Genomic DNA, 55,888 nt, shown 5'->3' with positions numbered 1-55,888 from the left:
CGCAACGCGTACACACCGCCTGCGCAGGTAAAAGTTCACGATGCCCGCAAACCTGTCCCTGGGGGGGATCCGCCATGCGCACATTACCGTTCATGCTTCTGCTGCCCGGCCTGCTGCTGCTCTCAGCCTGCGGCGACCGCGACAATGCCGCCGGGATGTTCTCTTCCGACCCGCTGCTGGGCTGCTTTGCCACCCACCCCCGCAAGCCGGCCGAGTTCCGCATCGAACAGCAGCAGGGGCAGTACTTCGTTTCCTTCAACCGCGACGAGCAATGGCAGCGCGACACCACGCCGCTGCAGCTCTCCTCGCGCGCCGATATCGCTCGCTTCTTCAAGGATGATGCCGACCAGATCGACAAGGCGCTGGTGCGTCCGACGGGCGGCTTCGGCATCTTTCACTTCAATCCCGGCGCCACCCTCAAGGGCAAGGACAAGGACAGCGACTACATGGCGCTGGTGCTGATCGGCGCCGGCCCGGTGTTCCAGGTGACCTGCCCTTGAGCGCCTCACCCAAGGCGCCGCCCTGCGGCGAACCACGGATATGCAATTGCCGCCGGGGTTTCCTCGTCGGTGCGGATCCCCACCGCACCAAACCCCGGGGTGACTTACGCACGTAGCGGCGCGTATGCCGCCGTGCTCCCGCTCCCCTGTACGGCCGACCCGCCCAACGCCACGTACGACCCCGTTGCACGGCCACCCCCGGTAGCGGCATACGGCGGCGCGCGTCCCTGCGCACGGGACGCGCCAGCCATCCGAGTCGCCCACCCACCATCCAGCGCACGCCGCGCGGCACGGTCCGCCCGTACTTCAGCATGGCCCGCCCTCCCTGGCACAACGGCGGTGGATGGAACTGTAGGGCCACTCGCAGGCCTCGCGAACGAACCCGTTCTGCACGGGATAGCTGTGTACGTAAGCGATGTGGCGCTGCACGTCATCGGCATCGACCAACCGTCGCTCACGGAAGTCGGAGTGCCATAGCGGCCGAACCGTGCGGTCACGGCGCACCATCGCACGCGGTGGATGACCCGGCAGCTGGCGGTCGAACACGGCCTGGATCTGCAGCCATCGCCGGTGGCCCTCTTCGTCCCCATCCGGCAGCGTCCACACGCCGTGCAGATGATCGGGCAGCACCACGATCGCATTGATCCGGAACGGCCGCGCCTGCTGCGCTATCCGGAATGCCAGCCGCAGTAACTGCGCGTGCTCCACCAGCAGGCGGCTGTAGCGATCACGAAGATGCGCGCTGAAGAAGTACGCGCTGCCGGGTTGCCAGGAGGGGGTTTCAGTAGCCATGCGCGCAGTGTGCAAATCTGCGCGAGCTCGAACGATCGGGGCAGCCCGCGCGCAGGCGTCAGTGCGCCGCCCGGCCCGCGGTCAGGATGCGGCGCGTGGCGGTCCCAGTTCGCTTTCACATGCCACTTGAGCTGCGTGCCTGATCTGCTCGCCCAGCATCAGGGCGTTCTCTTCGCCCAAGCGCTTCGCCGCCAGCGAAGCAGGCGGCAGCAGACGCCGCAGGGCATCGCTCACCGGCACCGACCAACTGCGCGGCGTTGAGGGGACATCCACTTCCGGCAGGTCACCCAAGGTCCACGGCAGCATCTGCAGCTTCTGCGATCGCGACGAAATGACCTGATCGGGCGCGTCGCGGAAACGGATGACCACGCGCATCATGGGGTAGTCGTCGGTCCATTCCATCTGCGTGTAGTACGTATCCAGCTGCGCTCGCAACGCGCTCCCCTTCATGAGGTCGAACATCCGATTGCGGATGTTTTCGGCGGTACACGCAGGTACGTTGCGGCTCGCGCCGGGCGCTGAGCGTTCCAGCATCCCGAGCGGGCGCACCCGACGCGCCATCACCTGCATCGCCCGTTCGCGCGGCCAGGGTGCTGCCGACAGCGCCCACACCAGCTCGCCCACCCGCTGCGCCGGCACCGTGGCCTGCGTGGTTTCCACTCCCTCTGCCGTTTCCACTTTCGAGGTACGGGTAAACGCACGTTGGCCACCGCTGCGCTGCAGCCGGTGTACTTCGTCGGCGCGGCTCCAGCCGCTGTACTGGTACTGGATCTCCACCGAGCGCACGTTGTCTATCGCAGCCGGCGGCGGCCCGCTGCCCGGTACCGTGCACGCCACCAGCAGCACGGCAGGCGTGCACCCGAGGAAGCGCAGAACGACGCGGTTGAAGATTGGCATGCTGTCATTCTAGACCCGTCCGCAGGCGACGCGCCGCACAGTATTGAACCTGTCAATCGCTCCAGTTCCGGCTCTGCGACGCAGTGCACGGCGACGGTCCGATCGACCGGGACACAGTGCCCTCACCTCGGCCCAACGCGCAGCCTCTCCCATGTTCTCCGTGCTTCTGTTCCTGCTTGCCAGCAACCGTTCCGAGCAGTTCCCGCCCGGCTACCACGACCGCCCCGGATTCTCCGACGACGGTACCCACGTCATCATCCGTACCGCCCTGTGGGACGACTTCAACGGCGGTAAGGCCCCGGTAGAGCAGGTCCTCATTCCCAACGAGGACGGCTCCTTCACCTACCAGTACGCGCGTCAGTCCCGCGCCACGCGGATGTACCACGCCACCTACTGCTGGTTCCACCAGATGTACCCCGAAGACTCAACCTCCAGCGGCCCCGGTACTTACGGCGGCTGGAGCTGCGGCCGCAGCACGGAACACCCACCGGCGCCGCCTGCGTGAACCAGCCCGGCGGCCATCTCGGTTACGATGCCCACCCCTTCCTGCCCGTCGGCCGGCTGCCCTGCAGCACGGTCCGCCCTGATCCCGTGACGCACTACACCGGCCCCCTGCTCACCCGCCCCCTCGCCGAAGCCCTGGTTCGCGCCCGCGATGCCGGTGCGACCGAGTGGACCGGCTCCCTCGATCTGGCACGCTCCAGCGGTACCGCCACGCTGGGCGCCGAGAGCTGGCAGTGGAAGGGTGAAACCTACGCCTACCCGGGCAAGACCAAGGACCGCACCCTGTACTACTGGGATGGCGAGGAATTCCTGGCGGTATCCCGGTTCGGCTCGGCGCTGATCAAGCTGGTGCCCACCGAGTGGGACGCGCCGACCTTCGAGATCGACGGCATCAAGATGCTGCCCAGCGCGCAGGTTTCGCCTTACGAGGATGCGCGCCGCAAGGTGGCGCTGGTGGCCCCGGCAGGCAAGACCGTGCTCGATACCTGCGGCGGGCTGGGTTACTTCGCTGCCTGCTGCCTGGAGGCCGGGGTCACCCGCATCCAGTCGTTCGAGAAGAATCCGGATGTGCTGTGGCTGCGCACGCTCAACCCGTGGTCGCCCGACCCGGAAGCGGCCAGCAGTGGTGGCCGCCTATCGCTGACCCACGCCGATGTATCGCAGGCGATCGAGGGGCTGGAAAGCAGCTCGGTGGACGCCATCCTGCATGACCCGCCGCGCTTCGGCATCGCCGGCGAGCTGTACTCGCAGGTGTTCTACGACCAGCTGGCGCGGGTGATCCGCAAGGGCGGGCGCATGTTCCATTACACCGGCGCGCCCAACAAGCTCACCAGCGGCCGCGATGTGCCGCGCGAGGTCGCCAAGCGCCTGGAAAAGGCCGGCTTCAAGGCCGAACTGGCCCTCGACGGGGTGCTGGCGGTCAAGCGCTGATCCCGGCCGACGCGCAGGTGAACCGGCGGCCACGCCTCTACCCGCGCTTAACCCCGGCGCGGGTCCGCTGACCTACGCTACGGTTTCGTTCCACGTCCCAGGTACCTGCATGACCCCGAGCACTCCTGTCGCCTTCGATGAAACCGAACGCCAGCGCGCCCTGGATGCGCTGCACATCGTGGGCAGCCTGCCCGAACCGGCCTACGACGATATCGTCAAAGTCGCTGCCGCCGTCTGCGGCACCCCGATGGCGCTGGTCACCCTGATCGACCGTGACCGCCAGTGGTTCAAGGCCCGCACCGGCCTGGAAGGCGTGCAGACCGAGCGCAACGTGGCCGTGTGCGACCACGCCATCCGCCAGCCGACCCAGCTGATGGAAGTGGGCGACCTCAACCAGGACGCCCGCTTTGCCGACAACCCCGTGCTGAAGGACCTGGGCGCCCGCTTCTACGCAGGCATGCCGCTGGTCACCGAAGATGGCGCCGCCGTGGGCAGCGTGTGCGTGGTGGACGTCAACCCACGCGAGCTAAACACGACCCAGCGCGAAGCCCTGCAGGCATTGGCCCGGCTGACCATGACCCTGATGGAAAGCCGCGGCCGCGAACGCGAGCAGCAGGTGGCCGCCATCCTGGACCAGGGCGTTGCGGAAGAAACCGCCGTTGCCCCGGACGCTGCCGGCGCCTATACCGTGGTGATCCTGGAGCTGCAGGACCTGTCCGAGCTGGCCCAGCGCCTCGGCGAGCGCACCCTGGACCGCCAGCTGCAGCAGCTGGACCAAGCGCTGGAACATTGCCTGCAACCAGAGCGTGGGGACAGCATCAACCGCGTGACCGGCAGCGGTGAGTTCATCGCCGTGCTCGGCAGCGACCACGTGGACGATACCGTGGAGAAATTGCAGCAGGTGGCCCGTGAAACGAGCCAAAGCTTGGGCAGCCCGCTGCTGCTGGGCGCCGCGTCCACCAGCACTGGCGAAGCCACTACCGCTGTTTTCCTTCGGGCCGACCAGGCATTGAGCGCCGCGAAAGACGCGCTACGCGCCTGAGGAAAGACCACCGTCGTAGAGCCAGGCCCGCCTGGCTTCGCGGTGCCGGAACGGAAAGCTGACACGCATGGCGTGTCGCTACGCGACTTGGTCCCCGCATGGCGTTTTTCAGTCCCCGGGTGACGTGTTTTAGTCGCCGCGTGGGAGCTTCTTCGCCCACATGTTGTCGACCAGATTCGGGTACGCCCGCCCGTTCTCTTCAGCACGCTGCCGCGCCGCCGCCTTCTGCGACGCCGACAACGGCTGCCCTTTCTTCCCCTTGGGATTGGGCTTCTCCCAAGGCGGCGTAGTGCTCTTGCGCATTCAATCACCCCACAAAAGGAGAAGGCGGGAACACGCCAAACGCGCCCCGCCCCCCGTAGCGACACGCCACGCGTGTCCCACGCTATCTTTGCAACCCGGCCTACCTCACCGCGCCAGGAACGCAACCAACGCTGCATTGAACTGCTCGGCATGGCTGGCATTACACCCATGCGGCGCATCCTTCAGCAGCACCACCTCGCTACCTCGAATCGCCTCATGCGTACGGCGGCCCGAGCCTTCATACGGCACCGTGCCGTCGCTGTCACCATGCAGCACCAGCGTGGGCACCGTAACCTTCTTCAGGTCCTCGCGGAAATCGGTGGTGCCAAACGCCTTCATGCAGCCCAGCGCCGCCGTCTGATCAGACTGCTTGCACAGCTCGATTGCTTCCTGGCGCTGCTTTTCAGTGACCTTCAACTCGCCATTGGCGCTGAAGAAATCCTTGGTGAACCCGTCGAAGAACTCGTCACGGTGGTTCTCCAGCCCCATCCGCATCTGCTCGGCTTTTTCTTCGGCCAGCGGGCCGTCCGGGTTGTCGGCGGTCTTAAGCATGTAGGGCGGCACCGCCGCAGCGAATACCACGCTGCGAAGGCGCTGTTCCCCGTGGCGAGCGATGTAGCGCGCAACTTCGCCGCCGCCCATCGAGAAGCCCACCAGCGTCGCATCCTGCAGGTCCAGCTGCTCCAGCACCCCGGCAAGGTCGTCGGCCAGCGTGTCGTACTCATAGCCATCGGCCGGCTTTTCCGAACGGCCGAAGCCACGGCGGTCATAGGCCACCACGCGGTAGCCCGCGGCCTTCAGCACCGGCACCTGGGCACGCCAGGATTCGGCCGACAGCGGCCAGCCGTGGATCAGCACAACCGGGCGACCGGTGCCGCCGGTGTCTTCAACGTGTAGACGTACGCGTGTTGCAGTCATGGATAGCTCCAGATTCGCCAATGGATGGCCCATGCTAATCGGCTGATGCGGACATGACGTGAGCATTTCTTTGCTTTGAACTTACACATTGTGCACAAAGTGCACGCGTTTTATGACCTTGCCTTGACCGTTGGCCCCGCTACTCCGGAAGAAGCCGCAACAATGCTTCATTGAACTCATCTGCATTGGTGATGTTCAGGCCATGCGGCGCACCTGTGATAAGGGCAACCAAGCCGCTTTTCATGGCCCACCGGGTTCCAAGCGCTGCGTTCTGAACTGGCGCGAATTCATCTGCCGTGCCGTGCAGGATCGTTGCAGGTGCTCCGACTACGGCAAGTTCGGACCGGTGGTCGGTCGTACAGACCGATTCCAGGCATCTCATGGCGGCAGTTTGGTCGGACGTCTCGCACATTCGAACGAGCTCTTCAAGCTGGTCCAAGGTGATCTTCAATTCTCCGTTGACGCTGTGATGGTCCTCCATCAATGAAGTAAAGAACGCGCTGCGATCGTCGCCGAGCGCCTGCAACATGCGCACGTATTCCGAAGATTGCAGCCACCCGTTCGGGTTCGTATCGGATCTGAGCATGAATGGCGTCACGGTCGAAACCAGCATCAGGCGTCTGATGCCTTCCCCGCCTAATAGCACCTCGGCCCGCGCTGCTTCGGCCGCTCCCATGCCGAAGCCAACGAGGCTGACGTTGGTGAGCTGCATGTCCACGATCAACGCGGCCAGGTCAGCGGCTGTTTCATCGTAGCTGTAGCCCTCGCTCGGCTTCTCCGATCGCCCGAAACCTCGCCGGTCATAGGAAATGACGCGGTAGCCGGCGCTGCGCAGTGAGGGAACCTGCAGCTTCCACTGATCCAGGGTAAGTGGCCAATCGTGCACCAACACCACCGGGCGACCATCGCCGCCGGTGTCTTCAACATGCAGGTTCACGCGCTTGTGTTTGGCAAGAACATCATTCATGACAGGCTCCAGAATGGAGGACGGCTGACTACGCATGACCGCTGGCCATGCGTGAAGTCGCCTTCCTTACAACCTGTTCCCCGTCCAGCGCGAGCGCACCGGCCGCCTCACGGTGTGAGGCCTGCAGCGAGCGTACGACGGGCTTTCTAAGGATCTCGTGAAGCACTCGGTCGCCAATGACGAAGTGCGGGTGGGCGTGGCCCGAACCGGTACGTTTCACCGAATATCGATAGGCTGCAGGTGGACTTCTATCTGAATGCGCGCGGGCACGTGAACGCGCTGAGTGTGGTGCATGGCGAAGGGCGGGCGCGGTATGTGCGGAAGCGGATGTAACGGGTAAGCATCACCCCATTCGCCGCACGGCAGCCTCACGCTCCTGCGATTGCGTCTGTTCGGCCTGCGCCGCCAGCTGCTGGGTCTGCTGGTTGGCGTTGGCCAACTGCTCGCCACGTTCCAGCGAAGCTTCAACCGGGGTCTGGGCGGCCTGCGCGGTGGGCATGGAAGCGCGCAGATGTGCTGGGTCGTTGCGCTCGCCCTGCACGACGAAGATGTTTTCAGCTGCCGTCGCGTTTGGGGTGCGCTCACTGAGCATTACGTGGTCCACGCGCGATAGCCCATTTTCCTTGGCGAGCACATTCAGGCTTGCGCTGACACGTTCTTTGCCATGTTCAACAACCAGGTACATGTGCCCGGCAGCAGAGGTGCCACCAGCGCGCAGCGGCGTTCCGGGAGCTGCGACGTAGACGGTAACGGTGTAGGGAGCTTCCCTGCTCATCAGTTACTTCCCCCGCTTGAAGTAGGCAACCACCAACTCTGCGTTCTGGCCCTGAAACTCGGGGTGGTCACTCATCAGCTCAACAGTCAGCCGATAGTGACCCGGTGCGATGTGCTCTGCAGCTGCAAACTGGAAGTACGTTTCAACGTGCGTCGAGTTCAGCAAGCCTGCCTCCTCAAGCAGCGACGTATCCACACTGGTCACAGTGACACCGGGCACCGCCCCGTCGGGCGGTAGCGCCATCCATTCGCCCGGCTCCCCAGTGGGCCTGCTGAGAGGAACAGCCGCGATGGAACCTTCGGTCACGCGGAGAAGGCGTACCTTTGCCTGAAGGTCTGCTTGAAGCACCCGGCTGGCCAGCGCGATATCTGCGTCCGCATTCTGGCTCAAGGTGCGGAACCCAAGCATCAACATGGGTGACGCATTCCGACCTGGCGGTGGAAGCTCAAACTCCACATTCACCACCTCGCCTGCCTTGTCCAAGGCAATGGGCCGGGTAAGAGGAACCTCCGTTCGCATCGCAGCGCTCTCCTTGTTGGCTTGCACATGGGGCTTGGCGGTTTGCGCTTCCCGCCCGCACGCGGCGAGGCCGGCAATGACGAACAGCGTCGCGGCGCCCATCAGCATCGATCTTGTTGCCCAAAGCTTCATGGTCAATTCTCTTCCTGGTAACGAGCGCCTTCACGCCTCTTCAGCGGTCTCCTGGGTCTTCTTGTACGAATCCCCCCAATCCCGCATCGCCAACAGCACCGGCACCAGTGTCCGGCCCAGTTCCGAAAGCCTGTACTCCACCTTCGGCGGCACCTCGGGGTACACATGCCGCACTACCACGCCATCGGCCTCCAGCTCGCGGAGCTGGCTGGTCAACATCGATTGGGTGGCGTTGGGGATGAGCCGGGTCAGCTCCATGAATCGCCGGGTGCGTGACACCAGGTAGAACAGGATCACCGGCTTCCACGTGCCGCCGATGACCGACAGCGTGGCCTCCACGCTGCAGCCGGTTTTGCCATATACGCGCCGCGCCATTACGGGATACTCCTGAAAATCATAGTACCTATGGGAAAGCATAGTTCTTGTGGCAACCACGGTGCGACCATAGCATGCAGGTCATGTCCCCAGAGGTGATCGATGCCCATGAAATTCAATGCCCTGCTGGCCACGAAAGAAAACGGCCAGGTCTCCACCCAGCTGGTGGCCTTTGACGAAGCCGACCTGCACGAAGGCAATGTGCTCGTGCAGGTGGACTACTCCACCCTGAACTACAAAGACTCACTGGCGATGACCAACGCCTCGCCAGTGATCCGTACGTTCCCGCTCATTCCCGGCATCGACCTGGCCGGCACCGTGCTGGAATCGGGCAATGCCGGCTTTCGCCAAGGCGACCGCGTCGTGCTCAACGGTTACGGCCTCAGCCAGACCCACCACGGCGGGCTGGCGCAGCGCGCGCGCGTTCCCGGCGAGTGGCTGGTGAAGTTGCCTGACGGCATCAGCAGCAAAGACGCCATGGCGATCGGCACGGCAGGCTACACCGCCATGCTGTGCGTTCTTGCGCTGGAACACGGCGGCGTGAAGCCCGAGCACGGCGACATCCTGGTGACGGGTGCCAACGGTGGCGTAGGCTCCATCGCCTTGGCCATTCTCTCCAAGCTGGGCTACCGCACGGTGGCGTCCACCGGCCGACCCGAACATGCGCAGTACCTCAAGGACCTGGGCGCCGACGAGATCATCGACCGCGCCACGCTGGCCGAGCCGCGCACCCTCCCGCTGGATGCCGAGCGCTGGGCCGGCGTGGTGGATGTCGCCGGCAGCCACACGCTGGCCAATGCCCTGGCGCAGACGAAATACCGGGGCGTGGTGGCGGCCGCCGGGCTGGCGCAGGGTACCGACCTGCCCACCTCTGTGCTGCCCTTCATCCTGCGCAACGTCACCCTGGCCGGTATCGACTCGGTGCAGGCACCGCATGCCGTGCGTGCTGAAGCGTGGAAGCGGCTCGCGACCGACCTGGACCTGGGCAAGCTGGCCAGCACCGTTGAAGTGATCGGGCTGGAAAAGGTGCTGGACGTGTTCCCGGCATTCCTGGAAGGCAAGGTGCGTGGGCGACTGGTGGTGGATGTGAACGCCTGACCATTTCGCCGTAACATCGAAGCAAAGAGCACCGCGGCGCCTTCGAACCAGGCCGCACCACGGTAGGGTCGCACCCCAGTCGACTGCACGTAACCGTGCAACAACCGATTACGGCATGACCCGCAACGAAGGCGCCGCACCCCAGGCAACCACGGAGACCTCAGGTGGCAAAAGCTAAAGGATTAGCAGTACTACTCACCACAACAGCACTAACCGCAGCCTGCATATTCCCAACCCTGGCCGCCCCGTCTTCGCGCGCAAAGGGAACGCCAGACGTACGCGAGACCATCCTCCAGCTGCTCGAACAACGCGCGCTCCACAGCGACCAGATCGATTGGCCTGCAGCACGCCGGCAGCTCACGCAGGCCAGCAGTACGGACGAAGCCGACAAGATCGTCACCGAACTGATCGCCCGCAGCACAGCCAACCACGGCCGCTGGATCCGCACACAGGCGGTGCCCGGCGCTGCTGAGGAGAAGCCGCGATCTGCCAGCAGCCAACAGGTTCGTCAGCGCAATGCGGAAGCAGATCCGCCCGGGCCGACGCGTGGTCCTGAGGATGCAAACGACCCCATCGGCTGGATCCGCGTACCGCCTTTCCTGGACAACCCTTCAGCGCCGCGAGAACTCACACGTCAGCGGCGTCAGGCCTTCGCACGGATGCTGCAGTCGTGGCTCCGGAGCGAGGACCAGCGCCGCCCCTGCGGCTGGATCGTGGACCTCAGGCAAAACGGCGGCGGCAACATGTGGCCCATGCTGGCCGGCATTGCACCCCTGTTGTCCACAGACCCGAAGCATCGCGAGGTCATCGGCGCATTCGTCCGTGGCGCGGAGCATCAGACCTGGAGTATCGAATCCGGGCAGGTCCTGCTCGGAGATCGCTCACCCGTGCGCCTGGATTCTGCGGCTTATGTTCTGCGGCAGCCCGCCCCGCCGATAGCCGTCTTGTTCGGGCCCAGAACGGCAAGTTCCGGGGAAGCACTGGCATTGGCCTTCAGGGGTCGCCCGGCCACTCGCAGCTTCGGTAAGAAGACGGCCGGCTATTCCACGGCCAACGTGCCAACTCCACTTCCTGACGGCAGCAGGTTGCTGCTTACTGTATCGGTATCGGTCGACAGGAAATTGAAAGGCGACGGCGGAAAGCTGGAGCCGGATGTCGCAGTGGAGGATGGGGTAGAGGCAGAATCGGCTGCGCGCAGTTGGTTGATGGCGCAACCTGCATGTCGCGGCGTCGAGGAAGCCCCATAGTCCCTTCGGCAATGCTGCCTACTGCGCTGCTACCAGAACGCTTGGCACGTGTCAGTCCGCGCCGCCTGCGTAACATGAAATTTCGCTGTAACACGACCAGCGTTACGGTGAAAATTCATGTTACGACACTCGCTTTCATCAACGGGCAGGCTGGATCATTCCGCCTGCGTTCTTCACGAACGAAGTTGCCCGACGTCCATCAGCTACGCCGGGCAACACTCCCTATCACGCCTTACAGCGCAATCCGCGCCACAGACTCCTCACTTCCCTTCTCGTCCTTATCCCCATTCTTGATGGTCACGTACAGGACGTTCTTCTTCGCATCCAGTGCCAGGCTGTTCGGGTGGGTCGGCACGTCATAGGTGCCCACCTGCTTGTAGCTCTCGCTGTCATACGCAGTCACCGTGCCCGCTTCGCGGTTGGTCACGTACAGGCGCTTGCGCGGTGCATCCAGCAGCAGGCCCAGCGGGCCGGCGTCGGTGGCGATGCTGGCCAGTTCCTTGCCGGTGGTGGGGTCCAGCACCAGCACGCGCTGGCCCGGGTGCTTGGAGACGAAGCCCGGAATGCTGCTGCCCTGGTACTTGCGGATCATCTCCAGGCCCTGGTCGGTCACGAACAGGCGCTTGCCGCTCGGGTCCAGCGCCAGGTTCATCGGCTGCTCGGCGCTGACCTTGAAGCGCTGCTCCACCTTGCCGGTGTCGGTGCCCACGGTGACCACTTCACCCAGCAGGTTGGAGGTGAGCACGCGCTTGTTGGCCGCATCCAGGGTCAAGCCCGGCGCCTTGGCGTTGCCCAGGCCCGGAATGGTGTTGATGAGCTTCAGCGACTGGGTATCCACTACGAACAGCACGCTGCCTTCGCCGGAGTGGCCGGTCACGTACAGGCGATTGTTCGGGGAATCCACCACCAGCTCGCGCAGGTCGTGGGTGTAGCCGGCCTTGCCGTCCTTGCCGACCTTCTTCTCCATCAGCTGCACGATTCCCACGGCCTTGTTGGAGGCGGTGTCGACCACGGTCACCGAGGTGTCCACGGTGTTGCCCACGTACAGGCGGTTGTGGGCGTCATCGAGCACCACGCCGAAGGCTTTGCGCTCCAGCGGGATCTTCGCCTCAACGGTCAGCGAATCCGGATTCAGGCGCAGCACCTGGGCCGGGCCGGCGGCATCGCCGAAGCCGCCCGAAGAGGCCACGAACAGCGCGTTCTGGGTGGGGCTGAATGCCAGCTCGTACAGGCCCTGGGCCACGGCGGCGCGCTGCACGGAGGAAGCGGCGGCGGTGGTGGCGGCCTTTTCAGCGGCAAAGGCAGACGGGGCGCCAAGGGTCAGGCTGACGGCCAGCGCCAGGGCGGCCGAACGGAACAGGGAACGAGGGTGCATGCGAGCGTCCTTGTGAGAGGCAGAGGAAGGATCCTGGCTCGCGTGGCCGCTGGGAGGAGCGGCCAACCACACGGTCGAATGACGTGGGAAGGCTGGCTGGCCCCGACATCTTAACAGGGGTGGCCGGCGGCGGGATTCCTCCGTCCCACGCCATGAGACGCCCCTGCGCGATCCTGCGATCCGCTTCGGAGGATCAACATGAACAAGATCGACCTTGATTGGCTGGAAGAGTTCGACCAGGCCATGCTCGGGCTGTATGCCATCAACCACAGCGACGCCGGGATGGATGAGCAGCTGCTGGTGAGCTACTACGACCTGGAGCCGCGTGAGGCAGCGCTGGCATTTGGCAATGACTACGACCTGGACCGGATGAACCCGCTGTGGCCGCCGATGGGGCTGGCGCTGAACAGCTGAGCGCAGTCAGTAGCCCATGCTTGCCGCCGCAACCTGCATCTCCTGCTGCACGCGCTGATCTTCTTCCTGCTGCTGCGTTGCCAGTTGCGCGGCGCGCTGTTCCTGCTCGAACGCCGCAACGTCAAACTGCTCAAGAGACTCTTCGAACGGGGTCTTCACTGCCTGCGCCGTTGGCATGCCGGCGCGTTGGTGGCCGGGGTTGTCCAGCACGCCCTGGACCACGAAGACGTTCTGGCCGCCGGGTTGGCTTTCCGTGGGTTGGCTGAGCACCACGTGGTCCACGCTGTCCAGGCCGTTGCTCTTGGCCAGCACCATCAGGCTGCCGGTGAGGCGCTCGCTGGTCTGGTCGTAGCTGCGGCCGTGGGCCTCGTCCAGCTTCGCTACGCCCTCGCGGATCTGCTGGTAGAGGGCGTGGTCGGGGTGCTCGGGGTTGGGGGGTGTCCAAGGTTCCTGCTCATCAGCGGGCTGCGCCACCCGCTCCATGGCAGGCTCTGGTTCTGGCTCCGGCTGTTGCTCCGGCACAGCCTGATTCGCGATGACGTCGTTCGCGGGTTCTTTCAACAGAACGGCATCCGGTTGCTCGGCCACCACCACCTGCTCAACCACGTCTCTCGGCGGCGCCTCTGTAACAGGATCGTCGAGCGAAACTTCATCCCTCAGTGGGTGCTGTGTTGACGCTGCATCCTCCATGCTCGGGAGCTCGGACGTCTCAGCCTGCTCCCCGATCTCAGGCTGGCTGGCATCCACGCGGATAACAGTCTCCGGCACCGCTTCGGGGGTTACCTGCTGCTCTGCCTTCGCTTCTGCGACCGTCGCAGCGAGGTCAGGGACTTCCACCGGTGGCCGTGCGACAGGTTCGGGCTCAGGCACCGGCTGTATCGGTGTCGAGGCGATGTCGGGTGAAGTGGGCGCCGTGTGAGCTTGTGGCTCGGCCACGGACGCTTCGCGCCGGGCCTCCTCTTCCTCGGCAGTACGAGCGAACGCCTCCTGGGTACGCTGCTCTTCGACGTGCTCACGTGCGCCCTGCTCAGCCCCCTGAGCTGTCTGGGGCTCTCGCTGGGCCGTGGACTGCTCCTCGACCGCGGAGCGCTCGACAGAAGCCGCTATCGCTGCTGCAGCCAGATGAGGGGATGGCTGCGAGGGAGGTGGCTCATTGGTAGTGCTTGGCTCGTTCTCAAGCAGCTCCGGTACGCGCGCTTCAGCGACGTCCCTGCCATCCGCCCGCATCGCCGCCAATGCAGCCAGCTGTGGGGCTCATCGGTGGAGGCCCCTTGCCGGTTGGCCTCCCGCAGCGCCTGCTGATATGCGTCACGCTCGTCCGCCGATAGCGCGTCGATGCGCAGCTCTGGCGTGTCCTGGAGCGTAGGCTTTTCCTGCCTCTCCTGGAGATCACGGTGCGCTTGGCGGATATCCTCCGCGCTGGTCATGGCAACACGGTGCGCCACACCGTCCGGACCGGCTTGGTAGTGGGCGACAGCGCTTTCAGCACTGTACGGCGAATTTCCATCGCGCTGGAGTTCCTGGAGCGTGCGGCCCGTGAGACCATTGGCCTCGCGAGTACGCTGTGTCGCAAGCTCGATGGCCGGAACCCACTCTTCGGGTACTCGCACGTTGTAATTCTGATACCGATGGAGCAATTCGCTTCGGTCAACCTCGGCGTTCGAGGGCGCTGGACGCGCACTTGCCTCAGCAAGTCGCGCGTTGAACTGCTCAAGCGATGGCTGACGGATCTGTCTCGTGAGGTTCAACTCGAGCGCAAGGTTGCCTTGGGCCGCACTACCCCCATGCATCCACTGCCCGTCGTCGTTCAATCGGTACAGGTGACCGTCTGACGCGAACACGGAGTCGGCCTTTGCCCTTGCGTACTCCACCGCTGGCGGGACCTCTACAAAGTCGGCAGATCGAAGCGCGGCATGGCTCTCAAGGTATGCAGCCGCAACAGCTTCCTTCCCATTGGCGATGTTACTCTCGACGCGCGCCATGGCTTCCCGGTCCAGCGCTTCAGCGCGCTCCGGGCTGGCAATCTGTTGGGCGTAGGTTCCACGGTCATTGGCGCCGGTTACACCGGTCTTGACCTGTCGCACCCACTGCTCGGACTGTGCATCACGCCGCCAATTGGGGTTGTCGAGTCCGTATTGATCATCGGCTCGAGCAGGAATGTTGAATGGGTCCTGCGGCGCCGGCACTCTTCCCAGCTCAAGTTCCACGGCTCTGGCGCTTGCCAGCGCATTAAGCTCGCGTGCCTTCTCGTAGTTGGCACTCACGTCCTGCTTGATGGGGTTATCTATTCCATCCTGCGTACGGTCAAGCGCAACTTCCCGCACCCAACTGTACCCGTTGTACTCCCACTCCGTGCCTGCCTTGTCCTTCTGTTGATAGATGGCATGGCTGTCCCGCAGGGTGGCCGCCTTCTCGAATGCCTTGGAGAAAAGGTAGGCATCTGCAGCGACCAGCGCCACCGGTCCTGCACCGCTGGTCCCCACAATGCCAGCCGCCAACGTCCCACCAGCCCAGCCGCCGATCCCGCGTGCAGCAAAGTGGGTAAGCTCGGATTGCGCCGCTGGCAGATTCTGCTGTTGCAGCAGGGCGCCGACGCGCTCCCCGGTTTCATGGGCGTCATAGGCACTTGCTGCCAACCCAACAACGGTTGCTCCCACGCCAACGCCAGTTCTAAGAACGTTGGGGGCACGGGGCTCCCGAATGACCAACGCCGGCACAGCACCAGGACGAAACACCTCGTCAACCGTCGCACCAACGTGAGCTTGAAGCCTCGCGCCATCGACCAGCCCTTGCGACGCCTGCTCCTGGAGCAATCTGGCATGAGTGTCGGGATCCATCCCGGGGATGGCGTGGGCGCGTACAGGCAATCCTTCGTGCCACTCCACCTGCTTGCCCCAAGAGGCCCTCAGGTACTGCGTTACAGCTGGGTCTCGAAGCCGCTTGCTGCGTTCCTCTTCAAGTGCGGTGCCCGCCGGGCGATTGTCCGTTTGACTATCGAACAGCCGTTGCCCCTCCCGACTGTAGATGATGATGGGAACGTCCGTCGCTTCCTGCACGGTACGAAGGCTGCGTGGGATGTTGTTGTAGATTTCCTCGCGGGCACTCTCGGGTACATGGCGACCATGACCAAGCCTATCGACGTTTTGGGTGAAACGGCCGTCCACCCCGAGCTCGCTTTCAAGTTTGTGCGCCGCAACTACGCGAACCTCAACGGAGTAGCCCTTCTGCTGCAGACCCCGGATCAGCTCTACCGCTCGCTCACCATTCCCAAGGGTCTTGTCCAGAATTAGGTTCTTTCTGGCTGCAGAGGCAACATCAAGAATCTCATCGGCCCAAGCACTCGCATCAATATGCGTGCGGCCCGACCAGATAACAGGGTTTTGTCTACGGAATTCAACGACGTCTGGATGGAATCTGCGAAGCGCATCCGGATCGATCACGGCGGCATCGTGAAACAGCTCACCCTTCGCCACTTCGCTCAACCCGCCTTTACCGGCACCGGGTTGGCCGGCCAAGATGATCGCCGTTGGCCGAACATGAGACTGCAACGACTCGAGATCACTTGCGGGAAGTATCTTGTCCCTCAGTATCCGCGCGTGCTCGTCGCTGCTCAGTTGGTCACTTGCAGCGCCCATTCGACACTCACGCTACTTCCCAAAAAAGATTGAGAAGTCCTTGTCACCAAACCAAGGCTTCTGAAGGACAAGCTTCGCCATGAGCGCCTCCTCCGCTTCAAGTTTAGAGGCGAGCTCTGAGTCACCCTCCTTCTTTGCCACAGCAAGCTGCTGCCTTGCCTCCTCGAAGAAAGCGCCCACCAAATCTTCCAGTACCCAGATGGCCAGCTCGAAGCGTGGCGCCACCTGAGGCACTTTCGCCACGGAAGCCAATGCGTCATGGATTCTGGCCAGGTGACCCGGGTATTCCTTCAGCATCTCGCAAAGTCTCTGAGGAATTGGAGGCAGCGAAGCGGTCATTTGCAGTATCCATTGTGTCTCGTGACGGTCATTCCAATCAGGCCGCGGACCCCAAAGCGCTGACATCACGTTTGTTCGAAGCGCGCGCGGAGGGTCGCCGCGTGCCCGACGAGCTGGCGGACGCTGCCGGTCCAGGACCTCAGGATGCCATAACGACTGGCGATGAAACCATAGGAAAACCCTTATACCTTCACGCCCGCACAAGCGACATCTTTAAGCATCGCCAGTGGTTTGATCTTGGCCCTCATCCCGCTCCAGGAGATCAAGGAGACCCCTGCCAATCCATTGCTGCTTCAATGCCGTACGACGCATGAGCGTTTGCTCCGCTTCGGCGTGGTGAATGCCATCGGCATTGGCCTTGGCACTAGTACCATGGTCAGGGGTCTATGTTCACCAAGAGCCGCTACTGGGCATGTCTGCCGATTCAACCTGAGCATTCGAGACGGGACTCTGGTCACCAATATTGGTGGTGGCAGAGAGGGTAGTCCGAGCAAAATCGTCAAACACAGAACTGGGCATGGTGCCTCACGTCAGGCAACATGCGCAGGAGCAGACAACTCAGCGAGGATGATGCTGCCATCAGGCAGCTCCAGGTAGCCGGCAGGTGCAGGCGCACCAACGCGCGCCAGGTCTTCGGCGCTAGCGACGACCAGATAGCGCCTGCTCTCGGGATTGGTAGTTTTGCCCGCGAAAACAATCACCAAGCCCTGTGCCAGGAATCGGACAAAATCGAAGTCGTCGCTTGTGTCGTCCAGGAACCTCTTGAACTTCAACATATCCATGAGTACTTCAGCAGGGCGAAGATCGAGTGTGTAGATCAAGCCGCGCTGCCCCTCCAACTCGGCAGCGACTTCGGTTCCGAAAAACCCCATGGCACCCACCCGCTGCCCGCCTCGGCGGAACGTGTATTGGTACTCGAGGCTGGCAACACCATTCAGCGGCGCATCTAGAAGAATTCGAGGATGCGAGATGGTGACGCCACTGCCCTCATCAAATGAGGTGTTTTCGATGGGCTTGAAGTGGATCGACATCGCTCTTCCTTAGTCTGTTTCGGTTCTGGCGTCGCCTGCCCTTCCTCCGCTCCAAAGCAGCGGGGCCGGCGCAGTTGGAGGAAGGGAGCTCTGCAGGAGCTCACCGACGCTTTCGACGCATCTACTATATCCATCTGCCGCTTAGCTCTGCGCACCATCTCCGCACAGAGTACGACAGACACGATCGTCACAGCTTCCCTGCTTGGGGCTATCGGGGAACTCCGAATCCCATATTGGGCAGATGCGCGCCCCGCCTGACGTCCTCCAGGTGGAAACGCGAAACTGCTCACCGTTCCGCCCTCAGCCCCGGTGCGCGGGGACATGGACTTCGGCAAGAACGACAGTCCCTTGTGCCATGACGCGCACGCTTGCAGGCACGGGAAGGCCCAAGGCCGAGAGCGCTTCAACCGAGGTAAATGGGACGTAAGACAGGTTATCGGTATTGTCATCCTGCCCTGCAAACACATTCACAAGACCTCTTGCGAGCGCTGTTATGAAGTTGATGTCGTCATCCGTGCTCCCGATGCTCTCTTTGGAGCGAAGCATTGAGCGCAAGGTCGACTCGGAGCTCAAATTGATGGTAAATGCCCATTCGCGCTGCCCAGACGCCTCTATAACGTCCTCCGTCCCGAAAACCCCCTCATCCAGCGTGTTTGGCAATGCGTACTTCGGCGAGGACGATGGGGCCCTGCGGCTTCATCGCCGTTTCCACCGAAGCAGGTACACCCGCTCCAACCAGTGCAACCGGGGTTGTAGTAGCTATGTATCGCAGATTCTCTTCATTGTCAGTTTGGCCCGCGTACGCCAACACCAACCCTTGCGCGAGTCCACGAAGAAACGTGAAGGCATCATCCTGATTCTCGATGATTTCCTTGAACTCCAGCATGGACTTGATCAGCCAATCGTGGCCAAGATCGAAGATAAACACCCTCTCCGCCATCCCGTCGACTTCAACGGACATATCGGGGCCATTGAAGCCCAAGCCGCCGATACGTGCATCGCCCCGATAGAACGCGTACTGATACTCCGTGACTGCGCTGCCGTCCGGGAGCTTTCCAGGAAGGATGCGAGGCTCCGGTATGGTGACACCGCTGAAGGGATCAAATGAGGAATTCGATTTAGCTTCGAAGTGGAGAGGCATGAGTCATCTCTGAATGTAGATCCCTACACGGCAGCCTGTTCGATCTGGAGTGGGCCCAAGCAACTCCTTCCAGGCAGCCCCCATTGAATTGGTGAAGAGTGCCACGCCAACGGGCTGGGTGGCCATCGGAGAAGTCCTACCGGTTGCCTGGAGCGACTTTGGCCCGCGGGCGCCCGCGGGATTGTTGTGAGCAGCTGCGCGGGGCTACCCCTCAATCAACCTCAGTATCTCCGTCTCCCTACGCTCCAGCTCCCTTCGCTCAAGCCCTGCCTTACACCGCGCGGGCGGGGACGAACAGCTCTGCCAGGATGTGCATCATTTTTCCTTTAGTTGCCTCTGTCTGCGATTCGGCACGGGGTCTTCCTCCCGCTCCAGATAATCAAGCAAGCCCTTATCGCCGATCCATTGCTGCTTCAATGCCGCACGAAGCATCAGCATTTCCTTTGCTTCGGCGTGGCGAATGCCATCGGCACTGCCTTTGGCCTTGGCAGCATCAAGTTCGACACGAGCCGACGCCACGAAACCTTCAAGACAGTCTTCCAACGCCCACACAATGTGCTCAATCCGAGGCGTACTGGCACCAGCTTCGGAGGCTGCCCTGTCCATGGCCAACTGCAGCCGCTCGATATGTTCGGGATATGCGCTCAGAAGTTCACGGAGTTTGCCTGGCACGGGTGGCGGCGAGAGGTTCATGTTAAGTGCTTCCGTTCATCGACCCGGTTTGGACCCAAACAACGGCGTTCAGGGTCCATCGGGTAAAGAGTGCCATGCCAGCGGGCTGGTCGGCCATCGGAGAATTCCTACCGCTTGCTCGGCGTTTCGTTGGCTCGCTTGCTCCTGCGGGAATGGTGTAGACAGCGGCGGGAGGGCTACCCCTCAACCAACCGAAGTATCTCCGTCACCCTACGCTCCAAGTCCCTTCGCTCCGCTTCATTCATCATCGCCCGCTTGAGGTAGGCCTCGAAGTCCTCACCCGTACAAGCGTTCTGCATCAGGCACAGCGTTCCCATCAGTTTGCCCGAGGGCCCGCAGTCGTACCCCATCCGGCAGCCAGCCACCATCCATGTCTCGCCTGCGTGCTCCCCGGTCATCAAGCCCTCCGCCGGGCCGCCTGTGCTGGCGGGGTAGTTGCTGTGCAACGTGCTGCCCAAGGCAAACACGGCCGCTGGATCATTGGAGCCCAATACTTCTTCAAGCTGCTCGGCGGCTTCAGCTGTATCCAGCCGCTTCTGCTTGAACGCGTTGTCCATCAAGCGGGCGGCCAGGTCACCGTTCTCGGCCGCCTGCGCGTACCAGCCCGTGACGAGCTGCATCGGCACGATGGCGCCACCGTCCACTGCCCCGCATTGGGCGAAACGTTCGGCCGCTACCTGCTCCAGCACGGAGAGCTGGGCAGGCGCCCTGATCATCTGCCTATAGAAATCGAGACTGTCCATGAAGTGCTCGCGGTCAATATTGACGAAGTAGCAGCCTTCATAGGTGTCGGCCAACAGGCGCTGGGCCACGGCATCGCCCGCCTTGGCCCTCTGTTTCAGGTCCTCGAATGTCTTTACCCGGTCTACTTCAGCAGGCCCGCCTCGGCTGGTGCGGCTTTCCGTTGCATTGGCGCGCACCGTGGCCGCAACGGCCGACGGCGCCACCTGGGCTTTCCCGCCCGGCGCGCCACCCTGCGTCGCTGGCGCATTCCACCACAGCGCAACGCCCACCACTGCGGCGACCAAGCCAACCGCCAGCCAACCTCCGGTTCTCCCAACCACAGCGCCAACTCCCTTTGCCATCGCGGCTACAGCCGTTCAATACCATGGAAGGGCGGCAGCAAGCACGCCCATTCCTGTCCCGTTGACACCACATTCCCTATAGTTGACCCCAACCACTGCAATGGAATGGCCCATGAGCGTGATGTCATCCGGCCGGTGCCTGACAGTTGCACTCGCCGTCGCCCTGAGCGCCAGCGCCTGCGTACGGACGCCGCCCACCGAACACAAAGGGATTTCGAACATGTCGGAAGCAACTGAAACCGGTCGCACCCTCAACGGCCACACCTACACCGATGCACCGGTGGACGTGAAGCTGGGGCCGAATACCTTCCGCATTCCCGCCAACTACCTGGACAGCCAGATCGCACCGTGGCCCGGCGAGGGCGTGAGCTTGGTGATCGAGTGGCCGGACATGACACCCACGCCCCCGGGCGCCCGCGCCAACCCCCGCACCAATGATTTCCGCAAGGAGATCCGGATTCTGGTTGACCACATCGACCGGGTGCCGATAGAGACCCTGCTGCAGCGCCAAGTGAGCAACGACGCCATCACGGTAGAAGGCTCATTGGAGCGGAACGACCCTTCCAGCCGACTTGACCTGCGTGTTGCCCAGAACGAGCAGCTGGGGCTGACCCCTTACGCCATCAACGATGCGCTGATGACCGAGTATGCGCGCGCCTACGAAGCAAAGTATGGGCATCCGCATCCGCGCAACCCCGCGTATGAAGATGACTGGTATATCGCCCGGGACCCAGCCGGCCAACTGAGTACCTTCATCAAGTGCGACAGCCGCAAGCATCGTCCAGATGGGTTTGAGATCAAGGGCAAGGAGCTGGTCAATACCGATTCAAGGACGGTTGCCAGCTGCACCCACTACATCGTGGATACCGAGAACAGCCTTTCAATCAGCCTGCACTACAACCGTGTGTTCCTCAAAGACTGGAAGGCCATGGAAGTGGCCGTACGGGACGTTTTGAACCGCTTCAAGGTCGAGTAGACCACCTCGCTTATGCGGCGGGGGGGGATTATGCTTTCAGCCCCATCGTGGCGAAAGATGTCGACGTTGGCGGCCCGCCTCCTGTCCCGTTGACACCACATTCCCTATAGTTGACCCCAACCACTGCAATGGAATGGCCCATGAGCGTGATGTCATCCGGCCGGTGCCTGACAGTTGCACTCGCCGTCGCCCTGAGCGCCAGCGCCTGCGCACGGACGCCGCCCACCGAACACAAAGGGACTTCGAACATGTCGGAAGCAACTGAAACCGGTCGCACCCTCAACGGCCACACCTACACCGATGCACCGGTGGACGTGAAGCTGGGGCCGAATACCTTCCGCATTCCCGCCAACTACCTGGACAGCCAGATCGCGCCGTGGCCCGGCGACGGCGTCAGCCTCGTCATCGAGTGGCCGGACATGAATCCCACCGCCCCCGGCGCGCGTGTGGACCCGCGCACCAATGATTTCCGCAAGGAGATCGCCGTGTCCATCGACTACATCGATACCGCGCCCATTGAGACCTCGCTGGAACGGCTGTCGTCCAACACCGCGGTGACCGCGGAAGGCTCGGTCGAGCGGGACAACCCCAAGGATCGGCTGGATCTGCGTGTGGCCCAGCCAGAGACGATGGGGCTGATTCCCTATGCCATCGACGAAGCAAAGATGGCGGCTTATTCCAAGGCCTACCAGACGCGCTACGGCAAACCGCATACCCGCAACCCCGGTTTCGAGGATGACTGGTACGTGGCACGCGACCCCAGCGGCAACCTCACCACGTTCATCAAGTGCGACAGCAGCACGTTCCGCGAAGACGGCGTGCAACTCAAGGGTGACCAGGTCATCCAGGAGCAGGGCGCCGTTGCCGCTGGCTGCATCCACTACTTCACCGACGTGGAGAACAAGCTCTCCATCACCCTCGATTACAAGCGAGCCTTCCTGAAAGACTGGAAGCGCATGGAAGACGCGGTGCGGGATCTTCTGGCGCGCACCAAGGCCAGGTAACCCACGCTTACAGGGATTAGTACATGAGTGGATTGACCCAGAACGACATCCGAATCCTGACCAGCTACGCCGACGCGGGCAACCGCGAGCTGTACTGGAACTACCTTTCCCAGCTGCCGGGCGCCGATGGCTACGGAACGCTGGCGCTGGGCGTGGTGCGCAACGACAGCCTGCCCGGGCGGGTGGCAAACAGCTACGCGCAGGATCATGCACGGAGCCAGCACGACAATGGCTCTCGGTTTCCCAACGCGGACCTGAGCGAGCGGCAGTGGGAGGCCTTCGGCCAGACCCTGCTCAAGCGCGACCTGGAGCTGCGCAATTACTGGATGGGACAGAACCAGCCGGACAAGGCCCTGAACCTGCCCGGCAAGGACGTGATGCGCGCGCACGACCGCGCGTTCGAGCGCCACAACCTCGACCCCAACTGCTGGACACCCCGCGTGCTCCTGCAGGCTGCCCTGAAAGAGAGCGGCCCGGAGAAGGTCGAGCAGATCTGGACCAACATGCTGGACAACAACTATCTGGGCGCAACCCGCGTAGGCAGGACCGGCTATGACGCCATCGCCCAGATGGGCGTGGTGGAAGGCGGCCAGTACCTGGCCAGGCTGGGCGCCACCGAAGCCACCCAGCTGCTGGAAGGGCGCTCGGCCACCAACCCCAATGTCATTGGCGGCAACAGCTACTACGCCATGTACTTCGAGTCGGAACGGAAGTGGACGAACGTCAGCACCGGCGGCGGCCACGTTTCCATGCGGGAAGAGACCAACCCCAGCCGCATTGCCGAACTCAACGACGCCCGCGAGGTGCGCCTGGAGCGCCAGCAGAAGGCCACCCAGTTCCACGAAGATGACCCGTACCGCACCATCACCCGCAGCCCGTTCACGGCCTCGATAGACGGCGCGCCGGGGGACAGGCATCAAGCCCCCACCCGGCTGGCCGACATCGGCCCGGGCCATGCGGACTACGCCCTGGTGCAGCAGGTACGCGAAGGGGTGGCCGCCATCGACGCCAGGCAGGGCCGCGCCCCGGACGAGAACAGCGAACGGCTCACCGCCAGCGTGGTGGCACTGGCCCGCCAGCACGGGCTGGAGCGCGCCGACCACGTGCTGCTGAGCCACCAGACCGCCGACAGCCCCGCCGGGCGCAATGTGTTCGTGGTGCAGGGCGACCCTGCCGACCCGGCGCACCGCCGCGCCTCCATGCCCACGGATGTGGCCGTGCAGACGCCGGTGGAGCAATCGCTGCAGCGGCTGGAGGTGGTCGGCCAGGAGCGCCAGCAGCAGGCGCTGGCACAGACCCAGCAGCAGGAACACAACCACCACCAAACAATGCGCATGGGATAACACCACAATGCGCATGGGATAACTCCCAGCGGCAGCGCAACCCCGGCCTCCCGGTAGCGCCGACTGTCAGTCGGCTCCCCCCGCAAGCCAGCCCTCCCAAACCCCGCGCGCACCCACCACCAAATTGCCTATAGTTCCCCTACCGGCACCCCGGCCCAGCACAAGGAACTGCTATGGCCCTCCCCACCCAGGAAGCGTCCGTCGCCCTCCTGATTGATTGCGACAACGTGCCGCCGGAGATCGCCGAGTTCGCGCTGCAGCGAGCAGCACAGGCAGGGCGGGTGACAGTTCGCCGGGGCTACGGCAACCCGAACACGATCAACAAGGGGTGGGAACAGGTTCTGGTCCGGCAGTCGTTTACCAGCTGCCTGCAGTTCCCCTACGCGCCCAGGAAAAACAGCACCGACATCGCCTTGTCGCTGGACGCGCTTGAGCTTCTGTTGGACAAACGTGCACAGACCTTCTGCCTGGTCACCGGTGACAGCGACTTCGCCTACCTGTGCCGCAAGCTCAGGGAGCGTGGTGCAACCGTCTACATCGCGGGTGACGCCAATTGCCCGGAAGCACTGCGAAAGGCGTGCGATCAGTTCTTTGAGTGGACGCCAGTAGCAAAGCCCGTAGCGAAGCCTGTGACAAAGGTGGCAGGCGTGGCCAAGCCAGTCGCTGCGCCCGTGGCGAAGGTAAAGAAGCAGGCGCCGAAGAAGCCTGCTGCGAACGCACCCCCGCCCAAGCATAGCCCTCCATTCGTCGTGAAGGCAGTCGAGGAGTTGGTGACTTCCTCCCCCAATGGTCGGGTGACGTTGAACGCGCTGTCGGAACATATTCGGCTCACTCAACCGACCTTCAAACCGGGTACCTACGGTCACGCCAAGCTGGTGACCATGGTCAAGACGTACCCCTTGCTGAAAACCCATCAGGACTCCAAGGGCCACTGGACGGTTAGCTTGGCCCCAAAGACCACAAACGGATCGACCGTCAAAAAAGCGCTGGTCGTGTAGCCACGCGCGCACCCCGTTCCTGTCCCGTTGACAGAGCATTCCCTATAGTTGACCCCAACCAATGCAATGGAATGGCCCATGAGCGTGATGTCATCCGGCCGGTGCCTGTCAGTTGCACTCGCCGTCGCCCTGAGCGCCAGCGCCTGTGCCAAGGCCCCACCCACGGAAAAGGGAAACAAGGAACCTGCCATGTCTGAAGACACCAGCCAGAGCCGCACGGTGGATGGCTACACCTACACCACCGCGCCGGTAGTGGCCCAGCTCGGTCCGCACCGCTACGCCTTCCCGGCCAATTTCTACGATGACCAGATCGGCCCGGCCATTGGCGGCGGCGTTGGCCTGACCCTGATGTGGCCCGAGCTCAAGGCAGCCGCCCCTGGCACGCGCGGCACCCGCTCCATGGCCGACCACCACCGCGCGATGTCCATGTCGGTGGACTACATCGACGGCGTGCCGATCACGGAGCTGCTGGGCCGCATGACCAGCACCGACGCCACCAGCGAGGAAGGCTCGGCCTACCGCAAGGATCCGCGCCGCCGGCTGGACATGCGCACCCCCGGCGCCGAACAGTTCGGGCTGACGCCCTATGCCATTGATGAAGCGCGGATGGTCGAATTCGCCCAGGCGTACAAAAAGCAGACCGGCATGCCGGCCAAGCGCAACGCCAACGTGGAAAGCGACTGGTACATCGCCCGCACCCCGGGCGGCGAGCTGGCAACCTTCATCAAGTGCGACAAGCTCCAGGAGGGGCGCGACTCACTCACGCTGAAGGGCGACCAGGTTGAGATCGACGAAAGTGTCCCGGTCTCCGGCTGCACCCATAACTTCGTGGATGCCGTCAACGACCTTTCGGTGACCCTCTCCTATCCCCGGGTGTTCCTGAAGGATTGGAAGGCCATCGAAGCCGCCGCGCGCGGCGTATTGAGCGCATACAAGGTTGAGTGACCCAGGATGTTCAGGAGGAACAACGCGTGAGCGGATTGATTCGGCTCACTCTACCGACCTTCAAACCGGGTACCTACGGTCACGCCAAGCTGGTGACCATGGTCAAGACGTACCCCTTGCTGAAAACCCATCAGGACTCCAAGGGCCACTGGACGGTTAGCTTGGCCCCAAAGACCACAAACGGATCGACCGTCAAAAAAGCGCTGGTCGTGTAGCCACGCGCGCACCCCGTTCCTGTCCCGTTGACAGAGCATTCCCTATAGTTGACCCCAACCAATGCAATGGAATGGCCCATGAGCGTGATGTCATCCGGCCGGTGCCTGTCAGTTGCACTCGCCGTCGCCCTGAGCGCCAGCGCCTGTGCCAAGGCCCCACCCACGGAAAAGGGAAACAAGGAACCTGCCATGTCTGAAGACACCAGCCAGAGCCGCACGGTGGATGGCTACACCTACACCACCGCGCCGGTAGTGGCCCAGCTCGGTCCGCACCGCTACGCCTTCCCGGCCAACTTCTACGATGACCAGATTGGCCCATCGGTGGGCGGCGGCATTGCGTTGAGCTTCATCTGGCCCGGACTGCAGGCAGCCGCTCCCGGCGACCGTCCCACGCGCAGCATGGAAGACCACTACCGCACGGTCACCGCTTCAATCGACTACCTCGATGCGGTCCCCGCATCAGAGCTGCTGCCCCGGCTGAGCAACACCGAAGCCACCACTGAAGCAGGCTCGGTCAACCGAAACGACCCGCGCCGCCGGCTGGATCTGCGCAAGGCGGGTACGGAGCGGTTCGGCCTGATTCCGTACGCCATTGACGAGGAGCGCATGGCGCAGTTCGGCAACGATTACCAGAAGCAGTTTGGGGAGCCCGTTACCCGCAATCCACGCAAGGAAGACGAGTGGTACATCGCCCGCGCCGCCAACGGGATGCTGGCCACGTTCATCAAGTGCGATCAGCCTGAGGGTGGGAACGAGGGCTTGGCGATCCAAGGCGACAGACTGGTGCCCGATGAGTCAGTCAAGGTTTCAAGCTGCACCCACTACTTCGTGGACTCCAACGACAACCTGGGCGTAACCCTGTTTTACCCACGCGTGCTGCTGAAGGACTGGAAGGCCATGGAAGAAGCTACCCGCGCGGCACTGGCCAAGTACAAGGTCCGGTAACCCAGGAATGTTCAGGAGGAACAACACATGAGCGGCTTGAATCAGAAGGACATCGAAATCCTGCAGCAGTACGCCTCCAAGGGGAATCGGGAGCTGTACTGGAACTACCTGGCACAGAAGGAAGGCTCCGACGGCTATGGCCTGCTGGCACTGGGCGTGGTGCGCAACGACAACCTGCCCGGCCAGGTCGCCAACGCCTATGCCCAGCTCCAAGCCAGCGACCAGCACGACCGCAACCCCAGGCTGCAGAACCGCACGCTGACAGAGCGCCAGTGGGAGGACTTCGGCCAGACCCTGCTCGACCGGGACCTTGAGCGCCGCGAGTACTGGATGGGCGCACGCAGGCCAGACCTGGCGCTCAACCTGCCCGGCCGCGACGTGCAGGTTGCCCATGACAAAGCATTCGTCCAGCACGGGTTGGACCCGAACTGCTGGACCCCGCGCATCCTGCTGGAAGCCACCCGCAAGAACCTGAGCGAAGACGCTGCCGAGAACGTCTGGAAGGAGATGCTCAACAACGATTACCGGGGCACCGCGCGGGCGTGGAACACCGCCGGCCATGCCTACGACGCCATGCCGTGGGGCCAGGCCACCGCCTACGTGGCCAAGCTGGGCGTGTATGAGCTGAGCATGGCCGACCAGTCGCTGCCCACCAGCAACCCCAACGTCATCGGCATACGCAGCTCGTACCACGAGTATGACCCGAAGGCCGGCACTTGGTCGCACCACACCGAAAGCGGCTTCCCCATGCAGGAGCGAAACCCACGCGTACTGGAAGGGCTGAACGACACCCGCGATGTCCGGCTGGAGCGCGAGGAGAAAGCAACCCACTTCCACCCTGACGACCCGTACCGGCAGCGCATCGAGACCCCGAAGGTGGTGCTCAACGACCTGCCCGGCCAGGACCCGAACACCCGGCTGGCGGCACTGCGCCCCGGCGACGCGCATTATCCGCTCTACCAGCAGATACGCGAACACGTGGCCGCGCTGGACGCCAAACACGGGCGCAGCTTCGATGAAACCAGCGAACGGCTGACCGCCAGCCTCACCGCGCTGGCCGTGGAGAACAAGCTGGACCGGGCTGACCACGTGGTACTGAGCCAAGCCACCGCAGAGGGTGCGGCCGGCCGCAACGTGTTCGTGGTGCAGGGCAACCTGCATGACCCGGCACAGCAGCGCGCTGCCATGGCCACTGAAATGGCCGTGCAGACGCCGGTGGAACAATCGCTGCAGCGGCTGGATGAAGCAGGCCTGGAACGGCAGGCGCTGGCCATGCAGACCGAACAGCGCACGCAGCAGAACCAGCAGGAGCTGGAAGCCCGCAGCATGCGAATGGGGTGAGGCGAACATCCCTCCGGAAGCCACGTGCACATGGCTTCGCGGAATTACCGATCAGGGCCGGTGGCGCAGGCCGGCCCGGCACGCCCTCAGCGGGGCCTGCCCTGCCCCTTCGGTACTTCACTCCCCACCGGGAACGAATCCCCCCAAACGTAGAGATCAACGCCTTGGGCGCTCCGATCCAGGTTCACGCAGTCCTGGATCAACGACCGCAGCACGTTTGTAGGCGAACGCTCGCTACGCCACGCCGAGAGCTGAAAGGCGCGGCGTAGATCGGGGTCGACCTTCACCCTCATGTACACCTGCTTCTTCATTGGATGACATCCTCGGGGAGGAACTGCCCCGACTCGGAATTGATCTCACCGTGGTAGATCGTGCGCTCCACGAAACGGGGCACCCGTGGATCTTCCACCGCCGGTGGCCCCAGCAGCTTGATGGTGATCACCCCTGCGCAGGCCTCGATCTGCAGCTTGCGGCCCACGTTGAAGCCCATCTGCCGCAGCCAGCGGCCGCGGATCTTCAGGTAGGGAACCTTCAGCTCCTCCTGGAATTCCGGGGGCGGTGAGCACGGTGCAGGCTTAGCGGTGCCGGCCAGATGCGCCTGGCGAGCGCGCCGGCGTGAGGGCAGTTCATCGAAGGACGTGTCGTCCCAGTGCGTTTGCATGTTGGACCTCCTGTAAGGATCGCCCCTCGCCGGGATGGCGAGGGGGTCGGGAGGTTAGAAACCGTCTAGCTGGATCCGGCGGGCGTATTTCCTCAGGAGGTGTTGTATTAGCCACCCTCCCGACATGGGACGTCCAACATTTTCCAGCTAGAGGAGTTTCTACGCTCCGGAGACCACTCTGATGGAGTCGTCAACGGATGGGAAATCGCTTGTAGCTGTTGATCTCAGCGGTTTGGTAGGCGCTGCCTAATGCTTGCCGCAAATGGCTCGCTACGGTCTCAAGATCTGGGATGGGGTGCACGCATTCTAGGGAAATCGTTGAAAGAGCAGTAGAAAAAATGAATCGTATAGATGCTGACTGGCTGCGGGAATTTGATGCGGCGATGCTGGGCTTCTTCGCCATCGACTATGCGGAGGCGGGGATGTGCGCCGATGAGATTGGTAGGTACGCGGATCTTTCCCCGAAGGAAGCGGCGCTCACGTATGGCGTGGACTACGACCTCTGCAGGGTGGATACGTTCTGGTCATAGCTTTCCTTAAGAGAAGCGGTCGCGAGAGCGGTTTCGTCCACGTAGCCATCTCGCGGACTTGGCCCTTGAAGGTGACGCAGGCTCACTTTAGCCAAGTTCTCACTTCTTCAGCCAGCAAGTTGGCGCTTTGCTCTGGATGCGCGTCACTCGATGCATCCCAAGCGAACTTTCGGACGGCAACATCGCCGACCCTGGCTTGTACCGACATCCGAGCATGGGGGCCTCTTCCGAACCCTACGATGAACCCACTCTTCGCACCGAAACCCGTCGCAAACGTCACGATCTGGTTGAGACTTGCGCGGTCCCAATCGCCACCAAAGTGCCTGTATTTGATGTCACCGACAGCTTGTCCTCCCTCAATCAGGAGATCTGGGTTAAGGCTGATGCCCCCTTCAACCAGCCTGAGGCCACGCTTTCTCACATCCCGTGGGGCAAGAGCTCCGGCGATGACGTTGCGCAGCCCGCTTTCAATTAGTCCTGGTGTGGGAATAAGAAACCCTCTGCCGGCGAGATCGCCCGCAGTGATGGACGCACCCTTGCCTGCCAGGACGAGCTTCGCGAGCGGAAGCACTCTCGAGTACCGGGAATGAAGGCGTGTCGGCTGAAAGCGGCTGTCGGAACGTCGCAGCGGACCTACCTGCGCCATTACTGTAACTAGGCGCCTGGCACGCTGCCTGACGAGCGAGCCAATTCTTGCGTCTGATGCAGCCTCACCACATGCGGCCTTGATCAACCGATTGATCGCCGCGTCCTCATCAAGGTCAGAATATTCGCAAAAAACGGCTGCGCGCCCGCTTAGATTCGCTAGCGCCGTAGGAATGGGATGAATGCTTCCGCGTACCTCTGCTAACTCCTCGGCGTAATCGCTGTAATCCCGATGGAGGCCGAGTCGAATGACACGCTCAGCCTCATCAACCAGCCAAGCGATGATCAGTTCCTGAAGTTCGTGCGAGCTATCAATGTCAATCGATGCGCTATCGACCCTTGGCGCGACATCAGACCTGCTCATCAAGTAGAAGAAATGAGCCAACGGAATCTTGGGCCTGATCTGCAGCTTTAGATCTCCGATGCGCAGCGACCCCGCAACGTTCCGGAAGACTACAGATTGTCCGCCATCCAACCGGCGCCTGATTCCGATGACCGATGCAGCATCCCCTACAGCCCCCGTCTGCTTTGCATTGCGTTCCGAGCCCCACCAGTCGGCGCGGCCTGCCATTCTTCTACCTACTTCTTCCAGCGCACTGAGCTGTCTCACAGACAAGCGAACAACAGCTTCGCGGTTCTCTTCAAAGATCAGCTCATTCAACATAGTTGGGCCAAAGCTGGTCCACGCTCAATGGATCCATCCCATCTGGCTGGTCGTAGTAATACTCCTCGATGAGAGGCAACAGCTTTCGTTTCCACACCTCCTGAAGGACGACGGGCGACATATCGGGCCGCATGAAGAAGGAATGCCCAATCGTATGATGCCTATCCAAGTGATTGCCAAGGTGCTCATTCAGACGGGAAAGCCCGTCCAGCAGGTCTTGGGCGCGCTCGACGTTGTTCGCTTCCAGGTACTGCTTCAGGACATCGGTGTCTGGACCAAGTTCGAAAATATCGAAACGGCGGCGCATCGCGGCGTCAATCGAGCGCACGCTGCGGTCCGCAGTGTTCATTGTTGCGATTAAGATCAGATTTGAGGGAAGCTTGAAGTCCTTTGAAAGCTGCAGGCTGATTCCTTGATCTCGGTACTCCATCAGATAGAGCAGCTCGCCCATTACCCGAGGAAGGTTCGCCCGGTTGGCTTCATCCATGATGATCACGTATGGGTAGTTCGGATCATTCAGATGACCTGATACACGCATGTCGTGGACAACTTGCAGGACGACGCCCGGTGTCACCTCAAACGAAACACCCGAGCGACCCGACACCGGTCTAAGCCCTTCGATGAAGGCCTCATAGGTATAGCTCGGGTGGAACTGAACAACACGGACGGCAGACTTTCGCCCTCTCGTCAGATAGGCGGCGAGGCGCTGTGCTACCCATGTCTTGCTGGTCCCTGGCGGCCCGGCGAGTATCAGCTGCGGCTGACTTCCACGGAGGGTATCAATCATCCCGTTGAGCACGTTATCAGGCAGGAGGGTCTCGGCTGCTAGCCAAGGCAGATCCAGATCTAGCTCTGGCTCCGGCGTGCTGTTCTGTCCACCAGCGAACTGGCCACTGTCATCGACCTCCCAAGGCGTGACCACTCGCTCGAAGACATACCCAAAAGCATTTTGGTTTATCAAGCTCTTGGGGGTGGATAGACCCTCGACTAGGCGGAGTGAGTCTGCACTGAAGGGCTCTATCAGCTCGATTGCATCGAGCTTGAACCATGTCTTGTATCCCCCGTTCACGCTGTCATTGAATCTACTAGAACCCTCGCCGCTTCCGTCGAGCTCGGACCACGGATTCGCCATACCGTTAGACGTTGGGGAGCAGAGAAGCTCAACAACCCGCGCTCGGGCGACCACCTGCCGATCCCCTCCATTGATGTAGAGGGTGAATCCCTTCGACAGCTCGTCGCGAACCTCGTCCCGAAGCCTGAAGGTCCATCCACTCGCCCACGCGCCGTCTGATTCGATGGCGCGCCTCACTCGATCCACTTCGTGACGTATGGAGTTCCAAGTACCTAAGAGGGCGAGCTTCTCTGAAGGCTCTGCTTCCCGTTTGGCCTGAGATGAAACCAGCACATCGTAAGCGTGAAGCACCTCGCCAAGGTCGGCGATGAGCTCAGAATCAGAAGGAATTCCGCCTAAGCGGTAGTACTTTGAGGCAATCGTGGAAGCCTCGTACATTCGTGCCTTAGCGTGCTTAGAACGAAGGTCAATACCTGCGGAGAAGTCGAACCCCACATCAGACAGATGCAATATTCGGCCTCTCGCCTCATCCGCACGCTGGTTTAGCCTGCGAACGGCCTCCTTCCGATGAAGGGTGTCGAACTCAGTAACGCCCTGCGCCAGCGTAAGGTAGACGCCGTCACCGGCCTCGCTGAACAGGTAAACCACGTAGACACCTCTCTGGGTACTACTGGTTTCACGACGGTCAAGGACCGAAAGCCAGGGAATAGTCGCCCAGTTTCCTTTCCCATAACTTGCAACGACCTTCAGGTGCTCATGGGAGGCCACAGGTGGGCTAGCTTCCACCAATTCCCTGAGAACGCGGAACAGCTCAGAGACCTGGTTTTCGCCACCAAAGGGAAGTTGGGTACGCGCTAGCTGGTACGTTTGCAGAATCGTACCGAGTACATCCCGGATTGAATGAGCGTTGGAACTAGGAAGTTGATCTGTCACGTGACGTTCCTGGTCTATGTCGGAAGCGGCGCATACTTGGTGCCTATTGCGACAAAGATATCCGAGCCTCATAGCCCCTATCAATGGCCATTGCCTTAGACGCGACGCTGGACCACCGCCTCTTGCTCATGGGACTGCGCATTGCGAGCGGCGACCGAAGCCCGCCCTCTTTCCACATGGCGATGTCCCCCTTCGACGGCAGGCGCCTAGTTTCTCTTGCCGTCGCCGGCAGCGACTTAGAGCTAGTTAAAGCGCTGCCGCGGGCGGGCTTCTTTCAACGGACTTACGAAAGCTACGAGATACCTCGTTGATATCGTTCCTACCTCCGAAGGCAGCCCAGATCGCGCGCCCTGATATCGGCGAAGAATGGCCGTCAGCACGTCTCTCATTGAGTCTTCCTGCTTGACATTCACTCCACGTTCCATGCTCACTTTCTCGACACTGATGTTCGGCGCCTGGAAGCCAGGGGCATTCCGTCAATGCTATCGGAGTGCCATAGCCGGGGTCAGTGGCTTGGAGTCCAGGCGTTCCTCAAGGTCCTACCGATGCAATTTGTCGAGGGATAGGTCCGCGGAGCACCATCGGCCGCTCAGTTTGTACCTATTGGTTAACAAGTGGTAGCCCCAGACTCATTGGCCCCTTGTTCTGCTCAACTGGCCAGAATCAATACGTTGCCTCATTGAGGCCGACATCTGCCATGACTCCACCGAGTTCGCTACAGGATCTGAGATATTGTGCCGCTGGAGTCTCGGCGAACTGCATCATTAACTTATAAAGTCGCACGAGTGCAAAATCAGAGAAGTTGATCAGAGTATGTATCTCGGACTCTCGTTCCTTCCGAGTGAAACCTCTGTCCTCAGCCAGACCGTCCACTACAAACTTGACAGTCACATAGAACCCTCGAATTAGACCGTATAATTGGTCCTTGGAGTCTATGGCATTGATAAAATTAGCTATTTTTTTATCGTCCGCGCCTTTTGTTCGCAGTTCGTCGACCTTGGTCTCTATCCACAGTACCGCATCCACCGATTTAACGATGTTGCCCCGTTCGTCAACCAGCGCAAGGCTTGAGAAATTCTCGGATTGAACTTTTAGCATTCCAAAGAATTTTGCCTCGAAGGCCCGAGTAATCTCGCCTCTTTGGGCCGCATGCATTTGCTGCTGCAGCCCCTCATTTGCGGACCTTTGAAGGCCGAGGGACCGCACAATGAGCAGTACTGATATGAAGGAAAGTATCGGATTTAGTATCCCTCCAATGTAGTCACCGAGCTGCGCCCAATCCTCTGGATCGTCTGACAGCTCGTAGCTGGAAAACTGGCTAAGGTAGAACCATACAGCGATGATCGCCATAGCGCCCGCAACAAGTACGTATCGATCAATTCTCATGGTATTTCTTTACAATGTACTTGACGACGCGGCCGTCTTTTAGCCTGACCGGGGCCACTACCAGCCTAATGAATTTCCATGCCTTCTGATCCACACCATTATTGTGGTCGAGATTGTTGGAGAAAACCTTTTTAGCTTCAAACTTCACTTCCGCGTACGCACCAGCGAACCCGAACGCGGATGTTTCCTTCTCGCCCTTGATTTGTAATCTGCCATTTCCAGTGTTAATGTTGAATCGCGTAATTCCCGCGAGTAGCTCGAGCTCTTTGACATCCACCTCTGCGTGCAGTGACTGTTCAGTGCGGCGACTGAATTCCGAGATAACGTCCTTCGTCTCTCTATTTATTCTGCGCCTAACTGTCACCGCGTAGCCAAGCTTCTTTGGCACTTCATGGATGTTATGCATGCACGAAGACCTGATTTCTTGAATCAGGTCGTCCGCAACTCGACCCATGCGGTCGATTTGCCCTTGAGCCCGCTCAGATAGGTCACCGCCGTCCTCATACATTGCTTCTTGAAGAAAGTACCGAAGTAGCTCAGTAAATGTCTCATTTGTGAGCTTTCTTAGTTTCTTCTTGTACTCCGGATCTACGATATCAACATCGAACTTTTGTCCGTAGGAACCTTTGAACGTGCTCTTTAAAGTGGTTCTAACGGCGTCCGTTGGATGAAGGCGCTGCTTAAGCTGGTTTGTAAGGACGGTTTCACCAATCTTACGAGTTGCGTCGGATAGGCCCTGCATAGTATCGAGGCCGGACTTCATGTCCACGGTATCCCCGGGGGATGCAATAACTACGTCCAGCGCGATTGTCATAAGCCAACTCCCTTTGGTGTCCAGTGTTATCGGGGGGTTCCACCCGAGTTTGAATTGACGTTATCGGCCCGGAATCGGTAAAGTTTAGCTACTGACCATCGGTTCGCCCCCCCCCGATCTAGGCTTAGCGGCTGGACATGCATGACCTACGAATTTGGGGCCGTGCTCCTGGAGGCTTGCCTCCGCTTAGCGGTCAGCGGGCCAACGCGATCGGCTCTACCCGGTCCTTAGATGCTCTGCCGCGCAAACCCGGGCGTAGTAGTTATGGCTGCACTACGCAGCTTGTCGCGGCTTGAAAGCTTTCAGCAACGGGAGGGGAGTTCAAACGGCTGTGAGCTGCGTTGCGCCACGCGCTGCTCCTCCCTGACGTTCATCGCCTGTAACTTCGGACAGACCTAAATGCCAGCAATCTCCCTCAAGCGCCCAATTACTACTGCCTTCCGTCCCTGACTTGCTTGGTCCGGCCTCAGGTGATATCCGATTGAGCTAGTAAACTGCTCGCTACCTAACAATGCGAGTATTTCATCTTCCAGCGCTTCTCTAGTTGTCTCGTCCGCCCCGAGGACTTCGTTGACGATCTCTGGTCTCCCATCCACGACGGCGATGAGATCCTCTAGATCGTGGCTACCCTGGAAGTCTCCATTTCCACGCCCATGGAATGCAGCAATTTTTGTCAGAAGCAGCAGCGGCGCGGAGATGATACGAATCGTGATCCCACTTGGAAGTGTGATTCTCTGCGCGGAACGGACAGCCTCCTCGTACCATTCATTAGAGAAGCTCAGGATAGCGGGATCCGTTGGCATGACATCGACCTTTACACCATTGAAAATCCAACGACACGTAACCTCCCCACTTTCATTGAATCCCGCTGACCTCAGTTCAGGGGCGAGTCTTTCGTAGTAGTCGCCCAAACTTGATACTTCAACAATCAGATCGACATCATTGGTTGCTCTAATGGCGGTACGTTCATCGTCAGTGATTAGCAGCCCTGCTGCGCATCCGCCTACAAAGGTGAATTGGCTTAGCTTCTCACCCAGCGCAGCTGCGATGTACTCGATCATTTCAACGTTGGGATCCGTTGGGCTCACGCGAGTGATCTCCGAATCACACTGGTTCCGACGTCCCGCTCACGGGCGTCCCCAATTCTTATGGCATCAATTGACATGAGGATACGGTAGGCGGCTGCATCGTCCTGTACTGCTCGGAAGACGCAGTGGTGTAGCGGCACTAAACCGACTCCGGTGTCTTTGCCGCTTGTTAGTGGCCACACGTAGTTTCTTTGAGTCAAGAATACTTGCTTCATCTCGTCCAGCTCCGAGATCGTTGCAAGACCTTTGGTTGGATGAGTCTCGATCGCTGGGAACATGTACGGAACACCATGAACAAGGAATTCGACGAGACGGAACCTGTTGATTGCGACACCACTGTCTCCGTCTTCCGACATCAGCTTTGACTGCAGTAGCGCCTTAACGCTCGCATGCACCTGGGATGGGGCAAGACCTACGGCCAAGGAGAGACTTGCGTAGGTGAATTGCTTGATCCCGGCCAGCTTGATTGCGACCACAACATCTTGGGGCTTAAGAGCGAATTGCTTGTTCATTTCGCATTCCGGAATATAGAATGAAAGGCTATTCTGGAGATTGGATTCTTGAATCCAATGATTTCAATGACATAGCCATTGCCCACGAACTCATTGTATGCCAAGCATAAGCATTGTTATGCTTGGCATGTCAACTCGGGATGACCTAGCAGGGTGAGCTAATGAGTACTGTAAAGAAGAAGAGTCCCAGAGCGCCCTCCTTCTCTCTTGATGATGCCATTGAGAGAACAAGGAAGGTGTACGAGAAGGAGCGGCTTCACGCCGGGCCAAGTGACGTCATCGCCCAGGACATGGGCTACAAGAATGCCAATAGTGGTGCCGCACTTGCCGCTTTAGCCTCACTTAGATACTACGGTTTGCTGAACCGTCCGCGCGAGGGCCAACTGGCCGTCTCGAAGGACTTCGAGCACTTCCTCTACGCACCTGACGCTACTCTTAAACAGGAGCTGTTGAACAAGTGGATCCGAAGTCCCGCGGTGTTCCTGGAGATCATAGACAAGTACGGAGACAGCCTTCCCTCAGATGCCACCCTTAGGTTCGACTTGATTAGCCAGGGCTTCAATCCGACTGCAGCGGAAGCGTTGATTCCAATTTTTAAGCGCTCTGCGGAGTTGGTGGGACTTTACGGCGATGCCAAGAAGGCGCGCGTCTCTACGGCTCCAGACAACCCCGGAGACTCAGAGACCGAAAGCGGCTTGAGTGATGTCTCGGCGGATGCTGCCCTGACGTTAAGCTCGGATAGGCAGGATGCATCCCATCCCCAGCCACCCTTGACCAAGCAAGTATTCCCTGGGAGCGAGCATCATGACCATATTCCCGTAAGGCTATCCAAGGGACGGAGGGCCGTTCTCGTTATTCCGTACCCGTTCTATGCCGAAGACAAGAAGCGCTTGATCGCGCAGATTGATTTGCTCCTTACAGACGAGGAGCAGACGTAGCAGTGAGCTGCTGCCAACTCCAGGAAAAAGGGGGGCGACCGCATGGCCGCCCCCCTTTTTTTTCCGAAGGTAGGTTGAATCAAACCCCGACAGGATTAGCCTTCTCAGGATCAATCTTGTACTGCTTGATAGCCCGGGCCACATCCTTCCCGGTCATCTTCCCGTCCTTGGCCAGTGCCGCAATCGCGGCATGCGCGATGTAGTACCGGTCCACTTCAAAGAAGCGACGCAGGTTCGCACGGGTATCCGAGCGGCCGAAGCCATCGGTGCCCAGCACGGTGAAGGTGGCCGGCACGAACGCGCGGATCTGGTCCGCGTACGCACGCACATAGTCGGTAGCGGCAATCACCGGGCCCTGGCGGTCTTCCAGCAGCTCGGTCACGTAGGCCTTGCGCTGGGTTTCTTCCGGGTGCAGGCGGTTCCAACGTTCGGCGTCGAAACCATCGCGGCGCAGTTCGTTGTAGCTGGGGCAGCTCCAGATATCGGCGGTGACGCCGAAGTCCTTCTCCAGCAGTGCGGCCGCTTCAATGGCTTCGCGCAGGATGGTGCCCGAACCCATCAGCTGCACGCGCAGCTCGTTCTTCTTCGGCTTGCCGGCGTCGGTGAGCAGGTACATGCCCTTGACGATGCCTTCGGCCGCACCTTCCGGCATTTCCGGGTGGGTGTAGTTTTCGTTCATCAGGGTCAGGTAGTAGTACTCGTCTACCTGGTCTTCCATCATCCGCTTGGTGCCGTGCTGCAGGATGACCGTGACTTCGAAGCCGAAGGTGGGGTCATAGCTGCGCACGTTCGGAATGCCGCCAGCGGCCAGATGGCTGTGGCCATCTTCGTGCTGCAGGCCTTCACCGTTCAGCGTGGTGCGGCCGGCGGTGCCGCCGAGCAGGAAGCCGCGGGTACGCATGTCGGCGGCCTGCCAGGCAATGTCGCCCACGCGCTGGAAGCCGAACATGCTGTAGTAGATGTAGAACGGCAGCATCGGCACGTTGGAGACCGAGTAGCTGGTACCGGCGGCCATCCAGGAGCTGATGGCGCCCGGCTCGCTGATGCCCTGCTGCAGCACCTGGCCGCTCTGGTCTTCGCGGTAGAACATGAGCTGGTCGGCGTCGACCGGCTTGTACTTCTGGCCGAACGGGGCGTAGATGCCGATCTGGCGGAACAGGCCTTCCATGCCGAAGGTACGGGCTTCGTCGGCCACGATCGGCACGATGTGTGGGCCCAGTTCCTTGTCGCGCAGGGTGATGTTCAGGCTCTGCACGAAGGCCATGGTGGTGGAGTAGCTGCGCTCGCCGCTGCTCTTGAGCAGGCGTTCGTAGGTTTCCAGCTTCGGTGCGTTGAAGCTCTTGGTGGCCTTGCGGCGGCGCTGCGGCAGGTAGCCGCCCAGTGCGGCGCGACGCTCCTGCAGGTACTTCACTTCCGGCGAATCCGGGCCCGGGTGGTAGAACGGCACCTGGCCATCGGCCAGCTGCGCGTCGGTCACCGGAATGTTGAAGCGGTCGCGGAAGTGCTTGACCGCTTCGTCATCCAGCTTCTTGGTCTGGTGGGTCGGGTTGAGCGCTTCACCGGCGCTGCCCATGCCGTAGCCCTTGACCGTCTTGGCCAGGATCACGGTCGGCATGCCCTTGGTGTTCACGGCCTCGTGGTAGGCGGCATACACCTTGTGCGGGTCGTGGCCACCACGGTTGAGGCGCCAGATGTCGTCGTCGGAAAGACCGGCCACCATGGCGGCGGTTTCCGGGTACTTTCCGAAGAAATGCTCGCGCGTGTACGCGCCGCCGAAGGCCTTGCAGTTCTGGTATTCGCCGTCGACGGTTTCCATCATCAGCTTGCGCAGCACACCGTTGGTGTCCTTGGCCAGCAGGGCATCCCAGTAACCGCCCCACAGCAGCTTGATGACATTCCAGCCGCCGCCACGGAACACGCCTTCCAGTTCCTGGATGATCTTGCCGTTGCCGCGCACCGGGCCATCGAGGCGCTGCAGGTTGCAGTTCACCACGAAGATCAGGTTGTCCAGGCCTTCACGGCCGGCCAGCGCGATGGCGCCCAGGGTTTCCGGTTCGTCCGATTCGCCGTCGCCGATGAAGCACCACACCTTGCGGTCGCTCTTTTCGATCAGGCCACGGTTTTCCAGGTAACGCAGGAACTGCGCCTGGTAGATGGCGGCCAGCGGGCCCAGGCCCATGGAGACGGTGGGGGTCTGCCAGTAATCGGGCATCAGCCACGGGTGCGGGTAGCTGGAAAGGCCACCGCCGTCCACTTCCATGCGGAACTTGTCCAGCTGCTGCTCGTCGATGCGGCCTTCGAGGAACGAACGCGCATAGATGCCCGGGGCGCTGTGGCCCTGGATGAAGAGCAGGTCGCCGGGGTGGTTGTCGCTGGGGGCGCGCCAGAAGTGGTTGAAGCCCACGTCGTACAGGGTGGCACCGGAGGCGAAGCTGGCGATGTGGCCGCCCAGGTCGCCCGGCTTGCGGTTGGCGCGCACCACGGTGGCCATGGCGTTCCAGCGGATGATGGAACGAATGCGCCATTCCAGTTCGGCGTTGCCCGGGCTCTTGGCCTCCAGGGTCGGCGCGATGGTGTTCACGTACTCGGTGGTGGGAGAGAACGGCAGGTAAGCACCCGAACGACGGGTCAGTTCCACCATGCCTTCCAACAGTTGATGCGCGCGCTCAGGGCCCTCGACATCAATAACGGCCTTCAGCGACTCGATCCATTCCTGGGTTTCCACAGGATTCGGGTCGTTGTTCAGCACCTCGTTCAACCAGTTCATTAGCGCTCCCATGACCGCACGCACGCGCGCGACTGTTTTAGATTTCTAGCCGCAAAGTGTAGCGCACCAATGGGTTTGCTTACTTCGCTACGGGTGCGTATGGAAGTGCTGCGGTTGTGTCTTGGGGACATGGGGCGACAGTGGCGCGTGGCGTTGCGGGGGTTCCACGGGGGGCTTCAGGTTGATGCATGGGCGGTTTTTTGGGGGGATCGGTTGGCTAGCGCTGTCATTGGGGGCGTGGAACCTGGGGAGTGTTCTACCTGGGGGACGAACCGTTGTGGTGGCGGCGGACCGGTTGGAACGAGGCCATGCCTGGCTGGGCTCCGTCCTTTCCGGGGTCAATGGTTGCTGAACGTGTGCGCAGTCACGCATGGCGTGACCCTACACGGGTGGTCTTTTTCGATATATCGTTATCGGACTTCATTCGATATATCGAAATGACCGCTCCCCGTGATCTGGATGGCCCTGCCCGTCCGCTGACTTCCCGGCCGCTCAGCCGTGGCGACCTGCGCCTGCTGGTGCTGTCGCTGCTGGCGGCGCAGCCGCGCCATGGCTATGAGCTGATCCAGTGCATCAGCGAGATGTTCGTGCGGGTGTACACGCCCAGCGCGGGCTCGATCTACCCGGTGCTGGCGCAGTTCGAGGCCGCCGGCTGGGTGAGCGCGCTGGAAGAGGCCGGGCGCAAGCGCTACCAGCTCACTGCACTGGGCCAGGCGGAGCTGGCCGCCCAGCGCGAGGAGGTGGATGCGGCGCTGCACCGGGTGCGCCACAGCGCGCGCTCCATCGCCAAGGCCAACCTGCCGCCGGTGGTGCGCGATGCGATGCGCGAGCTGAAGCAGGCGCTGGGCCTGCACCACGCGCGTTGGCAGGACGACAACGCGGTTGCGGTGGCCCAGGCGCTGCGTGAGGCCGCCGCGCAGATCCGCGCGCAGGGCCGCTGAACCGTTCTTCCCCTTATTCGACCCCGCCCGCGTTTCGCCAGCCAGGTCTTTCCCCCTACGCCGCTGCGGCGGCTTTGAAACAGGTACATCGCCATGGCTCTGCATGAAAACAAGTTGGTGCGCCACACCGTGAAGTTCCGCCCGCTGCAGGTGCTGCGCACCGAGGAAATCAGCCCGTGCATGCGCCGGGTGATCGTGGGCGGTGAGGCGCTGGAGGGCTTTGAATCGCCCTCGCCGGATGACCACGTGAAGCTGTTCTTCCCGAATGCGGAAGGCCAGTTCGTGGTGCCCACCATGACCCCGGAAGGCCCGCGCTACCCGGAAGGCCAGGAACCCTCCCCCGCCCGCGATTACACCCCGCGGTGGTGGGACCTGGAGGCGAAGGAGCTGGCCATCGACTTCGTGATGCACGGCGATGGCGTGGCCTCGCGCTGGGCGGCCAATGCCATGGCCGGCGATGCGATTGCGGTGGGTGGGCCGCGCGGCTCGCATATCACCGCCGATGACTTCGATACCTATGTGCTGTTTGGCGATGAGACCGCGCTGCCGGCCATTGGCCGCTGGCTGGAGACGCTGCCGGACGGCGCGCGGGCGGACGTGTACATCGAGATTCCGGAAGCGGATGACCGCCAGGAGCTGCCGGAAGATGAACGCATCCGGGTGTCTTGGCTGGAGCGCAACGGGTTTGATGCGGCCACCAGCACCCTGCTGGAGGACGTGCTGACCGATTTCGAGGAGCCGGAGGGCGATACGTTCTACTGGATCGCCACCGAATCGCGCCGGGCGCGGATGATGCGCAAGTACGTGGAGGGGCACCTGGGGGTGCCGAAGGATTGGATCCGCTCGAAGGGGTATTGGAAGGCGCATCCGGAGCACGAAGGCGACTGAGTGCTGTAGCCCCGGCCGTTGGCCGGACCACGTACCGCTTGGGCCGGCCAACGGCCGGCGCTACCGGATTGCGGCGTTCCTTGGCCGGATCATGCACTGCTTGGGCCGGCCAACGGCCGGCGCTACCGGGTGCGGCGTTCGGTGACCTTCGCCATGCGACAATCGCGTTTTGGGCCGGTGCCTTTCGATGCAAGCAGCTTCTCTTTCGGCACTGGCCGACCTGATCGCGCGCCTGGAGCGCGCCGATGCCACGCTGGACGCCACCCTGGCTGAGATCGCCCCGCAGGCCACCGTGCCCATGCGCGAGGCGGTGCTGCCGCTGGCCCGCGCCCAGCTGGCGCTGGTGCAGGCCAACGCCGATATCACCCTGGTGGCCGACGAGCTGCGCCGTTACCAGAAGTACGCGATGCCGGGTAAGCCGAGCCTGCAGATCGTGCAGCTGCGCAAGCAGCAGGGCGCGGTGAAGCAGACGGCGTTGATTGCCCGGCAGAATTTTGCCCAGGCCACGCACGCATTCCTGCGCGAAAGCGGGTTGACCGCCCCGGCACGCCGGCTGCCGACCGATTTCGCCACCGGTTGGCTGGCGAAGATCGCCACGGCGTAACCGCGTCGTTAACCTACGGTACGCACGGCGGTAGGGTCGCATCCCAATCGACTGCCGTGGAATTGCCCGCGTTCGATTGAGGCATGAACGTCGGCGGGGACGGCTTTTGCTTCGGTGCAGGTCATGCGTAACCGAACGTTGCACCGTTCCGTGCAGTCGTTTGGGAACCGACCCTACCAATGCAGCACCCCGCTGTTCATTACGCACAAACAAAAATCCCGCCTTTCGGCGGGATTTCTGCGTTCTACATCGTTACCGCTCAGGCAGCCGGCTTTTCGCCGGTGGCTTCGGTGGTGATGCGGATGTTCACTTCATCGCTCACGTTCGGGGCGTAGGCGCCGACGCCGAAATCGCTGCGCTTGATGGTGGTGGTGGCGTCGAAGCCGGCGGCCGGAACCTTGGCCATCGGGTGTTCGCCGCCGGCGTTGACGGTCACATCCAGGGTCACCGGCTTGGTGATGTCCTTGATGGTCAGGTCGCCGGTCACGGTCAGCTTGTTGGTGCCGGCAGCTTCCACCTTGGTGCTCTTGAAGGTGGCGGCCGGGAACTTGGCGGCGTCGAAGAAGTCACCGCTCTTCAGGTGCTCGTCGAACTTGGCGGTGAAGCTGTTCAGGCCGGTCAGCGGCAGCTTCACTTCCACGGTGGACTTGGTCACGTCGGCGGCGTCGTACACCAGGGTGCCTTCGGCGCTGCCGAAGTGGGCGGTCGGGTGCGAGAAGCCGAAGTGGCTCCACTGGGCCAGCACGTCGGTGTGGCTCGGGTCGAGCTTGTAGGTGCCCGAGGCGATCTGGATGGCTTCAGCGGCCGGGGCGGCAGCAGCCGGGGCAGCGGTTTCGGCAGCCGGAGTGGTGGCGGCAGCAGCCGGGGTCGCATCGGCGGCCGGGGCAGCGGTCTCTTCAGCCGGCTTGGAGCAGGCGGCGATAGCCAGGGTCAGGGCCAGCGGCAGGAGCAGTTTGCGGGTCACGGTCATGTCGGTTCTCTCTCGAATTCGTAGGGAAAAAGGGAAAAGTAAGGAAACAACCCGTCCGCACGGACGGGCCAGTGCGGCGGAAACGCTTATTCGATGCGGGCAGCTTCGTCGAAGGCCAGGCGAGGCAGCCGCGGGAACAGGCCCGAAGAATCACCGTAACCCAGATTGACCAGGAAATTCGACTTGATGGTGGTGCCCTTGAAGAAGGCTTCGTCCACCTTGGCCGGGTCGAAACCGCTCATCGGGCCGGCATCCAGGCCCAGCGCGCGTGCGGCCAGGATCAGGTAGGCGCCCTGCAGGGTGCCGTTGCGGAAGGCCGATTCATGGCGGCCTTCACGCGGGCCGTCGAACCATGCCTTGGCATCGGTATGCGGGAACAGGTACGGCAGCTTTTCGTGGAAGTCTTCGTCGAAGGCAACGATCACGGTAACCGGGGCGGCCAAGGTCTTGTCGTGGTTGCCTTCGGACAGCGCCGGGGCGAGCTTGGCCTTGGCTTCGGGCGACTTCACGAACACGAAACGCGCCGGGCTGCCGTTGGCGGCCGTGGGGCCCCACTTCAGCAGTTCGTACAGCGCCTTCAGCTGGCTGTCTTCGACCGGCTTGTCGAGGAAAGCGTTCTGGGTACGGGCGGTACGGAACAACTGGTCAAGCGCAGCATCGTTGAGCACGTTGGACATGAAGCCTCCGGTAAAACACGTTGGACGAAGAAGGAATCCCGCACGCCGTGCGCTACCTTTACGGGGCACTGCGCGGTCGGCGAAGGCTGGCAGTGTAGAGTGTCGCGACTGTTGCAACACCCAGCCTGACTGAAACGAATTAATGCCATACGTGAAACGATGGAGTCCGCCCTGGACGATCACTGACGGCCGTGCCGGCAATGTGCGGCAGGCAGTGGCCCTGGCCACGGCATTGAAGCTGGGGGTGCATCGCCCGCTGGTGCTGCTGCCGCGCGCGCCCTGGAAATGGGTGGCGCCGCGCTGGTTCCCGGGCATGGCACAGGGCTTTGGTGAGGCATTCGCGACATTGACTGCGCAACCGCCCGAGCTGGCGGTGGGCTGTGGCCGCCAGGCGGCCGGGGCGCTGCGCGAGCTGCGCCGGCGCGGCAGCAAGGTGGTGCAGATCCTGGACCCACGGCTGGGCACGCGCCATTGGGACCTGCTGGTGGTGCCCGAACACGATGCCCTGCGCGGCAGCAACGTGCTTACCTTGCTGGGCAGCCTGAACCCGGTGGACGACGACTGGCTCACGGTGGGCCGCGCGGCGTTTGCGCCCTTCGGCGACCTGCCCGGGCCGCGTACCGCGCTGCTGGTGGGTGGGCCCACTGCGCACGCGCCATGGCACGAGCCGGACATGGTGAAGGTGTTCCAGCAGTTGGCCGAACAGCTGCGCGCCGAGGGCGGCAGCCTGTTGGCCACCACCTCGCGGCGCACGCCGCCGGCGCTGGTGGGGGCGCTGCGTGGCGCCTTCGCCGATGTGCCCGGGGTGATCTGGGGCGATGGCGGTGACGGGGTAAACCCGTATGCGGGGCTGCTGGGCTGGGCCGACCGCATCGTGGTGTCACCCGATTCGGTGAACCTGCTGTCTGAGGCGTGCGGGACGCGGTTGCCGGTGGCGGTGGCGCTGGAACAGCAGGCGCAGGGAAGGATGGTGCAGTTCCAGCAGGCACTGCGCGCGCGCGGGCGGTTGCAGGAGCGCTGGTTGGATTGGGGGTATCCCGGGCCGATCGAGCCGCTGCGCGAGACCGGGCGGATTGCCGCGCAGGTGCGCGAGGCTTTGGGTATCCCGGCTTAACGGCGGTGGGCTGGCGGCTACCGATGCGGTGGCGATGCCGTTAGATTCGGGGTTCACCAGGGAAGGAGCGTGCGTATGCGCAGTGCTGTAGTGACGTTGATGGTTGTGTTGATGGCGGGGTGTTCGAGCATGCCTGCCGGGCAGGATGCGGTGTCGTGGAGCTGCCATAAGGAGCTCACCGCGTATCGCAATCAGCCGCCGCGAACGGACGAGCAGAAGAAGGAGCGCTGGCCGCCGGAGGATCAGCCTGCGCCGGTGAGCGAGCCTTGTGCGCGGGAGTTGAGCCGGTGATTGCGCGTTCGCGCGTTGCGAAGGTGGACGGGGTGCGGAGGCGGCTTCGGTTTGTGTAAACGCCGGGAGATTGGCCGCGCGCGTCGAGCGGGCGGCTCCGGATGCTTGGGCCGCGCTTCGCGCGGTGTCCGGCCAACGGCCGGGGCTACGAATTGTTACGTACCCATTGGCATCAGGATCAATCCGCCACGACCCCATTGGGATCAGGATCAATCCGCGACGGGCCCATTGGGATCGGGACCAATCCGCGACGTGCCCATTGGGATCGGGATCAATCCGCGACGGGCCCATCGGGATACGAATCAAACCACCATCGGCTCGCGAACCTCGGTAGCGCCGACTGTTAGTCGGCACACAGCCTGATGCCGCTATGATGCCGACGCGGCCCCGTACCGCTGGAGACTGAAACGCAATGGATCTGCCCTGCCCCGGATTGCCTGGGTACCCGCCGTTGAAGCGCCTCGCGCTGCCTGCACTGCTGTGCGCGGCGTGGCTGCTGGCCGCGCCTGTGGCACAGGCGCAATCCCAACAGCCCGAATGCATGGAGCGCCACCCTACGCCGGCCGCGCTGGCGTCGATGTTCGATGTGGCACAGCGCGCCGATGAAACACTGGAAGCGCTCGACGACGTGGATGTGGTGATCATCGCGCGCGGCGGCCAGGACCTGAGCAGATACGGCCTGCGCCACAGCCACCTCGCCTTCGCGGTGCGCGAGGACGATGGCAGCTGGCGCGCGGTGCATCTGTTGAACCACTGCAAGTCGCCGGAGTCTTCGCTGTTCCATGAAGGGCTGAGCAACTTCATCGGCGAAACCGGCACGCATACCGATCTGCGCGTAGGCGTGCCCACGCCCGCGGTGCGCGCAACCTTGAAGGCTATGCTCACCGCGCCGGGCATCCAGGCCAAGGCGCTGCACGAGCCGCGCTACAGCGTGGTGGCCTACCCCTTCAGCGTTGAATACCAGAACTCCAACCAATGGGTATTGGAAGTGCTGGCGGCGGCAATGGCGCAATCGCGCGACGGCACGCTGCTGGTGCGCCGTGCGCAGGTGCAGGCATGGCTGAAGGAACAGCACTACCAACCCAGCTCGCTGCACATCGGCGTGGGCAAGCGCTTGGGCGCGCGGTTCTTCTCGGCCAATGCCGCCACCACCGACCACCCGGCCAGTGAGCGCATTTCCGGCGACTATTCGGTGGTGACGGTGGAATCGGTGTTCGATTTCCTGCAGCAGCGCAAGGCGCTGGCGCAGGAGCTGAGCGTGGCGCACGTGCCGGTGGCCGGGATGGCGGCGCCGAAGCCGTAATGATTTTTCCCTTTGCAGAAGGAGTTGGCATGAAGCGTTATTCGATTCTGGCGATGGCACTGAGCGTGGCCATTGCAGCACCGCAGGCCGGTGCGCAGAACTTCACTCCGAGCCAGCAGTCGGTGAGCTACGCGGCGATCAGCGCGTACGTGAGCATCGCGGTGGTCACCGCGCCGATCTGGCTGACGGCGGCGGGCTTCAAGGGCTCGGCCAAGGGTTCGGAGCGGCGCAGTGCGGCCAAGGACAAGGGCACCGGCGCTGCCGGGGCGAAGGCGGGCCCGTTGCCGCCGCTCACCGTGGAGAAGGTGGAGCGCCAAGCTGACGGCGCCTATCAGGTGGCCCTGAAGAACCCCGAAGCCCCCGCCGACCTGGCCGTGGTGCAGTGGCCGGCGCGCGACGACAACCCCGCGCAGGCGCTGAAAGCCGGCGATGTACTGGCCTTCACGCCCACCGAGGCCGGTGCCGGCTGGATGGTGGCCGATGCCCAGGGCACGCAGTTGGCGTTCCTGCCCACCACCGATGCGGCGGCCAGCAACCTGAGCGAACGTTGGTAGGCGAACCCGCTCATTACCAGGGCAGCGCGCGGAAGTAGGCCGCAACCCTTTCGAAGGCAGGTGCAAACTCAGGCACCTCGCCTTCGATTTCCGACCGCAGCGTGTCGTAATCCTGCTCGGCGCGCGTCGCGATGTCCGGATCATCGAATGCGGTTGCGCTGAGCGGCACATCGCGGTCTTCGCACTTGATGCGAAGATCGCTCAGCACCTCCGCCCGCCATGGGGACAGATGAAGCTCAGCACGTTGGGTGAGCAGGTAATTGAGGTCGAAGACGTCCTGCCGACGATTCCGGTTGCGGATGGGTTGCTGCAGCAGCGCCCGCATCTTCTCGGCAACGAGGGTGGTCAGCCCGTACACGCAAAGGTGACCGCTTTCACCGATCTCCACCTCTTCGAACGCAGGAATGCGTTCGCGGAAGCTGAAGTCGAGTGACAGTGAGAAAGGCGACTGGCCGGCAACCAACCTTCGGTGGGCGGCGGTGCCCTTCAGCGCGTAGCCGACGCTCATGGTCAGACTTACCCGGGTGCCCTGCCGGTTCGGCTTTACCCGGTGCCCCTGAAGACGGCATTCTACGTCGTGTCCGAGCAGCTCCCCCATTCCCGGCAAAACCTCAGCCATCAACGCGAGCGCCTCCTGCTCGGCCGCTTCAGTGAACGGCTTGGGCGTGGAGAAATCGATGTCCGTGGTGTACCTCGGGCTCGCGTAGTGCAGCGCCATCAGGATGCCGCCCTTCATGCACAGCAACGTGCGAAGTCGCGGTGTGCGGGCAATCGCTTCCAGGACACAATGCACCGCTTCGCGCATGACCGCCTGACGCGGATCCGTGGTGCGGACCCATGCAGGGATGTCATGCAGCAGGCTAGGCATTGATTGAAAGACTCCACTTTTCAGAAAACTCTGATGCGTATTCGGCCTGCGCGTCGAGCTTCCGCGAGCCACCGCGTGCAGTATCGGCAACCCACGCATCGATTTCTGGACGTTCTATCCCACATCGTTCATTGAGGATGTAACCAGCACGTACGCGGTCGATTTTTCCGCCGTGTGTGTTGAACTCGGCAAGGATGGGCGTGAGGTACATCCGTGCATGTTCTTCGAACACTTCAATGACATGGCGGATGCCACCGCAGAGGTCTGGGCGCTTGATCATGTCGAGGAACGTGCGGCCGATGCCCGTGACGCGAATCGCCCCGTCCATGGCATACCGCCAATGCCCAGCTTCCTTGGTACGCAGGGTTTCGATGACCACGCCGTTGAGGCGCTTGATGACCGAGTACTGCAGCGGGGGCAGGTCTGCCTCCTGAAACGCGGCCAGCTGCCCGCCGAGCTCGTGCTCCATTCTCTGTTTGGCAAGCGTTCGCCACGACGCCGTGTCGAAGGTGACGAAGTAGAGGAGTTTGGGCAGCCGGTTGGTGAGGCCGTGGAACTCCATCGCACTCAGGAACGCGATGTGGCCGAATGGGTCGATGGCGCACATCACTTCCCCTGGAGAGGCGTCCTTCCGACCGGGCACTCGCATCAGGGATTGGGGCAGGCCCCGTTCGGGCAGGAGAAGGGCTCCGCGCTCCAATAGAGCTTTGCGGGCTGAGAGGAAAGCGTCCCGATTCAGGCCAGTGCGCGGCGGGCGGATAGCCCTGCCCTCGTATTCATCTTTCGCGAGCAGCTGAGTCAGGATGACCGCCAGCCCATGATTGCTGATGACTGGCAGGGTGAACTCTTGGCGGATCTTGAGATCGAGGGCGTCGCGCCAGGCGATGGCGGGGAGGTAGGACATGACTACGCGGACCCTCCTTGGGCGTCAGTTGGCGTGGTATACAATCAACGTCCTAAGGACGTTGATTGTATACCACGCTGGTTGCTGAGCCTCAAGTCACACCCGTGAAAGCCAGGGTGAGTTTCCTCGATTGTTAACATCTGGACACTATCGCTGACGTACCATAAGCGTCCTTAGGACGCTTATGGTACGTCAGCCAAGGCGCCGACCGAAGGCCGGGAAACTGGCGACGCCGGGAGAGTGCCTCGATAATGCGCCCCCTCCCCTCCAGCTGCTCCGCCATGACCGCCCGCCCTGCCATCGTGTTTGCCCCGTTGACCCTTCGCTCGCTGCTGCTGGCGGTGTTGGCCATGGGCGCGGTGGTGCTGGGTTCGAACGTGCTGGTGCAGTACCCGATCAACGATTGGCTGACCTGGGGCGCTTTCAGCTACCCGGTGGCGTTCCTGGTGAGCAACCTGATCAACCGCCGGTTTGGCCCGGCGGCGGCACGGCGGGTGGCGTGGGCGGGGTTTGCGCTGGCGGTGCTGCTGTCGATCTGGATTGCGACCCCGCGCATTGCGGTGGCCTCGTGCCTGGCGTTCATTGCCGCGCAGCTGTTGGACATCACTGTGTTCGACCGGCTGCGCCGGGGGCACTGGTGGCGCGCGCCGATGGTGGCGACCACGTGCAGTGCGACGTTGGATACGACGATTTTCTGGAGCATCGCGTTCGCCGGTTCGAGCCTGCCGTGGGTGAGCTGGGCCGCGGGCGACCTGGCGGTGAAGCTGGCGATTGGTGTGTTCCTGCTGGCGCCGTTCCGCGCGTTGCTGTGGAAGATGGCGCCGCGCACGGCGTAGGGTCGCATCCCAATCGACCGCCGTTACGTTGCCCGCGTTCGGTTGGGCATGAACATCGGCGGGGACGGCGTTTGTTTTTTCCCGGGGTCATGCGTTACAGAACGTTGCACCCATACGTGCAGTCGTTTGGGAACCGACCCTACCAGTGCATGTATCCCGGTTGCCGGCCATGCCGCATTGCCCGCGATAGTGCACGTATCCCGTGCCGAATTGCCCGCGATTCGGCGGTAGGGTCGCATCCCTATCGACCGCCGTTACGTTGCCCACGTTCGGTTGCGGCATGAACATTGGCGGGGACGGCGTTTGTTTTTGCCCGGGGTCATGCGTTACCGGTCGTTGCGCCGGTATCGGCGAAGGGTAGCTCTGCTGCTTCGCAGGTGGCGGTGATTACGCGTTGGGCTTCTTCCAACGCGGGGGTCAGGACCGCCAGGCGCGGCCTTCTGTCCAGGGTGCAGGCCAACCCTACGTCCAACAGCGCGGCATGCGCTTCGTGCAGCGCGTCGCGCGTGCCGCCGGGCAGCCAGGCGATGCCGGCCAGCTGGTCGATCAGGCTGGGGGTGTCGCGCGGCTCCAGCACCTGTGGGTGCGTGCCGGCGCTGTCCAGCACGCCGGTCTGCAGCAGGAACTCCAGGTCCACGATGCCACCGGCACCCTGCTTGAGATCCCAGCGCGCGGCATCGCTGCGGTCCAGTTCGGTGCGCATGCGGCCGCGCATTTTCACCACGTCGGCGTACAGCACCTCGCGCTCGCGCGGGCGCGCCAGCGTGGTGGCACGGATCCGTTCGAAATCGGCCAGCAGGCTGGCGTCACCGGCAATGCCGCGCGCGCGTACCAGCGCCTGGTGTTCCCAGGTCCAGGCACGCTCGCGCTGGTATTCGGTGTAGCTGGCCAGCGAGGACACCAGCGAGCCCTTGCCGCCATCCGGGCGCAGGCGCACGTCGATGTCGTACAGGCGGCCGGCAGCGGTGACCGCGCCCAGCAGCGCCATCACTTTCTGCGCCAGGCGCGCGTACCAGCGGCCCGGGTCGAGCGGGCGGGCGCCGTTGCTGCTGTCCTGGTCGGCCGGGTGGTCGTGCAGGAAAACCAGATCCAGGTCCGAGCCGAAGCCCAGTTCCAACCCGCCCAGGCTGCCGTAGCCGATGATCGCGAACCGGCCGCCCGGCACTTCACCGTGCGCGCGGCGCATGTCCGCATCGGCCATCGCCAAGGCGGTGACCACCACCGCCTGCGCGAGCTGGGCGAGCTGGCGGGTGCTGTCCACGGCGCGCTGGCGGCCATCCAGCGTGGCGAGGGCCATGCGGAAGCTCAGCGCAAGCCGGGTTTCATTGAGCAGGCGCAGTGCGGCTTCGGGGTCGTCCACGGCCAGCGCGGCATCGCACTCGGCCTGCATGGCGGCGGCATCGGGCATCGGGCCGGACACGCGCACGTCCAGCAGTTCGTCCAGCAGCAGCGGGTAGGCGGCGATGCGCTCGGCCAGCAGCGCGCTGCGGGCGAGCACATCCACCAGCCTGGCCAGTGCGCTGGGCTGTTCGTCGAGCAGTGCGAGGTAGCTGGTGCGGCGCAGGATGGCCTGCAGCAGGCCGAGCACGCGCTTGAGCGCGGCGTCGGGCTGCGGCGAGCGGGTGGCGGCATGCAGCAGTGCGGGCAGTACGCGGTCGAGGCGTGCGCGCGCGTTGTCGCTGAGCGACTTCACGCCGAGTGATTGGGCGAAGTCGCGCAGCGACTGGTCGGCGCCGTTGGGATCGTGGAAGCCGGCGTTGGCCAGCACCTCGGCATCGCCGCGGTCGGGCAGGCCGCGCCAGTAATTGGCCAGCGCATCGGGGGCGGCCTGGCCGGCGCGCGGGGCGAGCAGCGCGGCGAACTCGGTGCTGACCCGGTCGCGCTGCACATCGAGCGCGGCCAGCAGCGCGTCCCAGTCGGCGTAGCCCAGGCCACAGGCGATGCGCAGGCGGTCGGTGGGGTCGGTGGGCAGCGCGTGGGTCTGGGCATCGCGCAGCATCTGCAGGCGGTTTTCCAGGCGGCGCAGGAAGCGGTAGGCGTGCAGCAGGTCTGCGCCATCCTCCGGCGCCATCTGCCCGCAGGCGACCAGGGCGGGCAGCGCATGCAGCAGGCGGCGCTCGCGCAGGCTGGCTTCGCGGCCACCGCGGATGAGCTGCAGGGCCTGGGACAGGAATTCGATTTCGCGGATGCCGCCGGGGCCGCGCTTGATGTCGTCGAACATGTCGCGGCGCGAGACTTCGGCGGTGATGGCCGCCTTCATTTCGCGCAGGCCGTCGAGCGCGGTGAAATCGAGGTAGCGGCGGTAGACGAACGGGCGCAGGGTCTGCAGCCAGGCTTCACCGGCGGCGATGTCGCCCGCCACGGCGCGCGCCTTGAGCCAGGCGTAGCGTTCCCAATCGCGGCCTTCGCGCTGGAAGTACTGGTCCATGCCAGCGAAAGACAGCGCCACGCGGCCGGCGCTGCCGAACGGGCGCAGGCGCAGGTCGACGCGGTGGCTGAAGCCGTCCACGGTGGTTTCATCGAGCAGGCGCGCCAGGCGCTGGCCGAGCCGGGCGAAGTATTCCTCGGCGGCGAGCGGGCGCGGGCCGTCGGATTCACCGCCCTGCGGGTAGGCGTAGACCAGGTCCACGTCGGAACTGAAATTGAGTTCGCCGCCGCCCAGCTTGCCCAGGCCGAACACCACCAACTGCTGGGTGCTGCCATCGGCGGCGCGGACCACGCCGTGGCGGGTGGCGAATTCCTGTTCCAGCGCGGCCAGGGCCAGCGCCAGGCATTCCTCGGCCAGGCGGGTGGCGCCGGCAAGGGTGGCGGGCACGTCGTCGAGGCCTTCGAGGTCGCGCCAGATCAGGCGGGTGGAGCAGGCGGTGCGGTAGCGGCGCAGGCGCGCCGGCCAGTCGGCGGGCTGCTGGGGATCCAGTTCCGGGAGCGGCAGCGGCGGGCAGTCGGTTTGGGTCAATTGCGACAGAAGCCCGGGCTGCCGGCACAGGGTGTCGAGGGCGAAGTCGCTGGTGATGGCGAGCAGGCGGAGCTGGGCGAGGACCGGTTCCGGCGGCGGCCAGTTGCCTGAGTCGTTCAGGCTGAGCGCAAGACGCGCAAGCGCGCGGTCGACGAGCGGGACAAGGGCGGCGGGAACGGCATCGGCGGAAATCGGCATAAGGCGATTATGCATGGGGCCGCGCGGCACCCGAATGGCACGGTGCGTGTGGGGGTCCGTGTATGCGGCGCGGGCGTAGGGTCGGTTCCCAAACGACCGCCGATAACGGGTCCACGCCCGGAGGGCACCTGCCAAATTCTGGACATAAAAAAGCCCGCTTGCAGCGAACTGCCAGCGGGCTCTGCTCCCTCCCCCACGTCGGGATGCAGGGCGATCTTCTAGGCTCCGCGAACAAGTTGCACGCTGCACTGCAAAACAATACTGGCGGGTACAGATGCCCTCATTTAACTGAATAGGACCTCATATACCGGGAGAACGCCATTCCACCTTGGTCGCACCCGGGACGGTGGTGCGATGGCGGATAATGAATATCCCCCACATAACGTAGTCGTCATGTCCGTTGATCGCATTGCCGACGCGCGCCTGCGCGCTCGCGTTGTATCTGCCGAAGCCGCCGCCGCGCTGATCCAGCCGGGCGAAACGGTGGCCATGAGTGGTTTCACCGGCTCGGGCTACCCCAAGGCGGTGCCGGTGGCGCTGGCCCAGCGCATCGAGGCCTTCCACGCCGACAACCTGCCCTTCCAGATCAGCCTGATGACCGGCGCGTCCACCGCGCCGGAACTGGACGGCGCGCTGGCCAAGGCCGATGGCATCGCCATGCGCATGCCGTTCCAGAGCGACCCGGACGCGCGCAACCGCATCAACGCCGGCCTGCTGGACTACATCGACATCCACCTCAGCCACGTGGCCCAGCATGTGTGGTTCGGGTTCTATGGCGAGATCGATACGGCAGTGATCGAGGTCTCGGCGATCCGCGAAGACGGTTCGCTGGTGCCCTCCACCTCGGTGGGCAACAACAAGACCTGGCTGGACCTGGCCAGGAAGGTGATCGTCGAGGTCAACGAATGGCAGCCGGCCGGCGTGGACGGCATGCACGACATCTACTACGGCACGGCGCTGCCGCCGCACCGCAAGCCAATTCCGCTGATCCACGGCAATGACCGCATCGGTGAAACGGCGCTGCGCTGCGACCCGGACAAGATCGTGGCGGTGGTGCGCACCAACGGCCCGGACCGCAACAGCCCGTTCAGCCCGATCGATGCGACCAGCGAGCAGATTGCGGCGTACCTGATCGAGTTCCTGCAGCACGAAGTGGCGCGCGGTCGCCTGCCGGCCAACCTGCTGCCGCTGCAGAGCGGCGTGGGCAATATTCCCAATGCAGTGTTGGCAGGGCTGGGCAAGAGCGGCTTCCGCGACCTGAGCGCGTTCACCGAGGTGATCCAGGACGGCATGCTGGACCTGCTGCGCGACGGGGTGCTGAGCTATGCCTCGTGCACCGGGTTCGCGCTGAGCCCGCAGGCCAATGAGACGTTCAAGGAGAACATCGATTTCTACCGCGAGCGCATCATCATGCGCACGCAGGAGATTTCGAACCATCCGGAGCTGGTGCGCCGCCTGGGCTGCATCGGCATGAACGGGATGATCGAGGTGGATCTGTACGGCAACGTCAATTCCACGCATGTGATGGGCACGCGGATCATGAACGGCATTGGCGGTTCGGGTGATTTCGCGCGCAACGGGTTCCTGTCGGCGTTCCTGAGCCCGTCCACAGCGAAGAACGGGACCATTTCGGCGATCGTGCCGATGGTGAGCCATGTGGACCACACCGAGCACGATGTCTCGGTGATCGTGACCGAGCAGGGGTTGGCGGATCTGCGTGGGTTGCCGCCGCGCAAGCGTGCGCGGGTGGTGATCGATAATTGCGCGCATCCGGATTTCCGCGACCAGCTCAATGATTATTTCGAGCGGGCGAGCCGCGACAGTTACGGTAAGCACACTCCGCACCTGCTGCCCGAAGCGTTGTCGTGGCACCAGCGGTGGTTGGATACGGGGACGATGAAGGCCTGAGATGATGCAACGAAAAACGCCGGGATTTCCCGGCGTTTTTTGTTCGCGATGGTAGGGTCGGTTCCCGAACGACCGCCGATAACGATGCAACGTCCGGTAACGCATGACCCCGGGCAAAAACAAACGCCGTCCCCGCCGGAGGTCATGCCACAACCGAACGCGGAAAATTCCAAGGCGGTCGATTGGGATGCGACCCTACCGGCGCATGCCGTTGCCAATTAGATTCGCAGACTATCGAGCGATTCCTGCTGCAGGCGTTCGTAAATCACGAACTCGTCCTCTACCTTCATGCCTAATGCCTGCTCGAACGCATCGCGGTTGGCATGGGCGGCATAGGCGCGCTGTTCTTCGCCGCCGAGGTTGGACTGGAAAATACCCGCGGCACTG

General features: G+C 62.8%; 55 protein-coding genes (1 of these 55 cut by a window edge). 25 read left to right on the top strand and 30 right to left on the bottom strand.

Annotation, left to right across the window (positions count from 1 at the left end; genetic code table 11):
* Positions 1-74 precede the first annotated feature (74 nt).
* Positions 75-500 (top strand): hypothetical protein, encoded by a 426-nt coding sequence (locus BAY15_RS03160; protein WP_068848907.1) that lies wholly within the window; start codon positions 75-77, stop codon positions 498-500.
* Positions 501-806: 306 nt separating this feature from the next.
* On the opposite strand, the gene BAY15_RS18770 is transcribed toward BAY15_RS03160, so the two are convergent.
* Positions 807-1,292, bottom strand: coding sequence for an REP-associated tyrosine transposase (locus BAY15_RS18770; RefSeq protein ID WP_083214056.1), 486 nt, complete (start codon positions 1,290-1,292; stop codon positions 807-809).
* 81 nt (positions 1,293-1,373) lie between these two features.
* Positions 1,374-2,189, bottom strand: coding sequence for a hypothetical protein (locus tag BAY15_RS03155; RefSeq protein ID WP_068848905.1), 816 nt, complete (start codon positions 2,187-2,189; stop codon positions 1,374-1,376).
* 151 nt (positions 2,190-2,340) lie between these two features.
* Here BAY15_RS03155 and BAY15_RS03150 point away from each other — a divergent pair, with 151 nt between their 5' ends.
* The 3 genes from BAY15_RS03150 to BAY15_RS03140 all read left to right on the top strand — a co-directional run bounded on the left by BAY15_RS03150 (position 2,341) and on the right by BAY15_RS03140 (position 4,665).
* Entirely contained in the window at positions 2,341-2,694 is a 354-nt protein-coding gene (locus BAY15_RS03150) for a hypothetical protein (protein WP_068848904.1), read from the top strand.
* An 86-nt stretch (positions 2,695-2,780) separates the two neighbouring features.
* Positions 2,781-3,623 carry a class I SAM-dependent methyltransferase gene (locus tag BAY15_RS03145; RefSeq protein WP_068854528.1) on the top strand — a complete coding sequence of 281 codons (843 nt, stop codon included), beginning with the start codon at positions 2,781-2,783 and terminating at the stop codon, positions 3,621-3,623.
* Between the two features lie 109 nt (positions 3,624-3,732).
* Complete coding sequence (locus BAY15_RS03140; protein WP_068848902.1) at positions 3,733-4,665, top strand: GAF domain-containing protein; 933 nt, start codon at positions 3,733-3,735, stop codon at positions 4,663-4,665.
* Positions 4,666-4,794: 129 nt separating this feature from the next.
* Here BAY15_RS03140 and BAY15_RS19330 read toward each other — a convergent pair whose 3' ends face one another.
* The 6 genes from BAY15_RS19330 to BAY15_RS03115 form a co-directional block, all read right to left on the bottom strand.
* Positions 4,795-4,968, bottom strand: coding sequence for a hypothetical protein (locus BAY15_RS19330; RefSeq protein ID WP_099047382.1), 174 nt, complete (start codon positions 4,966-4,968; stop codon positions 4,795-4,797).
* Between the two features lie 105 nt (positions 4,969-5,073).
* Positions 5,074-5,886, bottom strand: coding sequence for an alpha/beta fold hydrolase (locus BAY15_RS03135; RefSeq protein ID WP_068848900.1), 813 nt, complete (start codon positions 5,884-5,886; stop codon positions 5,074-5,076).
* Between the two features lie 139 nt (positions 5,887-6,025).
* Positions 6,026-6,853, bottom strand: a complete 828-nt coding sequence (locus BAY15_RS03130) for an alpha/beta fold hydrolase (RefSeq protein WP_068854527.1) — start codon at positions 6,851-6,853, stop codon at positions 6,026-6,028.
* Positions 6,854-7,196: 343 nt separating this feature from the next.
* Positions 7,197-7,628, bottom strand: a complete 432-nt coding sequence (locus BAY15_RS19495; protein WP_237334310.1) for an XVIPCD domain-containing protein — start codon at positions 7,626-7,628, stop codon at positions 7,197-7,199.
* A 3-nt stretch (positions 7,629-7,631) separates the two neighbouring features.
* Positions 7,632-8,285 (bottom strand): hypothetical protein, encoded by a 654-nt coding sequence (locus BAY15_RS03120; RefSeq protein WP_157771685.1) that lies wholly within the window; start codon positions 8,283-8,285, stop codon positions 7,632-7,634.
* Between the two features lie 24 nt (positions 8,286-8,309).
* On the bottom strand, positions 8,310-8,654 hold the full coding sequence (locus BAY15_RS03115; RefSeq protein ID WP_068848894.1) for a winged helix-turn-helix transcriptional regulator: 345 nt from the start codon (positions 8,652-8,654) through the stop codon (positions 8,310-8,312).
* 108 nt (positions 8,655-8,762) lie between these two features.
* Here BAY15_RS03115 and BAY15_RS03110 point away from each other — a divergent pair, with 108 nt between their 5' ends.
* Together BAY15_RS03110 and BAY15_RS03105 are read left to right on the top strand one after the other, a co-directional pair.
* Positions 8,763-9,752, top strand: a complete 990-nt coding sequence (locus tag BAY15_RS03110) for an MDR family oxidoreductase (RefSeq protein ID WP_068848892.1) — start codon at positions 8,763-8,765, stop codon at positions 9,750-9,752.
* Positions 9,753-9,916: 164 nt separating this feature from the next.
* Positions 9,917-10,999, top strand: coding sequence for a S41 family peptidase (locus tag BAY15_RS03105; protein ID WP_083214054.1), 1,083 nt, complete (start codon positions 9,917-9,919; stop codon positions 10,997-10,999).
* 232 nt (positions 11,000-11,231) lie between these two features.
* On the opposite strand, the gene BAY15_RS03100 is transcribed toward BAY15_RS03105, so the two are convergent.
* Positions 11,232-12,374: a YncE family protein gene (locus tag BAY15_RS03100; protein ID WP_068848890.1), complete on the bottom strand. Its 1,143-nt coding sequence runs from the start codon at positions 12,372-12,374 to the stop codon at positions 11,232-11,234.
* 198 nt (positions 12,375-12,572) lie between these two features.
* On the opposite strand from BAY15_RS03100, the gene BAY15_RS03095 reads away from it, so the two are divergent.
* Positions 12,573-12,788 (top strand): hypothetical protein, encoded by a 216-nt coding sequence (locus tag BAY15_RS03095; protein ID WP_083214053.1) that lies wholly within the window; start codon positions 12,573-12,575, stop codon positions 12,786-12,788.
* Between the two features lie 6 nt (positions 12,789-12,794).
* Here the strand turns inward: BAY15_RS03095 and BAY15_RS18765 are convergent, their stop codons facing one another.
* The 7 genes from BAY15_RS18765 to BAY15_RS03050 form a co-directional block, all read right to left on the bottom strand.
* Positions 12,795-13,658, bottom strand: a complete 864-nt coding sequence (locus BAY15_RS18765) for an XVIPCD domain-containing protein (protein ID WP_157771684.1) — start codon at positions 13,656-13,658, stop codon at positions 12,795-12,797.
* Between the two features lie 233 nt (positions 13,659-13,891).
* On the bottom strand, positions 13,892-16,303 hold the full coding sequence (locus tag BAY15_RS18760; RefSeq protein ID WP_157771683.1) for a zeta toxin family protein: 2,412 nt from the start codon (positions 16,301-16,303) through the stop codon (positions 13,892-13,894).
* A 132-nt stretch (positions 16,304-16,435) separates the two neighbouring features.
* A complete protein-coding gene (locus tag BAY15_RS03075) occupies positions 16,436-16,762 on the bottom strand; it encodes a hypothetical protein (RefSeq protein WP_157771682.1) in 327 nt (108 codons plus the stop codon).
* A 530-nt stretch (positions 16,763-17,292) separates the two neighbouring features.
* On the bottom strand, positions 17,293-17,793 hold the full coding sequence (locus BAY15_RS03070) for a hypothetical protein (RefSeq protein ID WP_068848878.1): 501 nt from the start codon (positions 17,791-17,793) through the stop codon (positions 17,293-17,295).
* Positions 17,794-18,433: 640 nt separating this feature from the next.
* Complete coding sequence (locus BAY15_RS03060) at positions 18,434-18,934, bottom strand: hypothetical protein (protein WP_068848874.1); 501 nt, start codon at positions 18,932-18,934, stop codon at positions 18,434-18,436.
* A gap of 315 nt (positions 18,935-19,249) precedes the next feature.
* Positions 19,250-19,627: a hypothetical protein gene (locus tag BAY15_RS03055; RefSeq protein WP_157771681.1), complete on the bottom strand. Its 378-nt coding sequence runs from the start codon at positions 19,625-19,627 to the stop codon at positions 19,250-19,252.
* A gap of 176 nt (positions 19,628-19,803) precedes the next feature.
* Positions 19,804-20,655 (bottom strand): hypothetical protein, encoded by an 852-nt coding sequence (locus BAY15_RS03050; protein WP_157771680.1) that lies wholly within the window; start codon positions 20,653-20,655, stop codon positions 19,804-19,806.
* Between the two features lie 169 nt (positions 20,656-20,824).
* Between BAY15_RS03050 and BAY15_RS03045 the strand changes: the two genes are divergently transcribed.
* The 7 genes from BAY15_RS03045 (at position 20,825) to BAY15_RS03010 (ending at position 28,479) form a co-directional block, all read left to right on the top strand.
* A complete protein-coding gene (locus BAY15_RS03045) occupies positions 20,825-21,688 on the top strand; it encodes a Smlt3025 familytype IV secretion system inhibitor (RefSeq protein WP_068854524.1) in 864 nt (287 codons plus the stop codon).
* A 140-nt stretch (positions 21,689-21,828) separates the two neighbouring features.
* Positions 21,829-22,692, top strand: coding sequence for a Smlt3025 familytype IV secretion system inhibitor (locus BAY15_RS03040; protein ID WP_068854523.1), 864 nt, complete (start codon positions 21,829-21,831; stop codon positions 22,690-22,692).
* A 23-nt stretch (positions 22,693-22,715) separates the two neighbouring features.
* Complete coding sequence (locus tag BAY15_RS03035) at positions 22,716-24,035, top strand: Smlt3024 family type IV secretion system effector (protein WP_068848868.1); 1,320 nt, start codon at positions 22,716-22,718, stop codon at positions 24,033-24,035.
* A gap of 173 nt (positions 24,036-24,208) precedes the next feature.
* The gene (locus BAY15_RS03030) at positions 24,209-25,033 is read left to right on the top strand and encodes an NYN domain-containing protein (RefSeq protein ID WP_068848866.1); all 825 of its coding nucleotides are present in this window, start codon (positions 24,209-24,211) and stop codon (positions 25,031-25,033) included.
* A 189-nt stretch (positions 25,034-25,222) separates the two neighbouring features.
* Positions 25,223-25,978, top strand: a complete 756-nt coding sequence (locus BAY15_RS03025; protein ID WP_237334309.1) for a hypothetical protein — start codon at positions 25,223-25,225, stop codon at positions 25,976-25,978.
* Positions 25,979-26,382: 404 nt separating this feature from the next.
* A complete protein-coding gene (locus BAY15_RS03015; RefSeq protein WP_237334308.1) occupies positions 26,383-27,138 on the top strand; it encodes a hypothetical protein in 756 nt (251 codons plus the stop codon).
* A 27-nt stretch (positions 27,139-27,165) separates the two neighbouring features.
* Positions 27,166-28,479, top strand: coding sequence for an XVIPCD domain-containing protein (locus tag BAY15_RS03010; protein WP_068848862.1), 1,314 nt, complete (start codon positions 27,166-27,168; stop codon positions 28,477-28,479).
* Between the two features lie 307 nt (positions 28,480-28,786).
* Here BAY15_RS03010 and BAY15_RS03000 read toward each other — a convergent pair whose 3' ends face one another.
* Positions 28,787-29,140, bottom strand: coding sequence for a SymE family type I addiction module toxin (locus BAY15_RS03000; RefSeq protein WP_068848858.1), 354 nt, complete (start codon positions 29,138-29,140; stop codon positions 28,787-28,789).
* A 338-nt stretch (positions 29,141-29,478) separates the two neighbouring features.
* Here BAY15_RS03000 and BAY15_RS02995 point away from each other — a divergent pair, with 338 nt between their 5' ends.
* Complete coding sequence (locus BAY15_RS02995; RefSeq protein ID WP_068848856.1) at positions 29,479-29,670, top strand: hypothetical protein; 192 nt, start codon at positions 29,479-29,481, stop codon at positions 29,668-29,670.
* Between the two features lie 82 nt (positions 29,671-29,752).
* On the opposite strand, the gene BAY15_RS18755 is transcribed toward BAY15_RS02995, so the two are convergent.
* The 6 genes from BAY15_RS18755 to BAY15_RS02960 form a co-directional block, all read right to left on the bottom strand.
* Positions 29,753-30,979 carry an McrC family protein gene (locus BAY15_RS18755; RefSeq protein WP_083214248.1) on the bottom strand — a complete coding sequence of 409 codons (1,227 nt, stop codon included), beginning with the start codon at positions 30,977-30,979 and terminating at the stop codon, positions 29,753-29,755.
* Positions 30,969-32,984 carry an MrcB family domain-containing protein gene (locus BAY15_RS02985; RefSeq protein ID WP_167693288.1) on the bottom strand — a complete coding sequence of 672 codons (2,016 nt, stop codon included), beginning with the start codon at positions 32,982-32,984 and terminating at the stop codon, positions 30,969-30,971. The genes BAY15_RS18755 and BAY15_RS02985 overlap by 11 nt, the downstream gene beginning before the upstream one ends.
* 663 nt (positions 32,985-33,647) lie before the next feature.
* Positions 33,648-34,370 (bottom strand): hypothetical protein, encoded by a 723-nt coding sequence (locus BAY15_RS18750; RefSeq protein ID WP_157771678.1) that lies wholly within the window; start codon positions 34,368-34,370, stop codon positions 33,648-33,650.
* Positions 34,360-35,184 (bottom strand): hypothetical protein, encoded by an 825-nt coding sequence (locus BAY15_RS02970; protein WP_068848848.1) that lies wholly within the window; start codon positions 35,182-35,184, stop codon positions 34,360-34,362. Before BAY15_RS02970 ends, BAY15_RS18750 begins: the two co-directional genes overlap by 11 nt.
* 395 nt (positions 35,185-35,579) lie before the next feature.
* Entirely contained in the window at positions 35,580-36,245 is a 666-nt protein-coding gene (locus BAY15_RS02965) for a hypothetical protein (RefSeq protein ID WP_068848846.1), read from the bottom strand.
* 23 nt (positions 36,246-36,268) lie between these two features.
* Positions 36,269-36,784 (bottom strand): hypothetical protein, encoded by a 516-nt coding sequence (locus BAY15_RS02960; protein WP_068848844.1) that lies wholly within the window; start codon positions 36,782-36,784, stop codon positions 36,269-36,271.
* A gap of 161 nt (positions 36,785-36,945) precedes the next feature.
* On the opposite strand from BAY15_RS02960, the gene BAY15_RS02955 reads away from it, so the two are divergent.
* Positions 36,946-37,722 carry a hypothetical protein gene (locus BAY15_RS02955; protein ID WP_068848842.1) on the top strand — a complete coding sequence of 259 codons (777 nt, stop codon included), beginning with the start codon at positions 36,946-36,948 and terminating at the stop codon, positions 37,720-37,722.
* A 79-nt stretch (positions 37,723-37,801) separates the two neighbouring features.
* Here the strand turns inward: BAY15_RS02955 and aceE are convergent, their stop codons facing one another.
* Positions 37,802-40,489: a pyruvate dehydrogenase (acetyl-transferring), homodimeric type gene (gene aceE, locus BAY15_RS02950; protein WP_068848840.1), complete on the bottom strand. Its 2,688-nt coding sequence runs from the start codon at positions 40,487-40,489 to the stop codon at positions 37,802-37,804.
* A gap of 437 nt (positions 40,490-40,926) precedes the next feature.
* Between aceE and BAY15_RS02945 the strand changes: the two genes are divergently transcribed.
* From BAY15_RS02945 to BAY15_RS02935, 3 genes are all read left to right on the top strand, one after another.
* Entirely contained in the window at positions 40,927-41,430 is a 504-nt protein-coding gene (locus BAY15_RS02945; protein ID WP_068848838.1) for a PadR family transcriptional regulator, read from the top strand.
* A 93-nt stretch (positions 41,431-41,523) separates the two neighbouring features.
* A complete protein-coding gene (locus BAY15_RS02940; protein WP_068848836.1) occupies positions 41,524-42,318 on the top strand; it encodes a siderophore-interacting protein in 795 nt (264 codons plus the stop codon).
* Between the two features lie 187 nt (positions 42,319-42,505).
* The gene (locus BAY15_RS02935; protein ID WP_068848834.1) at positions 42,506-42,922 is read left to right on the top strand and encodes a hypothetical protein; all 417 of its coding nucleotides are present in this window, start codon (positions 42,506-42,508) and stop codon (positions 42,920-42,922) included.
* Positions 42,923-43,181: 259 nt separating this feature from the next.
* Here BAY15_RS02935 and BAY15_RS02930 read toward each other — a convergent pair whose 3' ends face one another.
* Both BAY15_RS02930 and BAY15_RS02925 read right to left on the bottom strand, forming a co-directional pair.
* Positions 43,182-43,892 carry a YceI family protein gene (locus tag BAY15_RS02930; RefSeq protein WP_083214048.1) on the bottom strand — a complete coding sequence of 237 codons (711 nt, stop codon included), beginning with the start codon at positions 43,890-43,892 and terminating at the stop codon, positions 43,182-43,184.
* A gap of 86 nt (positions 43,893-43,978) precedes the next feature.
* Positions 43,979-44,569 carry a malonic semialdehyde reductase gene (locus tag BAY15_RS02925; RefSeq protein ID WP_068848832.1) on the bottom strand — a complete coding sequence of 197 codons (591 nt, stop codon included), beginning with the start codon at positions 44,567-44,569 and terminating at the stop codon, positions 43,979-43,981.
* Positions 44,570-44,711: 142 nt separating this feature from the next.
* On the opposite strand from BAY15_RS02925, the gene BAY15_RS02920 reads away from it, so the two are divergent.
* The 4 genes from BAY15_RS02920 to BAY15_RS02905 all read left to right on the top strand — a co-directional run bounded on the left by BAY15_RS02920 (position 44,712) and on the right by BAY15_RS02905 (position 47,831).
* On the top strand, positions 44,712-45,683 hold the full coding sequence (locus BAY15_RS02920; protein ID WP_068848830.1) for a mitochondrial fission ELM1 family protein: 972 nt from the start codon (positions 44,712-44,714) through the stop codon (positions 45,681-45,683).
* A 75-nt stretch (positions 45,684-45,758) separates the two neighbouring features.
* Positions 45,759-45,974: a hypothetical protein gene (locus BAY15_RS02915; RefSeq protein ID WP_068848828.1), complete on the top strand. Its 216-nt coding sequence runs from the start codon at positions 45,759-45,761 to the stop codon at positions 45,972-45,974.
* 412 nt (positions 45,975-46,386) lie between these two features.
* Positions 46,387-47,277: a DUF2145 domain-containing protein gene (locus BAY15_RS02910; RefSeq protein ID WP_068848826.1), complete on the top strand. Its 891-nt coding sequence runs from the start codon at positions 46,387-46,389 to the stop codon at positions 47,275-47,277.
* A gap of 29 nt (positions 47,278-47,306) precedes the next feature.
* On the top strand, positions 47,307-47,831 hold the full coding sequence (locus BAY15_RS02905; protein ID WP_068848824.1) for a hypothetical protein: 525 nt from the start codon (positions 47,307-47,309) through the stop codon (positions 47,829-47,831).
* A 13-nt stretch (positions 47,832-47,844) separates the two neighbouring features.
* Here BAY15_RS02905 and BAY15_RS02900 read toward each other — a convergent pair whose 3' ends face one another.
* The gene (locus tag BAY15_RS02900) at positions 47,845-48,699 is read right to left on the bottom strand and encodes a nucleotidyl transferase AbiEii/AbiGii toxin family protein (protein ID WP_068848821.1); all 855 of its coding nucleotides are present in this window, start codon (positions 48,697-48,699) and stop codon (positions 47,845-47,847) included.
* A complete protein-coding gene (locus tag BAY15_RS02895) occupies positions 48,692-49,603 on the bottom strand; it encodes a type IV toxin-antitoxin system AbiEi family antitoxin domain-containing protein (RefSeq protein ID WP_068848819.1) in 912 nt (303 codons plus the stop codon). Before BAY15_RS02895 ends, BAY15_RS02900 begins: the two co-directional genes overlap by 8 nt.
* Before the next feature lie 281 nt (positions 49,604-49,884).
* Between BAY15_RS02895 and BAY15_RS02890 the strand changes: the two genes are divergently transcribed.
* A complete protein-coding gene (locus BAY15_RS02890) occupies positions 49,885-50,439 on the top strand; it encodes a queuosine precursor transporter (protein ID WP_068848817.1) in 555 nt (184 codons plus the stop codon).
* 319 nt (positions 50,440-50,758) lie between these two features.
* Here the strand turns inward: BAY15_RS02890 and glnE are convergent, their stop codons facing one another.
* Positions 50,759-53,593, bottom strand: coding sequence for a bifunctional [glutamate--ammonia ligase]-adenylyl-L-tyrosine phosphorylase/[glutamate--ammonia-ligase] adenylyltransferase (glnE, locus tag BAY15_RS02885; RefSeq protein WP_068848815.1), 2,835 nt, complete (start codon positions 53,591-53,593; stop codon positions 50,759-50,761).
* A gap of 393 nt (positions 53,594-53,986) precedes the next feature.
* Between glnE and BAY15_RS02880 the strand changes: the two genes are divergently transcribed.
* A complete protein-coding gene (locus BAY15_RS02880; RefSeq protein ID WP_068848813.1) occupies positions 53,987-55,501 on the top strand; it encodes an acetyl-CoA hydrolase/transferase family protein in 1,515 nt (504 codons plus the stop codon).
* A gap of 218 nt (positions 55,502-55,719) precedes the next feature.
* Here BAY15_RS02880 and hglS read toward each other — a convergent pair whose 3' ends face one another.
* Positions 55,720-55,888 carry the 3' end of a 2-oxoadipate dioxygenase/decarboxylase HglS gene (hglS, locus tag BAY15_RS02875; RefSeq protein ID WP_068848811.1) on the bottom strand. It continues 1,196 nt past the right edge of the window, so the window shows 169 of its 1,365 coding nt (coding positions 1,197-1,365); the start codon falls outside the window, past its right edge — the gene reads right to left on this strand; the stop codon is at positions 55,720-55,722.

The organism is Stenotrophomonas rhizophila (assembly GCF_001704155.1).
GTDB classification, from domain to species: domain Bacteria; phylum Pseudomonadota; class Gammaproteobacteria; order Xanthomonadales; family Xanthomonadaceae; genus Stenotrophomonas; species Stenotrophomonas rhizophila_A.
This window is presented reverse-complemented; position numbering and strand designations above follow the sequence as displayed.

Bases quoted from the DNA above. Each gene is read 5' to 3' on its own strand.
- BAY15_RS03010 (WP_068848862.1), top strand. From the start codon at position 27,166: ATGAGCGGCTTGAATCAGAAGGACATCGAAATCCTGCAGCAGTACGCC.
- BAY15_RS02935 (WP_068848834.1), top strand. From the start codon at position 42,506: ATGCAAGCAGCTTCTCTTTCGGCACTGGCCGACCTGATCGCGCGCCTG.
- BAY15_RS02955 (WP_068848842.1), top strand. From the start codon at position 36,946: ATGAGTACTGTAAAGAAGAAGAGTCCCAGAGCGCCCTCCTTCTCTCTT.
- BAY15_RS03130 (WP_068854527.1), bottom strand. From the start codon at position 6,853: ATGAATGATGTTCTTGCCAAACACAAGCGCGTGAACCTGCATGTTGAA.
- BAY15_RS03075 (WP_157771682.1), bottom strand. From the start codon at position 16,762: ATGACCGCTTCGCTGCCTCCAATTCCTCAGAGACTTTGCGAGATGCTG.
- BAY15_RS03025 (WP_237334309.1), top strand. From the start codon at position 25,223: ATGTCTGAAGACACCAGCCAGAGCCGCACGGTGGATGGCTACACCTAC.
- BAY15_RS02960 (WP_068848844.1), bottom strand. From the start codon at position 36,784: ATGAACAAGCAATTCGCTCTTAAGCCCCAAGATGTTGTGGTCGCAATC.
- BAY15_RS02910 (WP_068848826.1), top strand. From the start codon at position 46,387: ATGGATCTGCCCTGCCCCGGATTGCCTGGGTACCCGCCGTTGAAGCGC.
- BAY15_RS02895 (WP_068848819.1), bottom strand. From the start codon at position 49,603: ATGTCCTACCTCCCCGCCATCGCCTGGCGCGACGCCCTCGATCTCAAG.
- BAY15_RS03115 (WP_068848894.1), bottom strand. From the start codon at position 8,654: ATGGCGCGGCGCGTATATGGCAAAACCGGCTGCAGCGTGGAGGCCACG.
- BAY15_RS03015 (WP_237334308.1), top strand. From the start codon at position 26,383: ATGTCTGAAGACACCAGCCAGAGCCGCACGGTGGATGGCTACACCTAC.
- BAY15_RS02900 (WP_068848821.1), bottom strand. From the start codon at position 48,699: ATGCCTAGCCTGCTGCATGACATCCCTGCATGGGTCCGCACCACGGAT.
- BAY15_RS03100 (WP_068848890.1), bottom strand. From the start codon at position 12,374: ATGCACCCTCGTTCCCTGTTCCGTTCGGCCGCCCTGGCGCTGGCCGTC.
- BAY15_RS03040 (WP_068854523.1), top strand. From the start codon at position 21,829: ATGAGCGTGATGTCATCCGGCCGGTGCCTGACAGTTGCACTCGCCGTC.
- glnE (WP_068848815.1), bottom strand. From the start codon at position 53,593: ATGCCGATTTCCGCCGATGCCGTTCCCGCCGCCCTTGTCCCGCTCGTC.
- BAY15_RS02905 (WP_068848824.1), top strand. From the start codon at position 47,307: ATGAAGCGTTATTCGATTCTGGCGATGGCACTGAGCGTGGCCATTGCA.
- BAY15_RS03160 (WP_068848907.1), top strand. From the start codon at position 75: ATGCGCACATTACCGTTCATGCTTCTGCTGCCCGGCCTGCTGCTGCTC.
- BAY15_RS02890 (WP_068848817.1), top strand. From the start codon at position 49,885: ATGACCGCCCGCCCTGCCATCGTGTTTGCCCCGTTGACCCTTCGCTCG.
- BAY15_RS18755 (WP_083214248.1), bottom strand. From the start codon at position 30,979: ATGTTGAATGAGCTGATCTTTGAAGAGAACCGCGAAGCTGTTGTTCGC.
- BAY15_RS02925 (WP_068848832.1), bottom strand. From the start codon at position 44,569: ATGTCCAACGTGCTCAACGATGCTGCGCTTGACCAGTTGTTCCGTACC.
- BAY15_RS02915 (WP_068848828.1), top strand. From the start codon at position 45,759: ATGCGCAGTGCTGTAGTGACGTTGATGGTTGTGTTGATGGCGGGGTGT.
- BAY15_RS03000 (WP_068848858.1), bottom strand. From the start codon at position 29,140: ATGCAAACGCACTGGGACGACACGTCCTTCGATGAACTGCCCTCACGC.
- BAY15_RS19330 (WP_099047382.1), bottom strand. From the start codon at position 4,968: ATGCGCAAGAGCACTACGCCGCCTTGGGAGAAGCCCAATCCCAAGGGG.
- BAY15_RS18770 (WP_083214056.1), bottom strand. From the start codon at position 1,292: ATGGCTACTGAAACCCCCTCCTGGCAACCCGGCAGCGCGTACTTCTTC.
- BAY15_RS02880 (WP_068848813.1), top strand. From the start codon at position 53,987: ATGTCCGTTGATCGCATTGCCGACGCGCGCCTGCGCGCTCGCGTTGTA.
- BAY15_RS03035 (WP_068848868.1), top strand. From the start codon at position 22,716: ATGAGTGGATTGACCCAGAACGACATCCGAATCCTGACCAGCTACGCC.
- BAY15_RS03055 (WP_157771681.1), bottom strand. From the start codon at position 19,627: ATGAACCTCTCGCCGCCACCCGTGCCAGGCAAACTCCGTGAACTTCTG.
- BAY15_RS02970 (WP_068848848.1), bottom strand. From the start codon at position 35,184: ATGACAATCGCGCTGGACGTAGTTATTGCATCCCCCGGGGATACCGTG.
- BAY15_RS02945 (WP_068848838.1), top strand. From the start codon at position 40,927: ATGACCGCTCCCCGTGATCTGGATGGCCCTGCCCGTCCGCTGACTTCC.
- BAY15_RS03110 (WP_068848892.1), top strand. From the start codon at position 8,763: ATGAAATTCAATGCCCTGCTGGCCACGAAAGAAAACGGCCAGGTCTCC.
- BAY15_RS02995 (WP_068848856.1), top strand. From the start codon at position 29,479: ATGAATCGTATAGATGCTGACTGGCTGCGGGAATTTGATGCGGCGATG.
- BAY15_RS03030 (WP_068848866.1), top strand. From the start codon at position 24,209: ATGGCCCTCCCCACCCAGGAAGCGTCCGTCGCCCTCCTGATTGATTGC.
- BAY15_RS02920 (WP_068848830.1), top strand. From the start codon at position 44,712: ATGCCATACGTGAAACGATGGAGTCCGCCCTGGACGATCACTGACGGC.
- BAY15_RS03140 (WP_068848902.1), top strand. From the start codon at position 3,733: ATGACCCCGAGCACTCCTGTCGCCTTCGATGAAACCGAACGCCAGCGC.
- BAY15_RS03070 (WP_068848878.1), bottom strand. From the start codon at position 17,793: ATGTCGATCCACTTCAAGCCCATCGAAAACACCTCATTTGATGAGGGC.
- BAY15_RS02965 (WP_068848846.1), bottom strand. From the start codon at position 36,245: ATGATCGAGTACATCGCAGCTGCGCTGGGTGAGAAGCTAAGCCAATTC.
- BAY15_RS03150 (WP_068848904.1), top strand. From the start codon at position 2,341: ATGTTCTCCGTGCTTCTGTTCCTGCTTGCCAGCAACCGTTCCGAGCAG.
- BAY15_RS03135 (WP_068848900.1), bottom strand. From the start codon at position 5,886: ATGACTGCAACACGCGTACGTCTACACGTTGAAGACACCGGCGGCACC.
- aceE (WP_068848840.1), bottom strand. From the start codon at position 40,489: ATGAACTGGTTGAACGAGGTGCTGAACAACGACCCGAATCCTGTGGAA.
- BAY15_RS03060 (WP_068848874.1), bottom strand. From the start codon at position 18,934: ATGCCTCTCCACTTCGAAGCTAAATCGAATTCCTCATTTGATCCCTTC.
- BAY15_RS19495 (WP_237334310.1), bottom strand. From the start codon at position 7,628: ATGAGCAGGGAAGCTCCCTACACCGTTACCGTCTACGTCGCAGCTCCC.
- BAY15_RS02930 (WP_083214048.1), bottom strand. From the start codon at position 43,892: ATGACCGTGACCCGCAAACTGCTCCTGCCGCTGGCCCTGACCCTGGCT.
- BAY15_RS02940 (WP_068848836.1), top strand. From the start codon at position 41,524: ATGGCTCTGCATGAAAACAAGTTGGTGCGCCACACCGTGAAGTTCCGC.
- BAY15_RS18750 (WP_157771678.1), bottom strand. From the start codon at position 34,370: ATGAGAATTGATCGATACGTACTTGTTGCGGGCGCTATGGCGATCATC.
- BAY15_RS03155 (WP_068848905.1), bottom strand. From the start codon at position 2,189: ATGCCAATCTTCAACCGCGTCGTTCTGCGCTTCCTCGGGTGCACGCCT.
- BAY15_RS03045 (WP_068854524.1), top strand. From the start codon at position 20,825: ATGAGCGTGATGTCATCCGGCCGGTGCCTGACAGTTGCACTCGCCGTC.
- BAY15_RS03095 (WP_083214053.1), top strand. From the start codon at position 12,573: ATGAACAAGATCGACCTTGATTGGCTGGAAGAGTTCGACCAGGCCATG.